The following is a 55679-nucleotide window of genomic DNA, read 5'->3' as shown; positions in this document are numbered from 1 at the left end:
CGCGCCATTTGATACGCCGACGACAAGAGAGGCGGCGATGGCTATGGCATAGCTTGCCTTATACTGGCTTCCGTTTTCCGATAGCATACGACGAATGACGCGGGTGGCTTCGCTCGGGTCGATCTTGTTTTTTTTCTTTTTGAATAGGCTCACGGGCAAAGTGCTTTTTATCTAGCAGCCGCTGGCTGTCGTTGATCATGCATTTTCGCGCGTCCTTTTGGACTGGAAACGACAAAAGGCTGCAATAGAGCGGTTCCAGTTAAGACAAAATCGTTCGAACCACTCTAATTCTTCGTTTTTGCGCATTATCCAACGCAAAACCGCTTCGCACTTTTGCTGGAAATGCTTCAAGTGTTTTCATTGCAGCGCTTCTATAGCGTTATCTTTGTCGCTTGACCATGCCTGAGAAAGCAAACCCGATCAGCTAACACGCCAGCGGCGGCCATCGGTTGAAACTTCAAACCGCATTGGTATGCGAGCAAATGCAGAAAGCCCGCTGAGTGCCGCCAGCGGATGAATGACGACGCGGACCGGAATATCCCGCATAAAATGTGTATGAGGAGCCTTGTCCTCAAAAGCTGCCCTGAACGATCCGGCTTGCAAAGCAGGCAGAATACGCTGCGGAATGCCACCCGAGAGATAAACCCCGCCATGCGCTTTGTAGATAAGCGCAAGGTCGCCTGCCAGTCTGCCGAGATAGGTGACGAACAGGTCGAGTGTTTCAACAGCCTGCGCATTGCTACCATCAAGCCCTGCGGCCGTGATATCCGGAGGCGTGTCGAGAACTGGTGCCACCTTATCTGCGGCACAGATTGCAAGGTAGAGATTGCGCAAACCGCGGCCGCAAAGAATCTGCTCAGCTGCAACGCGACCTTCAATTGGTTCGATATGCGGGAAAACCTGATAATCGCGCTCACTGCGCGGGCCGATATCAATATGTCCACCTTCACCGGGAACTGGAACCCATGCCTTGCCAGTGCGCACAAGTCCGGCAACGCCAAGGCCCGTTCCCGGACCAAGCACCACGCGTGTAGCGACAAGTTCTTCGTCGTGTCCGCCGATCTGATGCAGATATTCTTTGCCGATCGAAACCACTGCAAGCGCCTGAGCTTCAAAGTCATTGAGAACGGTCACGTCCTCGAAGCCGAGATTTGCGATCAATTGCTTGGGGCGAACCACCCAGTCGCAATTGGTCAGATCGATTTCATCACCATCGACCGGGCCTGCAACAGCCAGAATGGTTGAGCGGGGGCGTATGGAGGTATGATTGAGGACGGTCTGCTCGATTGCATCATCAATCGTTGCATAATCAGCCGTTTGCACCACGGGAAACTCTTTCGGTTCCGCGTGGGCATCAACAAGAAGCGCAAAGCGCGCATTGGTTCCACCGATATCGCCGACGAGGACGGGAAACTTGAAACTCTGGTCAGCGTCAATCATGGTCTGCCTTGCTGCTTCGTCTGTTCTTATTGTTTGAGGGTGGCCTAATACAAAGAAATAGAGGCTGATTTAGTCCAGCACTCTTACCAGCTTTTCAGCCGTTGCCGGATTAAGCGCCATTGGGATGTCATAGACACTGCCGAGGCGTGTCAGCGCTTTCACGTCGACATCATGTGGAAGCGGCGATAGCGGATCGATGAAGAAGATCAATGCCTGCACCGTTCCTTCGGCAATCATTGCGCCAATCTGCTGATCGCCGCCAAGCGGTCCGCTTTTGACACGATGAATGTTGAGCGAAGGGCAGGCCTCCTGGATGAGGCCTCCTGTCGTCCCGGTCGCAACGATATCGTAATGCGACAAGGCTTTCTCATGCGCACGCGCAAAGGCGACCATCTCGTCTTTCTTCAGGTCATGAGCGATCAAAGCAATGCGCAGACGTTCTGTCATGAGATTGATAACCTTGTCATTTGAAGTTTAAATCGTTTAAACCCTATATCGAAGCCGTGGTTAAGTGAAAAGCATGTTTTCTATTACACGCTTAATTGGCACCATAAATAACATCTGCAATAGAATCCGGTGACGGGCCATTCAGCACAGCGGCACAGGCTTTTGGCAAGTCCGAAACCATAATTGGCTTCGGCTTCTTAGGCGGTTCCTTGGATGGCTTTGCAGGCTTCCACGGCTCGTCGGTAAACCACCATGCCAGCGACTTGTCGCAACCGTCACCTGCCGCCACCTTTGGCTGCGGCTTGCAGTCCGGCGATCCGGGCTGACAATGCAGTCTTACATGAAAATGATAGAAATGCCCCCAATAAGGGCGCACTTTGCCAAGCCAGCTGCGGTCGCCTGTCACCGTATCGCAAAGCTGCTTCTTGATGCCGGGGTGAACGAAAATGCGCTCGACTTCCGGGTAGCTGGCGGCATGTTTGATGAGTGCCGTGCGGGCAGGGGTCCATTTCTGCGGATCGACGTACAGCGAATCCTTTTTCAGCATAGACACAGCCGATACACTTTCACGCTCAGCATCGGTGAAGCGTTTCTTTGGCATTGGCGTCAGCCAAATATCCGCGTCCAGCCCAACTTGGTGCGAGGCATGACCAGTGAGCATAGGGCCGCCGCGAGGCTGCGAAATGTCGCCAACCAGAAGGCCGGGCCAGCCGTCTTTTGCGGCGTCGCGCGCGAGTTTTTCCAGCAGGCCAATTGTGCGTGGGTGTCCCCAGTTGCGATTGCGAGAAAGCCGCATAACCTGCCAGTTGGGGCCATCGATAGGCAGGGCGACACCACCGGAAAGACAGCCCTTGGCATAAAAGCCGATGGATTGCGGTGATTGCGCCAGAACCGGCAGCTGTTTGCTGCCAAATGCCTGCTTAGCAGGGGCATCCTGAGCTAAGGCCTGTGTTACAAAGTCCGGAGCGATCATTGCCGCAAGACAGGTTGCCAGAACAAGACGCGGCCAGAATTTTGAGCTGGATCTCTTTGCCATGGGCAATTTCCCATAAAAACGTTTGCTCGAATCATTCGAGCGGATGGGCCGGATTATGCTTTGCGTTCGTCTAAACGGCAATCATCGCCAATTATCGTCTCGCCACATGGCGGAAAAAGCAGCTTTATAATCGGGATGGATGAAATCATAGCCGAGATCTTTGATGCGCTGGTTGGAGACGCGCTTGTTTTCACCATAGAAAGAGCGCGCCATCGGCGTCATGTCCGCATCTTCAAACGGAACTTCTGGCGGAGGTGCAACGCCCATCAACTCGGCCGCATAGACCACGACATCCTGCGGCGGCGCAGGTTCATTGTCGGTGATGTTGAAAGCGCCACCCGTATTGGTACCTGCCAGAAAACGTAGCGTTCCGGCAATATCCTCGACATGAATGCGGTTGAAGACCTGACCTTCCTTGATGATGCGTCGTGCCGTACCGCGTTCCAGATTGATGAAGGCATTGCGGCCCGGACCGTAAATGCCGGACAGGCGCAAAAGTGCGACCGGCGTACCGTGCCGTTCGCTTAAAGCATTCCATGCATTTTCTGCTTCAACGCGCTCAAGCGACCGACGTGAGCTGGGTTCACATGGGGTGGTTTCATCGATCCAGTTGCCATCGTGATTGCCATAAACGCCGACGGTGGAAAGATAGCCGATCCAGCGGATCGTGTTGTCAGGACGACGAAGCGCTTCTTCGACAATTGCCAAAGAAGGATCGCCGCTTTCGCGAGGCGAGATCGAGATAACAACGTGTGTTGATTTCGCAAGCCGGTCAATAAGTTCTGGTGAAGCAGTTTCACCGTCGAAAATGATTGGTGCGATGCCCGCTTTTTCCAGTGTCGGGAAGTTCTGCTCGTTGCGGGTGGTGCCATCAATGCGTTCTGCCTCTCCGGTCATCAGGCGGGAAAAGGCTCTCGCAGAATAACCGGCTCCAAACAGAAAAATGCGCATGTCAGACGTCCTCCAATATCCATTCTGCGCGCACCGTATCATCCTCTTCGCTCGAGGCCAGACGTTTCTTTGAAATTTTGAAACGTTCCATGGTGGCGAGCTGCTTGAATGCCCAGACCGCTGCGCCGCGCACAACGGGGGCAGGGTCTTCAAGCAGATTTTCGATCTGAGGCAGCAAAGACGGATCTTGCGAATTGCCCGCTGCGATCAGCACATTTCGTAAGAAACGATCACGTCCGATCCGTTTGACGGGCGAGCCGGAAAACAGTGTGCGAAAAGCGGGATCGTCAAGAACCAGAAAATCGGCAAGCCGAGGTGCTTTAAGATCGTCGCGTGCTTTCAGCTTCATCTCGCTGGTCGCCTGAGCGAATTTATTCCAGGGGCAGACCGATAGACAGTCGTCACAACCATAGATGCGATTGCCCATCGATTTGCGGAACTCGTGCGGGATCGGGCCCTTGTTCTCAATAGTGAGATAGGAAATGCAACGTCGCGCATCGATCCGATAAGGCGAAGGAAATGCTTTCGTCGGACAGGCATCGAGACATGCGCGGCAGGAACCGCAATGATCGCGGTCAGGCTTATCGGGTGGAATTTCAGCCGTGGTGAAAATCGAGCCGAGAAAAAGCCATGAGCCAAGCTCGCGGCTGACCAGATTGGTGTGCTTGCCCTGCCAGCCCAGACCGGCTGCTTGCGCCAATGGCTTTTCCATAACAGGAGCCGTGTCCACGAAGACTTTGACGTCCTGACCAGCGCGGGCCGCAAAGCGGCTCGCCACATGCTTGAGCTTACCCTTGATGATGTCGTGGTAATCGCGGTTCTGCGCATAGACTGAAATCGCCGCCCGCTCCTTGTGTTCAAGAATGCCGAGCGGATTGCTGTCCGGACCATAATTCATGGCAAGGATCATGATCGAGCGGACTTCCGGCCACAACACACTTGGATTGGCGCGGCGGTCTTCCGTTTCCTCCATCCAGAGCATGTCGGCGTGATGGCCATCGGCAATATATTGCCGAAGTCGCTGCGGTGCTTGTGGGATCGTATCGGGCGTTGTGAAAGCGACCGCGTCGAAACCTACAGCTTTCGCTTCCTCAATGAGAAAGCGCTTGAGCTTGAGATCCCTTTCCGAAACCTGTCCAGAAACTTGCTTTGTCTCAGAAGTCGAGGTCGCCATAATGGGCCACTGGTGCTAGTCCGCGCACACGATCGGAGAGCAGGGGGCGGAAGGCTGGGCGCGACTTCATACGTGCATACCAGTCGCGGGCGGCCTTGGTTTCGCTCCACTCGATTTCACCGAGATAGTCGAGCACGGAGATTGATGCTGCTGCTGCCATGTCAGCATAGCTTGGATGACCACCTGCAAGCCAGTCCCGAGTTGCCGCAAGCCAGTCGATATATTTCATATGCTGGCGAATATTGGTGCGGGCTGCGCGAATAGCTGTGGAATCGGGCGCGCTGCCACCCATTTCGTCAGCCATTTGAAGCTTGAACACGCGCTCGCGCGCAATGTGCCGCGTAACCTCGTTCTCGAATTTGAGCAAGAACCAGTCAACAAGGCGACGCACTTCTGCGCGCTCCATCGGGCTTTCCGGTAGCAGGCGACGACTACGCTTCAATGCGCCACGTGTCTCATCGAGATATTCTGCAATGACGGTTGCGCCAACAACCGGCAGATCGCGTTCAGCCAACAATACAGGAAGTGTTGCAGCAGGATTCAGCGCCAGAAATTCCTTACGGCGCGACCATGGACGTTCCTCGATCAGTTCGGCTTCCACATCATATTCGCCGAGAATAAGCCGCACATAGCGCGAGCCTGATGACATAGGATGATGAAAAAGCGTAAGCATAATCGACGCGGTACTCTCGACTGACAAGCTTTAATTGATCCCCGGTGAGGCACTGTGGCTAGCGTTTGCACCGGCAGCAGGTTATTTCTGCTGTCAGGCGATTCGAGCCACCTCAACGGAATATTTAGTCTATAAGGGCTATGCCTGCGGGAGACAAGCAATCGCTGGAAGCGCTTATTGTAGCACTTTCATGCTTAACAGCTCGTCAAGACGCACTATTTTCATCCTGCTCACCTCCCTAAGGTACTGACTTCATGGAAATTTATAATCTTCTGGAAGCCGCTTTTCTTGGTCTCATCGAAGGTTTGACGGAATTCATCCCCGTTTCCTCCACAGGCCATTTATTGCTGGTCGGTCATTTTCTGGGCTTTGAATCGACGGGCAAGACCTTTGAAGTGCTCATTCAGCTGGGCGCAATCCTTGCGATCCTGACGGTCTATTCGGCAAAGCTCATCAAAATTCTGACTGACTTTCCGCGTGATGCTCGGACTCGTCGTTTCGTGCTGGGGATTCTGATTGCATTTCTGCCCGCAGCCGTCATCGGCGCAATGGCACACGGCTTCATCAAGAGCGTGCTTTTTGAAACGCCGATGTTGGTCTGTATCATGCTGATCATTGGCGGCTTTATTCTTCTGTGGGTCGATCAGCTGGAGCTGAAGCCGCGTTATCGTGATGTGATGGATTATCCGTTGCCGATCTGTCTGGCCATTGGCTTTGTCCAGTGCCTTGCCATGATCCCTGGCGTGTCGCGCTCTGGCTCCACCATTGTTGGCGCACTTTTGCTCGGCGCAGACAAGCGTTCGGCGGCAGAGTTTTCGTTCTTCCTTGCCATGCCAACAATGGCAGGTGCTTTTACCTATGACCTTTATAAGAGCCACAGCATGTTGTCGTTCAACGATGGTGCTTTGATCGTTGTTGGTTTTGTGATGGCGTTTATCTCAGGCGTATTTGTCGTGCGTCATCTGCTCGACTATGTTTCGCGCCATGGCTTCAAGCTGTTCGGCTGGTGGCGCCTGATCGTTGGCTCGCTCGGAATGGCTGCTCTGCTGATTTGGGGGTGAAAAGCGTTTCACGTAGCGGACAAAAAGCCAATGATTTGGCTTTTTGAGCGACGAACGCGCTACAGCATCCGCCCAAAAATCAGAAGTTATTTTGGAAGGCACGATGCGTAGATTCAATAAATAGAGCGTCCTTTGTGCGTCCATGGGGACGCACGGCGCTCTAAGCCATAGCGGAGGGCTGGAGCATTCCGCGCAATAAGAAAGGGGCCTTTCGGCCCCTTATTTTTGGTCCACACTATACTCAGGCAAGCCCGGTCTTAGTGTACTGACCTGCAATGCGATAACGCCAGAGATAGGCTGGAATTATTGCATCCACGGCTTCAGGCGTGATGCCCATGCCCTGAAGTGTGCGGCCTTCTTTGGCAGCCTGTTCCGAGACGACATTGTCGTATTTGAGCAATGTCACCTGATCATTGGTGAGCAGTGGGTTTGGCAAAAGGCCGAGAACCGAGGCCTGAATACGTGCAACCCACCAAGGCATCGAGACGATGAGGCGCTTGCGGGCGATGACGCCAAGCATATCCTTCATCCAATGCTTGAATGGCTGCACGTCCGGACCGCCCAGTTCATAAACGGCACCTGGCTGCAGCTTGCCATCGACTGCGCGGGCTGCGGCTTCCGCGACGTCGCCGACATAGACCGGCTGAAGTCTGGTTTCTCCACCACCGATGACCGGCAGGAACGGCGAGAAGCGCGCCAGATTGGCAAAGCGGTTGAAGAAGCGGTCTTCATGGCCGAAAATGATCGACGGACGCAGAATAACCGTATCCGGCAGAACCGAGAGAATAGCCTTTTCACCCTCACCCTTCGTGCGGGCATAGGCTGATGGCGAATTGACATCGGCTGCGAGCGAGGAGAGATGCGTCATCGGGACGCCAGCAGCTTTTGCGGCCTCGGCAATGTTCTTGGCACCCAGCACCTGAACGCTGTTGAAACGCTGCTTGCCGCTTTCCGAAAGGATGCCGACGAGATTGATGACATGATCAGCGCCTATGATAGCGCGCTCGACCGACCAGCGATGGCGGACATTGGCCTGAACCATCTGGATCTGGCCAACATTGCCAAGTGGTGCCATGTAATAAGCAACTTCCGGCTTGCGCACGGCAACGCGTACACGATAGCCGCGCTTGGTGAGGCTTGCTACAACCGCGCGCCCGACAAAGCCAGAGCCGCCGAAAACGGTGACCAGTTTTGGCCTGTTGTGGACTTCGTTCGGTTCGGTCTTCATCCTAAACTCCTGCATGAAAGCCTGATTATACCGCCAGATGTTATGATTGCGGCATGCTTTTATCGCGGTGATTTATCGCCTTTTGGCAACAACGCAAAGGGGACTTGTTGTCACGATGTCGAAACTGATCGCTTTTCCAGCATTAAACGCGCAATACCGCTTTGAGATTTCGCGGCTTACTGGTAAATCGCGCGCATGAGCACACCACTTGACCATATTCGCAATTTTTCGATCGTCGCCCATATCGACCACGGCAAATCGACGCTGGCCGACCGCCTCATTCAATTGACGGGCGGGCTGGACACGCGTGAGATGAAGGACCAGGTCCTCGACTCGATGGATATCGAGCGCGAGCGCGGCATTACCATCAAAGCCCAGACCGTTCGTCTTACCTATAAGGCGAAGAACGGCGAGGACTACGTGCTGAACCTCATCGACACCCCCGGACATGTCGACTTCGCCTATGAAGTCTCGCGTTCGCTGGCTGCGTGCGAAGGCTCGCTCCTGGTGGTGGATGCCTCACAGGGTGTTGAAGCGCAGACGCTGGCCAATGTTTATCAGGCCATCGACAATAATCACGACATCGTGGTGGTGCTGAACAAGGTTGATCTTCCGGCAGCCGAACCGGAGCGGGTTCAAAGCCAGATCGAAGAAGTGATCGGCATTGACGCCAGTAAAGCCGTGATGATCTCTGCCAAAACTGGTCTTGGCATTCCTGATGTGCTTGAAGCTATCGTCGAGCAGCTGCCGCCGCCGAAAGAAGGCGACCGCAATGCGCCGCTGAAGGCCATGCTGGTCGATAGCTGGTATGACAGTTACTTGGGCGTTATCGTTCTGGTGCGCGTCATCGATGGTGTGCTCAAAAAAGGCCAGACCATCCGCATGATGGGAACCGGTGCGAAATATCCGGTTGAACGCACCGGCGTTTTCACGCCGAAAATGGTTCAGGTCGAAGACCTTGGTCCGGGCGAACTCGGATTCATTACGGCTTCCATTAAAGAAGTCGCTGATACTCGCGTCGGTGATACCATCACCGAAGATCGCCGTCCGACAGAAAAGGCTCTGTCAGGCTTCAAGCCTGCGCAGCCGGTCGTGTTCTGTGGATTGTTCCCGGTTGATGCCGCCGACTTTGAAGACCTGCGCTCTGCCATGGGCAAGCTGCGTCTCAACGATGCGTCGTTCTCCTTTGAAATGGAAACCTCTGCGGCACTCGGTTTCGGCTTCCGCTGTGGCTTCCTTGGGCTTCTGCATCTTGAAATCATTCAGGAACGCCTTGAGCGTGAGTTCGATCTCGACCTGATCACGACAGCTCCTTCGGTTGTCTATCGCCTGAACATGCAGGATGGCTCGCAGAAAGAGCTGCATAACCCGGCCGATATGCCGGATGTGGTGAAGATCGAGGCGATTGAAGAGCCGTGGATTCGCGCCACCATCATGACGCCAGATGATTATCTTGGCACGATCATGAAGCTCTGTCAGGAGCGTCGCGGTCTCCAGATCGATTTGACCTATGTCGGCCCGCGCGCCATGATCACCTATGACCTGCCGCTCAATGAAGTTGTGTTCGATTTCTATGATCGTCTGAAGTCGATTTCCAAGGGCTACGCATCGTTCGACTACAATCTTTCAGATTACCGCGAAGGTGATCTGGTCAAGATGTCGATCTTGGTCAACGAAGAGCCCGTCGATGCACTGTCGATGCTGGTTCACCGTTCGGCTGCAGAAAAGCGCGGTCGCGTGCTTTGCGAAAAGCTCAAAGAGCTGATCCCGCAGCACATGTTCAAGATCCCGATTCAGGCAGCTATTGGCGGCCGCATCGTGGCGCGCGAAACTATTTCGGCACTGCGCAAGGACGTGACAGCCAAGTGCTACGGCGGCGATATCTCGCGTAAGCGCAAACTTCTGGACAAACAGAAGGAAGGCAAGAAGCGCATGCGCCAGTTCGGCAAGGTGGAAATCCCGCAAGAGGCCTTCATTCAGGCACTCAAGATGGGTGATGATTAATATTGCCTGCCGGAAGCGGCAGGCAAAACTAATTAATGCATAAATGGTGGTGTTGGGCGATCGTCTCGGTCGTATGATTTCCCATCGCCGCTTTCGTTAATATCAGCGATTACCTTATCAATTTTATTGACTAGTAGAGTTCCAAGTTCTTCTATTTTACTGGAGGGCTGGCCTAACCTAATTAGGCGCTTTGATCGCAAACAAAGAATAGCGAGATCGTCGGGCTCATTCGCTGGATATAATTGGGGAAAGAGAGATAGAGTTGCTCTTACAATATGATCATTCAGCACCGGTTTTTTAGTATTCCAGATATGAACAGCAGTCACGTGATCATTATTAATTAGGCTAAAATTTGGCTTGAATGTTATTTTAAAGAGCGTTTTGGGACTGCTGTAAATTACATTATTTGCCAGTCCAAATTTGCTGGTGTTTTCTTTTTTCCATTTGATGAAAGTCTGAAGGCCAGTACGCGCCGAATCTCGCTCAGCTTCTTTTTTTATATTTTTTAAGCTCTCAATGACCTCTATAGGATCACTGTTATTCAGAGCTAATTCTGTGCATAGCCTCCGAACGCTTCCATGAAAGTCATACCCACCTTCGCGTGGGGTCAAACGTTCTCGAACTGCACTCTTCTGAGGCTTTTCGTTTAAGTGTAAGATTCTTAGAAACGCAGAAATTCCAAAATTGGGCATGGCAGCTCCGTTTAAGGTTAACTATAAAAATATAGGAGAAAGTTTTACTTATTAAAGAGTAATATTTGAGATTATTTTGAAGTACTTTAGTAAACTCTAATGTAATTTAGACCCATTGCTGAAAAACTAAGGAGGCTGCTACATTGCTTGATCGCCCTCGCATTTCCATCACCTACTGCACGCAATGTAACTGGATGCTGCGGGCGGCATGGCTGACGCAGGAGTTGCTGCAGACATTTGGGCAGGATTTGGCGGAAGTGGCGCTGCGGCCTGGTACAGGCGGGGTGTTTGAAATTCGCGTTCATATGCCCGATGGCAACGAAGAGCTTATCTGGGAACGCAAGCGCGACGGTGGTTTTCCAGAAGCCAAGGTATTGAAGCAACGCGTGCGCGATCTGGTCTGGCCTGATCGCGATCTTGGTCACTCTGACAGGACGTCAAAACCTGAATAAGACAAAGCCCGCAACTTGCGGGCTTCTTTGTTTTGGTAGCTTTTAATCCTCATCCACCACGCGCAGGTGCATTTGGGTGGGGGCGCCTTCTGGCTGGCGGGCTGGGCGCTGAGACTCTTCTGTAGGTGCGGGGCCGAACTCAAGCGCTTCGATCTTCGCACCGCGCTTGGTGACCTTATTGGAAGACACCAGAATGTCGTCAATATCCTTGTTGGCCTGCACGAAATGGGTTTGCAGCTTGCGCACACGCTCATCAAGGCGGCCCACATCTTCCATCAGGCGGATCACTTCACCCTGAATGACATGTGCCTGTTCGCGCATACGGGCATCTTTCAAGATCGCCTGAATAACCTGAATGGACAGCATCAGGAGCGATGGCGAGACTATGACGATCCGCGCCCGGTGCGCGCGCTGGATCAGTGCTTCATAATGCTCATGAATATCGGCAAAAATGGATTCCGATGGCACGAACAGGAAAGCCGTGTCCTGTGTTTCGCCGGTAATCAGATATTTGTCGGAAACGTCCTTGATATGCACTTCCATATCGCGGCGGAACTGCGCAACGGCTGTTTTGCGCGCTTCCGGCGCTTCAGTTTCGCGCATGGAGTTCCATGCTTCAAGCGGGAATTTCGCATCGATAACCAGTGAAGGCGCGTTGTTTGGCATTTTAACAAGGCAATCGGGGCGCGTGCCGTTGGAGAGTGTAGCCTGAAATTCGTAAGCGCCCTGCGGCAGACCATCGGCAATGATCGCTTCCATGCGCGACTGGCCGAAGGCACCGCGCGTCTGCTTGTTGGCAAGGATCGCCTGCAACTGCACGACCTGACCTGCAAGCGACTGGATGTTGTTTTGCGCCGTGTCGATGACCGCAAGGCGCTCCTGCAACTTTGCAAGATTTTCATGGGTCGAACGGGTCTGCTCGGTCATCGTCTGGCCGATGCGATGCGTCATGCCGTCGAGCCGTTCACGGATCGACTGATTAAGTTCTGCCTGCCGCGAACCAAACACTTCGGCCATGGTCTGCATGCGGCCCTGCATCTCGGACTGTGCTTTCAGAATCTCGGCCATGCGATATTCGGCGTCCCGCGCACGATCTTCTGCCTGCGCTTCGGCCACCGCTCGAAGACGGGCTGAGCGCGCTGCCGCAATGAGGAAAATGGCGAGGCAAAGGACCAGCACGACAATGCCCGCAAGGAGGATATCTCCCAGCGTGAGAGAGGTGGCACCAAGCTGCAGGAGCGGCTCATTCAACAGATTCTGATTTTCCATTTATCCAGCTTAGCTGATTCGTATTGCAATGATGAGATCAAAACGGGAACATTTTACAAGTTACAATTGACGATTCTTTTGCGAGCGATTACGTGAAACTCATGTCTATAAAACCGCTTATTATTCTTCCTGATCCCGTTCTTCGTGAACTGTCCAAGCCCGTCGAGCGCTTTGATGATCAATTGCGCAAATTTGCCGGCGACATGTTCGACACGATGTATGATGCGCCGGGCATTGGTCTTGCCGCCATTCAGGTGGGCGAACCCTTGCGCATGCTGGTCATCGACCTTGCCAAGGAAGATGAGGCGAAGGCTCCGCATGTCTTCATCAATCCCGAGATTGTTGCCTCGTCTGACGAGCGCAGCGTCTATGAAGAAGGCTGTCTTTCGATCCCGGATTATTATGCGGAAGTGGAGCGGCCTGCGACCATCAAGGTCAATTATTTCGATGCGGACGGCAAGCCGCAATCGATGGATGCCGATGGGCTGATGGCAACCTGTTTGCAGCATGAAATCGACCATCTCAATGGCGTGCTGTTCATTGATCATATCTCCAAGCTGAAACGCGATATGGTCATCAAGAAGTTCAAGAAGCTCGCCAGCCAGCGTGCGTCAAACAGGGCTTTGTGATGCGGATCGTCTTTATGGGGACGCCGGATTTCTCCGTGCCAATCCTCACAGCCATCATCGGACAGGGCTATGAAGTTGTTGCGGTTTATTCGCAGCCGCCGCGCCCGGCAGGTCGTCGCGGACTGGAATTGACCAAGTCGCCGGTGCACGAAAAAGCTGAGGAGTTCGGCATTCCTGTTTTCACACCGAAAAGCCTGAAAAGCGCGGAAGAGCAGAACGTCTTTGCAAGCCTCGAAGCGGATGTGGCAATCGTGGTGGCCTATGGCCTGCTGCTGCCACAGGCCATTCTCGATGCGCCGCGCCTTGGATGTTACAACGGTCATGCGTCGCTTCTTCCGCGCTGGCGTGGTGCGGCTCCTATTCAGCGCGCGATTATGTCTGGTGATACAGAAACCGGCATGATGATCATGAAAATGGATGCAGGGCTTGATACGGGTCCTGTCGCCATGGCCGAAAAAGTTGCAATTACGCCGGACATGACAGCAGGCGAGCTGCATGATCGTCTCAGCATGATCGGCGCCGATCTGATGGTGCGTGCACTCGGTGCGCTTGAGCGTGAAAGTCTCACACTTCAGCCGCAGGCCGAAGAGGGCGTGACCTATGCCGCCAAGATCGACAAGGCCGAGGCGCGTATCGACTGGTCGAAGCCTGCGAAAGACGTTCACAATACGATCCGCGGCATCTCGCCATTTCCAGGCGCCTGGTGCGAGATGGAAATCAACGGTGTCGTTGAACGTGTCAAACTTCAGCGCTCCACATTGGGCGAGGGAAGCGGCGCTCCGGGAACTGTGCCGGGAACTATACTTGATGATCGCCTGACGATTGCGTGCGGAGAGGCTGCTGTGCGGCTCGTAACGCTACAACGTTCAGGCGGAAAGCCTTTGCCTGCGCAGGAATTTCTGCGCGGTGCGACAGTGACGAAGGTTCTCTGAGCGGTGCCTCGTTATAAAATCACTGTCGAATATGACGGCACGCCCTATGTCGGCTGGCAGCGGCAGGAAAACGGTCATGCAGTTCAGAACGCCATCGAACAGGCGTTCAAGAAATTCTGCGGTGAAGATCTGACATTGAGTGCGGCAGGCCGCACCGATGCAGGCGTTCATGCGAGCGCGCAGGTCATTCATGTCGATCTGACAAAGGATTGGGGTGCTGCGAAAGTGCGTGATGCGCTTAATGCGCATCTGGTGATGGCCGATGAACGCATCAGCATTCTCAATGTCGAAAAGACAACGGATGCTTTTGATGCGCGTTTCTCGGCGCGTGCCCGCCACTATCTTTATCGCATTCACAATCGCCGTGCGCCGCTGGCCATAGATTATCAGCGTGTGTGGTGGGTGCAGAAGCGCCTTGATCATGAAGCGATGCATGAAGCTGCAAAGCGGCTTCTGGGTGAACATGACTTTACGACATTTCGCGCAACGCAATGTCAGGCAAAAAGCCCGGTCAAGACACTCGACAGGCTCGATATCACACGCAATGGCGACTATGTCGAAATGCGCGTTTCTGCCCGCTCGTTCCTGCATAATCAGGTGCGATCCTTTGCAGGAAGCCTGATGGAAGTGGGCGTTGGCCGCTGGACGGCAGATGATTTACAGGCTGCTTTGGAAGCCAGAGACCGCAAAGCTTGCGGTCAGGTCGCCCCGCCTTATGGTCTTTATCTGATTGGCGTTGATTACGCGTTTCCGTTTTAAAAAGTCTGCGCGCTAAGCCCTATACCAAAAAGCTGTTGCAGGAACACTGTAATGAACAGTGAACCAAAAAAAACGCAGGCAAAGAACGGTGCGACATAGGCGTGCGGGCGTTGCAGCACGATGAATGTGAGCCGATAGCTCAATATGACCGATACAGCGAACAGCACGATCGCAAACAGCGTTGCAACATCGAGATAGCCCGGAAAGAACAGTTGCAGCAGTGTGATTGGTGCGAAAAGCCAGGACAGCAGAGCGCTCCCCCAGTTGGTTGCAATGACATAGGCTGCGTAACGTTTTGAAATGCCTATCCGTTGGGCTAATATCCCAATAACGACAAGCGGTATCACCCATGCAGAAAGGTCGACGAATGCTGCGCGGATGACGATTGCAAGGCGCAGGCCTGCTTCATCGCGACCGGCAGTCAGATCGGCCGCATAGGCGACCCATGTTGCCAAAAGCGGAGGCAGGGCGATGACTATCGCATAGAAAGATGCCCAGAAATCTTCTGCAGAGATATCAAGGTATGCAAGGCCGTCTTTACGGCCAAGCATCATCTTCCAGACGCCCGTGAAATATCTGAAAATATCATCCAGACTGGGCATGAAGTTCCTTATCCAAAGAAATCAGCGATGAAACGTTCGTAAATCTGTGTGAGGCCTTCAAGATCAGCAACCGCGACACGTTCGTCAACCATGTGCATGGTCTGTCCGACAAGGCCAAACTCGACAACTGGACAGTAGTCCTTGATGAAGCGCGCATCGGATGTGCCGCCCGACGTCGAGAGATTGGGGCGCTTGCCTGTGACCGCTTCAACAGATGAAGTCAGTGTGCCGATCAGCTTCTCGTCACGGGTCAAAAAGACATGGCTCGGATTTTCGCGCCAGACCAGTTCGTAGTTGATCGGCGTTTCGCGGCCCGGGCGTAGGCGGTCATTGCGTGAGGCCTTTTCGAGGCGCGAGACGATCTCGGCCTTCAGGCTGTCTGCGGTCCAAGTATCGTTGAAGCGGATATTGAAGGAAGCGCTTGCCTTATTGGCAATAACATTGGTGGCCTTGTTACCGACATCGACGGTTGTCACCTCCAGATTGCTCGCCTGAAAATCTGCTGTGCCTTCATCAAAGGCGGGGTAGAGCAAGCTGTCGACGAGTGTGGTGATGCCACGAACCGGGTTCTCCGCCAGGTGCGGATAGGCGGCGTGACCCTGCACACCGTGGACCGTAATGATGCCGGAAATCGAACCACGACGTCCGATCTTGATCATATCGCCAAGTGCGTTGGGATTTGTTGGTTCGCCAACGAGTGACGCATCCCAGCTTTCGCCACGCTCTTTGGCCCATTTCAGAAGCTTCTCGGTGCCATTGATCGCTGGGCCTTCCTCGTCACCGGTGATGAGGAAGGAGACACTGCCCTTAAGGCTACCATGCTTTTCGACATGACGTGCAACGGCTGCGACAAAGCAGGCAATACCACCTTTCATGTCGACAGCGCCGCGACCATACATAATGCCGTCTTCAATGGCTGCCGAGAAGGGCGGATGCTTCCAGTCGGCTTCATCGCCTGGAGGCACAACATCAGTGTGGCCAGCAAACATCAAATGAGCGCCATTGCCCGACTTGCGCGCATAGAGGTTTTCAATGTCTGGCGTGCCTTCATCGGTGAAGACCGGGCGCTGGATGGAAAAGCCCATCGGTGCAAGCATGCCTTCAAGTGCCGTCAGCGCGCCGCCTTCAGCGGGCGTAACCGACGGGCAGCGAATGAGAGCGGCAAGGTTTTCGGCAGGATTGGTAGGCAGGCTCATGATGACACAGCTTTATTCTGAGAATCGTATGGGCCTGAGATTAGATCGAGAAGCGCCCAGATGAAACAACAATCCCATAACTGGGTAAACACTGCGCACCGACGTTAATCGCGGCTTTTCTCAATTCGTTGCAATTCGGGAATGAAATTTCCTTGACCAAGGGGGCTTTGTCATCGTTAGTTAAAAAAAGGTTGATAACGAGACCCGGAAAACGGGCCGGTCATCGGGGAATTGTCACTAGAGAAGTTTTTCTAGGTGATTTTTAGTAATGGGAATCCGTCATGCGTTCACTGATTTCTGCGGCAGCAGGTATAATGGCCTTATCCGGGGCGACGCTGGTCCCGGCCAAGGCAGCACAATGGAGTGAAGCGGGCGGGATTACGAGTATTCCCTACGGTCATCTTGATTATTGTAAGCGAACACCACGAGACTGTGGTGCTCATCGTGCGCTTTCGCCAATGAAATTGACGCCTGAACGCATGCAAATGCTGCAAAAAGTCAATGCATCCGTGAATGCTGCCGTCAAGCCGGTTTCCGATCAGGATAATTATGGCAAACGCGATTACTGGACCCTCCCAAGGAATGGTAAAGGCGACTGCGAAGATTATGTGCTTTTGAAGCGCGCCAAGCTCATGTCACGTGGCATCAGCCCGTCACAGCTTCTTATTACGATGGTGCAGGGGAGTGAGCCGCATATCGTGCTGACTGTTCGGACGGATCACGGCGATTACATTCTTGACAATATGCGCGGGGAAGTGTTGCCGGTGGAGCAGACGTCCTATCGTTACATCAAGATGCAATCGCCGGGCAATTCTGGCCAGTGGGTTTCGATAGCCGGGCGTTCTGTGGCTGTAGCCAACAATTAATGTTGGCCTGAGGCCCCGAGCGAGACTTGAGGTCAGTTATCTCTGATGGAGATGTTCAGAGCGCCGATCTGGTTGGATCAGATTGGCGTTCTATCTTTTTGCGTTAAGCACACCGTAGTCCTAAAACCGTGCCGCACTTTTCGAGATGCGTTCTGATAGATCGCCTCTTGCAGCGGCAGTGTGCGCATTGAACACCTGTTTTCTGATTTGCAGATCATAGCGAGGATGAAACTATCAGCTGCATAATTGTCGCCAATGAGCCTCATTGTTCGCTATTATTATACAGTGAATGCAAACAGTCTGTTCGCGAAAAATGAACAAAAATACCCATATAACAGTTCTGTGAATGCTGATATATGAACTAACAATTTGTTTTTAGTATATATTTTTCCATTTTTTTGACAATTGTTGAAAAGTTGGGTGCACAAATGTGTGATTAAGAAAACACTTTCGTGACTGGAACTTTCCCCCACTGTCACCCATTTGAGATGCATGAGGACGACGCATAGAACGTCGCCCATCAGACTAAGGAGATAGAAAATGAATAAGTTTGTTCTTGCTGCTGCTGCTCTCGCTCTAAGCGCCGGTGCTGCTTTTGCTGAAAACCCAAGCGTGGGTGAGCCAGCTGATCTTTATGCAAATGATCGTACCCCAGTTGCTGCACAGCGCGTTGATCACACCGCGACTGCAGCAATCGGCCAGTCGACCTACATGGATGGCTCGGCAAACCGTTTCGGTGATGCATCGCCTTCCAGCTTCTCGAACTAAGAGTTCGATTAAAAGCTTTGCTATCCCGGTCTGATCACAGACCGGAATAGCAAGACATGAAGGCAGCGAGTGCGGCCTCCCAAGGTTCTCGCTACCGGATTTAGAGCGCATCACGAAAAGTGTGAAACGGTTTTCTAATTCGATGTGCGCTGAAGAAAATGATTGGAGCGCGGATCTGATAAAATCAGATCGAAACGCGCTCTAGAATATTCGACGATTTTAACGAATCTCCCCGGAGGATGGCTTCCTGTCATCCCGGAGTCCCCGAAGGGAAAGGCGAGTTGCCATCCGATGGGGCGATAGAAGGATTATAAAAATGAAGAAGTTTGCTCTTGCTGCCGTAGCCGTTGCCCTTAGCGCCGGTGCTGCTTTCGCTGAAAACCCAAATGTTGGTGAACCAGCTGATCTTTATGCAAACGACCGTACGCCTGTTGCAACCCAGGGCGTTGACTACACGGCTCCTGCATCGATCCAGAGCCAGACCTATAGCGACGGTTCTGCACACCGCTTCGGTGATGCATCGCCTTCGAGCTACCAGAACTAATCATTCTGGCAGTGAAATAAAAAAAGGCGAAGCTCTCGAGCTTCGCCTTTTTGTTTGATTATGCTGACAAATCAGTCGCGCAGCAATTCATTGATCGAAGTCTTTGAGCGGGTCTTTTCATCGACGCGCTTGACGATCACGGCGCAATAGAGGCTTGGGCCCCAGTTTTCGCCCGGAACATTCTTGCCCGGCATGGTGCCAGCGACAACAACCGAGTAAGGCGGCACTTCGCCGTAGAATATTTCGCCTGTTGCACGATCAACAATCTTGGTCGACTTACCGATGAATACGCCCATGCCAAGCACAGCACCTTCGCGAACGATACAGCCTTCGACGACTTCAGAACGAGCACCGATGAAGCAGTTGTCTTCGATGATGGTTGGTCCAGCCTGCATTGGCTCCAGAACACCACCAATACCGACGCCACCTGAAAGGTGCACGTTCTTGCCGATCTGTGCGCAGGAGCCGACAGTTGCCCATGTGTCGACCATCGTGCCTTCATCGACATAAGCGCCGAGATTGACGAAAGACGGCATCAGGATAGCGTTTGGTGCGATATAAGCCGAATGGCGCACAACCGAATTTGGAACGGCGCGGAAACCGGCCTTTTCAAACTCATTGGCTGTCCAGCCGTCAAACTTTGATGGAACCTTATCCCACCAGGAAGACTGACCGGGGCCGCCTTTGATGACTTCCATCGGGTTGAGGCGGAAGGAAAGCAGGACGGCTTTCTTGAGCCACTGATTGACCTGCCAGTTGCCGTCCGCCTGTTTTTCTGCCACACGCGCTTCACCGCGATCAAGCAAAAGAAGCGATTGCTCAACAGCATCGCGAATTTCGCCGCGGGTTGCCGTGTTGATGCCATCGCGTTCGTCAAAAGCCTTTTCGATGACCTTCTCAAGTGAGGCGAAATCTGGCTTGGTCATATGGCGGTCTCCATAAAATGGCAGGATAAACGGCTGCCGCCTTTTCGGTCGGCAGTTGTCACAGATGTGATTAAGCGAAGGTATCATATGGGTCAATCGCGTTATTGTGCGAAATAGCTGACCGCAATTGTGCCAGATTAAGAATTTAGCGCCAGAATGGATGCTAAAATATCGATACGCATTGAAATTGAAGGAGCAGGCAAGCATGAACCCGATGGAGAAGACTGGCTGGACGCCTTTCCCCAATTCTGAGGAAGCCGTTAAACAGGCACGTACGGTGCCAAAGACGCCTCAGACTGAGGCTGAGGCCTATAGGCTCGCCTTCATGGATGATGACTTCATGACGCGACGTGATGTGCGTCCAATCCGGCTTCAGCTTGAGCTTCTTAAACCCGAACTGATCCTTGCGGATCGTGGCATTAAATCTACGGTCGTTTTGTTCGGTGGTGCACGTATTCCAGAGCCGGGCGGCGAAGCCTGGGCTGCGAAAAATGAAGTGCAGAAGAAAAATCTGGAGGCCAATTCGCGCTATTATGAAGAAGCACGCAAATTTGCCCGTATCTGCTCTGAATATTCTGCGACCACCTACTATCGCGAGTTCATCGTGGTTACGGGTGGCGGCCCGGGTGTGATGGAAGCTGGTAATCGTGGGGCGGCTGATGTTGGTGCGCCGACCATCGGTCTCAACATCGTTCTGCCGCATGAGCAGGCACCGAACGCCTATGTAACGCCAGAACTTTGCTTCAACTTCCACTATTTTGCGCTGCGCAAGATGCACTTTCTGATGCGTGCAAAAGCTATCTGCGTATTCCCCGGTGGTTTTGGCACGATGGACGAGCTGTTTGAAGCCATGACGCTGATCCAGACTGATCGCATGGAGCGTATGCCACTGATCTTGTTTGGCAAAGAGTTCTGGAGCAAGGCGATCAATATCGAGTTTCTGGCAGAGCAGGGCACAATTTCGCCTGCCGATATCGAGCTGCTGACCTTTGTCGAAACAGCCGATGAAGCATGGGACGAGATCAAGAACTTCTATAAACTTTGATTTGACTCGATTGAGAATTACAAAGCGCCCGGTCTGTTATAACCGGGCGTTTTCGTTTTCTGAATATTCGCGCGGGCGGTGAACGAGTGTCACCAGCACAACGGAAATAATCATCAGCAGATACCATGAGCCGAGCTTGCTCATTGAGACCAGCTCCCAGCCATTGCGCTGATTGGGATAGAGCCAGGCTTTCGACCAGGTCCCGATGTTTTCGGCGACCCAGATGAACAGCGATGTGAGCAGGAACGCGACCAGCAGCGGCATTTTATGCCTGAAGCGAAACACGCGATAATGCATGGTCGTGCGCCAGTAGAGCGCGAAGGTCGCGGCAAACAACACCCAGCGCATATCCCAGATAAAGTGATGGGCGAAGAAATTGATATAGATCGCAGCCGCCAGCACAATCGTCGTCCAGAGCGGCGGATAGTGGTTGAGCCTGATATCGAAGATGCGGTTGATACGCGCCATATAGGAGCCGACAGCCGCATACATGAAGCCTGAAAACAGTGGCACACCACCGATCCGGAAGAAGTTTTCCTCCGGATAGATCCATGATCCGGCATGGGTTTTGAACACTTCCATTGCCGTTCCGACAATATGGAAAATGACGATGACCTTGGCTTCTTCCCAGGCTTCCAGCTTGAAGACAAGCATTCCAAGCTGGATCACAACAGCGGAGAGAAACAGGAAGTCGTAGCGGGTGATATATCCTGCACCACCCGCAATTCCACCTTCTGGCCAGAACCAGCGCGTGAGGATGATAAGGGCCAGCATCGCGCCGCCGAACAGGCAGGCCCATGCCTGTTTCAATCCGAAAACGAGAAACTCAATTAGCGCATCGCTGATGCGATGCCGGGGCAGGCTGTCGAGAAGGCGGTGAGCCGCCTTATCGATGCGCTTTTCAAGGCCGGTGAACTGCCTATCGGTCTGCAATTATGGTTTCCAGAAACTGGGTCAGATTATCGGTCACATAATCCACCTGATCGGTGAATTCCGGGTCACTTTCCCAAATCTCCGAGAATGTTGGCTCAAAATTGCTCGGAACCACCAGCACGGTTTTCATGCCCAATGTCTTCGGCACGACGAGATTGCGCGCCAGATCTTCAAACATGACGGCTTTTTGTGCGTCCACACCGAATGCGCCAAGAAAACGGTCGTAAGTGACGCGCTCCGGCTTTGGCGTCAGGCCCGCTGCAACGATGTCGAATATATCGTCGAAATCATCGAGAATGCCGAGCTGCTTTGCCGCACGTTCCGCATGGCCACGATCACCATTGGTGAAGATGAAACGGCGACCGGGCAGGGCGCGAATGGCAGCCCCGAGGGCCGGATCGGGCTTCAGCCATGAATAGTCGATATCGTGGACTTGTCTGAGAAAGTCATCAGGGTCAATCTCATGGCATTCCATCAGGCCTTTCAGCGTGGTGCCATATTCCAGATAAAACTGCTTCTGAATTCTGCGCGCTTCGTCACGCGGCAGCTTCAGAAGGTTCTCGACATAATTCGTCATGCGCACATCAATCTGGGAAAACAGATCGGCTGCGTGCGGGTAGAGCGTATTGTCGAGGTCGAATACCCAGTCGGTAACGTGGGCAAAGGCCGGAGCATCAGGTTGATTGGTCATAAGTCTTTATGTCACGAAGGCGGGCCAAGAAAAAGCCGCCCGAAGGCGGCTAACTGATTATGGCACAATGAGCGTGCCGGCACCGTGTTCGGTGAAAAGCTCAAGCAGCACGGAATGCGGTGTCTTGCCGTTAAGAATAACAACGCCTTCAACGCCGCGACGGATCGCATCGATGCAGGTTTCGACCTTCGGGATCATGCCGCCAGAAATCGTGCCGTCCTTGATCAGCGCCTGTGCATCCGCAACCGAAAGCTCCTTGATGAGCTTCTTGTCCTTGTCGAGAACGCCCGGGACGTCGGTGAGGAACAGAAGACGCGTTGCAGCCAGCGCGCCAGCGATAGCGCCTGCAAAGGTGTCGGCGTTGATATTGTAGGTGTGACCGTCGCGACCGGGTGCAACGGGTGCTATAACCGGGATCATTTCCGAACGCGCCAGAAGATCGAGAAGCGTGCGGTCAACTTCTGCTGGTTCACCAACGAAGCCAAGATCAAGCACTTTTTCGATGTTGGAATCCGGATCGACAACCGTCTTGTGCGCCTTGCGCGCGAAAACCATGTTACCGTCTTTGCCGCAGAGACCGATGGCCCATTCGCCTTCGGCATTGATAAGGGCGACGATTTCCTTGTTGATGGAACCGGCGAGAACCATTTCCACCACTTCAACCGTCTTCTCGTCGGTAACACGAAGACCGCCTTCAAAGCGCGATTCGATGCCGAGCTTCGTCAGCATTGCCTGAATCTGTGGCCCACCGCCATGAACGACAATCGGATTGATGCCTGACTGCTTCAGAAGCGCGATATCTCGGGCAAAGGCCTTGCCCAGTTCCGGGTTACCCATGGCGTGACCGCCATATTTCACCACGACATTCTTGTTTTCGTAGCGCTGCATGTACGGCAGAGCTGCGGACAGGAGTTGCGCTTGCATTTCAGGATTTTCAAGAGTCGTCATCGCGGGCTCCATGGCTGGCGACAGGGCAAGAGAGGCAGGCTTTTCTAAGCAATATGCACTGTTCTGTAAAACGGTTTTCCATTGTTTGTTCGCGAATATTTGAACGCGTTGCCAAAGATCGCCCAATTAAAATCCTATGAGTGCGCGAGAAGATTGCGCATAACACATGCTCTCGAATGGAGTGGTTCAATGCGGCGGACAGTTTTCACGGCTTTGATTTTTCTGGCAGGCATAGGTGTGTCGCAGGCAGCCTCGACGACTGAAACCATTATCATGTTACGACATGGCGAAAAGCCGGAGCAGGGTTTGGGGCAACTCAATTGCCAGGGCCTGAACCGTGCGCTGAAACTGCCTGCGGTGATTGAGCAAAAATTCGGCAAACCGGATTTCATTTTTGCGCCCAACCCGGCGCAACTGAAGGAAGATAAGGGCGCGATCTATTCCTATAATCGTCCGCTTGCCACGGTTGAGCCGACGGCCATCAAGTTTGGAATGCCCGTCGATACGCGCTTCGGCTTCAAGGACATTGAGGAGCTGCAAGCGACCCTCGCGCAGCCCGACTACCGGAACGCCACTGTGCTGGTCAGCTGGGAGCACAAGCAGCTTGTAAAGCTTGCCAGAAATATCGTGAAGGACAGCGGTATCGATAAGGCTCTCGTGCCAAAGTGGCCGGGCGAAGACTTTGACAGCATGTATGTTCTGCGTATCACGCGCGATGGCGCAAAAACCACCACGCGATTTGAACAGCTCAAGCAGGGACTAAACAATCAGTCGGCAAGCTGTCCGAGCTAGTCTATTCCTTCGCGACAAGCGCGATAGCAGCACGCAACTCATCAAGGCCGAGGCCTTTTTCCGATGAGGTCGTGATGATACCGGGGAAGCAGGCCGCACGCTTTTTGGTAAGCGCATGGGTTTCTTCCAGCAGGCGAGGAATGCCCGCGGCCTTGATCTTATCGATCTTGGTCAGCACGATCTGATAAGAAACCGCGGCCTTGTCGAGCAGGTCAAGCACTTCCGCATCGTTCTTCTTGATGCCATGGCGGGAGTCGATCAGCAGATAGACGCGCTTTAGTGTCGTGCGACCGCGCAGATAATCGAAGACGAGACGCGTCCACGCATCGACATGGGCTTTTGGTGCTTCAGCAAAGCCGTAGCCCGGCATATCAACCAGTGCCAATGGCGGAAGGTCACCATTCTCACCCGAATAACCATCGGGAACGAAATAGTTCAGTTCCTGTGTACGGCCCGGCGTGTTCGATGTACGGGCGAGTGCCTTTTTGCCGACAATCGCATTGATGAGCGAAGATTTACCGACATTTGACCGCCCGGCAAAAGCAATTTCAACCGGACCTTCCAGTGGCAGAAATTTCATCGAAGGCACGCCACGGATGAAGATCCACGATTTCTTGAAGAGCAGGCGCCCTTCTTCGACCAAAGCTGCGTGTGCTGCGCGGGTCGCATCTGCTGCTAACTGGGCTGCTGCCTGCTTTTTGTCCTGATCGATCAATGTGGTCTTCCTGATGGTGTACTCTAAAGAATACACGCATCAATGTTACGCGCTGCATTGTCAACCGCTCTGGATCAACCAGCACAAAAAAAGCCCCGCGAGTGCGGGGCTTTTTGTCGTTTTACTTCTTCGCCTCTTTCGGCTTTCGCTTAAAGAGGTCTTTCAGATTGTCAAAAAGTTCAATTTTAACACCCTGACGCTTCATGATCACAGCCTGCTGGGTAATCGAAAGCGTGTTGTTCCATGCCCAGTAAATCACGAGACCTGCTGGGAACGATGCCAGCATGAAGGTGAAGATGATCGGCATCCAGGTGAAGATCATCGCCTGTGTTGGATCCGGAGGCGTCGGGTTCATGCGCATCTGCAGGAACATGGTGATGCCCATAATCAGCGGCCAAACGCCGATCATCAGGAACGCCGGAACTGCGAATGGCAGAAGGCCGAACAGGTTGAAGATCGATGTTGGATCGGGTGCTGCAAGATCCTGAATCCAGCCAAAGAATGGCGCATGGCGCATTTCGATGGTGACGTACAGAACCTTATAGAGTGCGAAGAACACCGGAATCTGAACCAGCACTGGCCAGCAACCTGCAAGCGGATTGATCTTTTCCTGCTTGTAGAGCTGCATCATTTCCTGCTGCTGCTTCATCTTGTCATCCGCATATTTCTCACGGATTTCAGTCATCTTCGGCTGCACCAGCTTCATACGCGCCATCGACTTGTACGACTTGTTGGCGAGCGGGAAGAACAGGGCTTTGAGCAGAACGGTGACAACCAGAATGGCGACGCCGAAATTGCCGGAGAACTTGTAGATCCAGTCGATGAGATAGAACATCGGCTTGGTGATGAAGTAGAACCAGCCCCAGTCGATCAGCAGTTCAAACTGCTTGATGCCGAGCTTTTCTTCGTAGTTCTTGATGTCCGAAACGACCTTGGCGCCAGCAAAAACGTGGTTCTTGATGGTGCTGGCTTCACCAGCGGCAACCGTGATCGGTGCGCTGAGGAAATCCGACTGGTAGCGCGGAGTGTTATCGGTGAAGTGCGAGAAGCGTGCTGTGAACTTTTCGTTCTGCGGAGGTACGAGCGTTGCAGCCCAATACTTGTCGGTGATGCCGACCCAGCCGCCAGTCACGTCCTTGAATGAAATGTCCTTGTCGTCTTCGACCTTGGAATACTTGATTTCCTGAAGGCCGTCCTGACCCATGACGCCGATAAGGCCTTCATGGAGAACATAGGTAGCGCTTGCATGCTCAGGCTGGTTGAAACGCGTTACGCGGCCATAGGAAGCAAGCGAGATCGGGGCGCCGGTGTTGTTGGTGACCGTGTCGTCAACTTCGAACATGTAAGCATCGTCAACCGAGATGACGCGCTTGAATGTGATGTTCTTGTCGTTGGTGAAGGTCAGCGTAACAGGCGTCGATGCCGTCAGCTTGTTGTTGCCTTCAACGGTCCAGACAGTGTTCGGACCGGGAACTTCGCCGGTTGCTTCGTTGCCGGTGAAACCGAGTTCAACGAAATAACCCTGCTTGAGACCCGATGGTGCGAGCAGTTCGATTTCAGGGGACTTGTCGTCAACGGTCTCGTGATACTTCTTGAGATAGAGATCATCGAGACGTGCACCGGTCAGGTTGATAGAACCGCGCAGCGAGGCTGTGTCGATTTCGACGCGCTGCGACTGCGCTGTAGCAGCTTCGCGGGTCAGTGTGCCGCCTGCGGCTACGCCATCGCTGTGGCCGGGTATCGCGCCGGACGTGCCGGGCATCTGTGGGGTGTCACCCTGAGCACCACTCTGTGTGGCCTGCTGGGTCTGGCGCTGCTGCTCCTCAATGCGTGTCTGCTCCCGCTGGGCTTCCGTTTTCGGCCCCAGATAGAATACTTGCCACAGCGTTAATACGAGGATGGACAGGGCAATGGTGATGAAGAAATTACGATTATTTTCCATTGACGGGTCCTGATTCCGGTCTTTCCGTTCGGCGTTTCTTTTCGTCCCGCCGCCCATCCGTAGCTTTTAAGCGTTTGGAGAGTTCTGCGGTCAGTTGCGAAAAGGGCGCAGTGAGTGCCTGCTCGCGTGCTACGATCACATAGTCTGTCGAAGCCGCCATGTCACGCCCCACGTGACAACGAACCGCTTCTCGCAACCTGCGTCGGATACGATTTCGTATCACTGCATTGCCGTTTTTCTTGGTGACAGTGAAGCCTGCGCGGGGTTTTTCGCCGATTTTGGCAGCTGCAGATTCTTCTTCAGAACGTTTCCGGACTTCCAGAAGAAACAGTGGACCACGCCGTTTTTCACCATTCCTTACAGACAAAAACTCCGCTCTCTTGCGAAGGCGGAGTATTTGTTTCTGCTTTTTCATATCTTTGTTCACCGCGCTGGTCGCGCGGGGAAAGATTAAGCGGAAAGCCGCTTGCGGCCGCGCGAACGGCGAGCGGCAAGAACCTTGCGGCCGCCGGCAGTTGCCATGCGCGCACGGAAACCGTGACGACGCTTGCGGACGAGATTGGATGGCTGGAAAGTGCGCTTCATTTATTTAATACCGCGGTGTGCGGCCCTTCTTGGTTCTGTCTTTGAACAGGAGCTAGTTCATTCCCTCGCGGATCGGACAGCACAAACTATCCGTTGACCCGTGCGGGCGAACGTGGTGCGGCTTATAAGAGCAGGGGCATCAAGAGTCAATTCCCACAAGGGCATTCCACGCAAACATGTGATCAAGCCAATTATGACTAACGGCGGGGTGGTTTCGCTTTGTTGAGTACAATGGCTGCGCGGACGAGCACTTGCAATGCATCTTCATTGATGGCTTCGCCTTCGTGGATATCGATTGCTCGTCTCACATTGCCTTCGAGGCTTGAGTTGAAGAGAGCAGACGGGTCCGCAAGGGATGCACCTTTGGTAAAGGTCAGCTTTACGACGCTTTTATAAGTCTCGCCCGTACAGATAATACCCGTGTGCGACCAGACCGGCACACCGCGCCACTTCCACTCTTCAATGATCTCCGGATCGGCCTGTCTGATAATGGTTCTGACCTTGGCAAGCGTTTCGCCACGCCAGTCTGCAAGTTCCCTGATCCGCGCATCGATCAATTGTGAGGGTTCTTTGTCGTCATCTACATTCACTGCATTGTCTTTGGTCATGGTGGCTCCATCCCATTCAGGGTGATCATAGCACTGCACTTTATTGTAGGCGAGTGTGAGGGATGTTGCGGGCATTTTCGATGGAATTGTGTGCTTCAAACTGCGATCAGGCATTGCCAAAGCGGGCAGGGGCTTTAATAAGGATGCGCAACATTTTCAAAAAGCGGGACCATTTCCGCAGCAGTCATGAGAGGAGTTCACCATGAGCATCCGTCGTATCGAAGTCGGACCACGTATGAGCCAGGCCGTTGTTCACGGCAATACCGTTTATCTCGCTGGCCAGGTCGGTGCTCCGGGCACAAGCGTGACCGATCAGACCAAGGCTGTTCTGGTTGAAGTTGATCGTCTTCTCGCGGCCGCTGGCTCCGACAAGTCGAAGATCCTGCAGGCCATCATCTGGCTCGCAGACATGAAGGACTTCGCTGAAATGAACGCAGTCTGGGACAGCTGGGTCGACAAGGCCAACACACCAGCGCGCGCGACCGGTGAAGCAGCACTCGCAACTCCTGACTACAAAGTCGAGATCATTATCACTGCTGCAATTTAATCAGCAGGTCATGTGATTATCTTTGTGATGCGCTCTAATGAACCCCGTGCAAGCGGGGTTTTTTATTGGCGTATCCGCTCCGAATAACCTTCTCGTCCACCTGCTTGTGCCTTTTTATCGATAGATGCACGCTTCTCTATCTCTTCAAGCGTGCCATTGTTTTCGAGCCAGCCATGGTCATAGAGATAACCCGGCAGATAGCCGGACAAGAGAATACGGTAATCGAAGGGGAATGTCGGGTCGAGCAGACGCGCCATTGTGAAAATGATCGTCGTGCAATTGGCGCTCAGCGTATTATAGAACTTGGGTGTAGACGCCAGTTCGTTTCCCATTTCTACATAAGAGAGAAACAATTCGCGTGCATCTGCCGGGGGCAGATTCACGCGGTAGCGATAGACATCTTCTTTCCGCACATTGGTGCGCAGGAAAACGATGTCACTTTCTTCAGCTGCAATCATGGCCAGCTCGAATTCACGGAAGAAGCCGCCGATCGCGGAATAGACCTCGTGATGTTCCTTGCGGATCTCACCGGAAAACACGACATGCCGCCCATCTTCAAAACCGAAGGACAGGAGCGTGTGGGCAATCACCGGTCCTGTCCAATAGGACAGATAGACATCGACTGAGTTTATCTTGCTGAGGTCGTAAGTTTCGTCTTTCCAGACTGGCGTGAAGTCTTCTGGCGTTCGCCAGTCGAAATCCCGGACGTTGAAAAGAGTGATCTGATCGCCATCCACCTTGCCCGTGACGGTGCGTGCGACTTCGGGAGCCCAGATGCGATCGAGCGAAGGGCGGATGGTTGCCCACCAGCCAAGGAAGGCGAGCACAAGCAGGCAGAAAAAAAGCCGCTTGCGCAGACAAAAGAACTGGCGCTCCCCCGCGATGACCCAAACTGCGATGAAGAGCCAGGCTGCGATAATTGAGCCGCGCACGGCATTGCCGAAGGGCAGCTGGAACCACATCGCGAAACTGGCCCAGATTGCAAAGATGATAACGAATAAGATGAAGACCAGTTTGCCTATGATACGGACGGTTTTTGATTTCAATATAGAAGACATGGACATCCCGTATTCGCTTGGCGCTTCATTTGCCGAAGTTGCAGCGATACTGACATGATTTGCATTGGAATGTCATCGCCTATCCTGCAGGAAAGGCGATTTATCTGATAGATTAGACTTTATAAAAAGAAGAAGTGTGTATCTTATTTCTTGAGTATTACAGCAGCGTCACGCGGGCGTCTTACTTGCTTGCTTCCTTTGGCAAACGGGCGTCCAACGCGCCATAAAAGCAGTGCCGTTACAATCGCTGCATAGATTATTGGTTCAGCGGGCCAGCTTTTAACAGACATTAGAAAGTGTATCGCACCACCAGCAATGGCGACATAGACAAGCTTGTGCAGCGTGACCCAGCGTCGACCGAGTTTGCGAATGGACCAATTGTTGGAAGTAAGCGCCAAAGGCACCAGAAGCGCCAGACTGATCATGCCTATGGTGATGAAGGGTCTGCGGACGATATCTGCAACGACAGCCGAAATGCTAAGTGCCTGATCCAGCACCATATAAACAGTAAAATGCATCAACACATAATAGAATGCGAGAAGGCCAAGCGCGCGTCGATAACGCAGCAGGCTGATGCCGGTGACATCGCGGATCGGTGTTACGAGCAATGTCAGGATAAGGAAGCGCAGAGCCCAAAGGCCGAGCGTGTGTTCAAAGCTTTTGACAGGATCTGCACCGAACTGGTCTGTTGCCCCGAGATAAAAGGCCCACAAAGCGGGAAGCAAGCCGAGGACATAAAGTCCCCAGACCTTCAATTCATTAACCCGCACAGATTTGGTTTTGGCACCGGCCATGTCAGTAATTCTTCTGCAGGTCCATTCCAGTATAGAGCGACGCCACTTCCTCTGCATAACCGTTGAAAGGCAGGGTAGGGCGGCGGCTCGAACCAAAGAAGCTGCCTTCACCGATCCTGCGCTCAGTGGCCTGACTCCAGCGCGGATGATCGACTGCCGGGTTCACATTCGCATAGAAGCCATATTCATTGGCAGCTTGCTGCTGCCATGATGTTGGCGGTTGTTTCTCGACGAAGCTGATTTTGGTGATCGATTTGATGCCCTTGAAGCCATATTTCCATGGAACAACAAGCCGGATGGGTGCGCCATTGGCGTTGGGAAGCGTTTCACCATAAAGGCCAACCGACAGGATCGTCAGCGGGTGCATGGCTTCGTCTAGGCGTAGGCCTTCGATGTAAGGCCAGTCGAGAACCTGAAACAGTCCCTTTTGTCCCGGCATTTCTTCGGGACGGACAACGCCAGTAAAGGCGATATATTTGGCGGAGCCAAGTGGTTCGACCTGAGAAAGCAGGCTTGCCAGCGGAAAGCCGATCCACGGTATGACCATCGACCATGCCTCAACGCAACGCATCCGGTAGATGCGTTCTTCGAGCGGCATTTTGGCTATCAGATCCTGAATGTCGAATTCCTTCGGCTGCTTCACAAGACCGTCAACTGTCATGCGCCATGGCAAAGGTTTGAAATCGCCCGAATTGGCAGCCGGATCGCTCTTGTCGGTGCCGAATTCGTAGAAATTATTGTAGGTGGTGACGGCCTCTTTGGGCGTCAGCTTTTCATCGACCTTATAGGATGAGGCTTTAGCCTTGAGCGGGTCTGCGAAAGCACCAGAGGCCATTCCGGTTGCCGCCAGCGCGCCAAGTCCGACCATAAATTCGCGACGCCGGAGGTAGAACGCGCGCGGTGTTACCTGATCATCCGTCAGTCGGGCAGGTGAGAAGCGGCTAAATTTAACGTTGGTCATCGTTTTGAAATCCGTTCGTCGCAATCATAGCCTATTTCTCCGTTCAAAGGCGTCAAAATCGTGAACATTTTGCCGCCCTATTGTGGCTCACGCTTTGTTGATGGATTTGAGGTGCTGTAACAGAATTGTAACATAGCGTAATTTTTCGTGCGCTCTGCCACATTCTCGCTAAAACTCTGCTGTTAAGAGCCTTACATTCATCGAGCCGGCAGGGGTCCTAGAGAACCCGGGTGGAGCTGCCTTAAAACCTTCGTTAACATATCAGTGGCAAGTTGGGCTTATGGTAAAGAAGACGTTTATAGCTGCCATTATGATGGCGCTCGCAGCAACAACAGGCACCGCATTTGCGGAAGGCCAGCCCGCGCCGGTAAAGGTGATGAGCAAGGCTCAGGGCATGGCCTTGAACGGCCTCTCTGCCTCAATGAAAAATGAAACAGGCACTCCCCAGCTTGGTGAGGGCGTAACGATGCGCGACAAGAAGATGGACGCAGAAACAACTCCCGAACAGAATTTTTCGCGCAGCAAGCGGTTCATTTATCGCTTCTACACGCCTGAAAACGCTTCCAGCGAGCTGATTGTTCTTCTGCATGGTTCCGGCGGCAATGAAGCAAGCCTCGTGCCGCTGGCATCCAAAATATGGCCACGTGCAACGCTGTTGGGTATTCGTGGCCGTGTAATGCAGGATGGTGGCACGCGCTGGTACAAGCGTATTACCCCGGTTAAGTTCGACCAGAAGGACGTGAAGCTTGAGGCCAATGCGTTTGTCACATCGCTGACGCGCCTGGCTGAAGAGAAGGACCTCGACCTTTCACACGCGACCTTTGTCGGTTACTCAAACGGCGCCAATTTGCTGGCCGCAACCATGATGTTGCACCCCGATCTGGTGAAGCGTGCGGTTCTGATGCGCTCCATGCCGGTGCTGGACAATGTGTCGGTTGCCAATCTTGGCAAAGCCCGCGTGTTGACGATTACGGGTCAGGAAGACAAGCTTTATTCGCCTTTTGCGCCGGCTTTGTCGGCCTTGCTGCGCTCCGGTGGCGCGAAGGTCGATGCCCGCACAATTGAGGCTGATCATATGCTCGGTGAAAAAGACGCTGCTGCGATTAGCCAATGGGTTGCATCGCTTGGGCCAGACGGTGGGCCAACTGTCACGATGAAAGCGAAATAGTTTAAATGAAAAGGCCCCAACCGGGGCCTTTCGTTTTAGTTCGTTCAAACTTATCAGGCTGTTGTCATGTCGATGACGCCGCAGTCACCTGTTTCAGAACCAAAGGCCAGACGGCTACCCTGATCGTCCCAGCCCATGCTGGAAATAGCACCTTTGCCCGGACGCCGCAGAAGAACTTCCTTCTGGTCCGAGAAGCGCACAAGAAGAACCATGCCGTCATTGTAGCCAATAGCAGTGATGTCTTCGACCGGATGGCAGGCAACGGATGTTACCATACTGTCAGCACGAAGCCCCAATTCGAGCGGCGCTTTGCCCATAGGGCCATCCTTGCCAGCAAATGGCCAGACGATTGCAGCCGGTGCACCGGAGGTCGCCAGCCACTTGGCTTTAACGCTCCAGGACCAATCCTTGACCTTTGCCGGATAGCCCGTCATGCGCATGTGCTTGGTGTCTTCCAGACGCCAGCCATGCAACGCATTTTCCTGCATCGACGTGATCAGGAAGCGACCGTCAGGGGAGAAAATGACGCCGATATGTGCGCCTTTCCACTCAAGTTCCACAGGCTTTGCTTCGGTGCCGGTCCAGATCAGGGTTGCGCCGTTGTAGCGGGCTATCGCTAAACGCTGCCCTTTGGGGGCAAAGGCTACACCTTCGACACTGCGTTCCTGTGGAAACTCCTGCACTTTACCATTGGACGTGCGAACCCACGCGGTGCGCCCGGAGGCAAACCCAACGGTTCCGCCGGGGCCGCTTGCGACCGCAGTCATCCATTTGCGTGGGACTTTGGCCAGCTCGGTAACTGTTCCGTCGGAAGCAGTTTGGCAAACGCGGCCGTCTTCACCGCCGGTTATCAATGCTTTGCCGTCAAAAGACAACGTTGCACTGAGCAGTCCGTCATGAGCTGTGCTGGTCTGGTGGCCGTTGTCCAGCCGATGGATGGTTCCATCGGCCAGAGCAAAGAAGGGAACGCCGCCGATGAAGCGGGCATAGAGACAATGACCATCAAGGTCGAGCGGGGCAACTGTAGGCATCAGCGTCCAATTTTACTTTGGCAAGTTTACTAGAGCGCCGGGCGTCCTATTGGACGCCCAAAGGTCGCTCTAACCCTTTAAAATCAGAGCATAATTTTACCTTAAACTGATCCAAGTTTAAGGAATTATGCTCTAGGATTGGCAGTTTTCAAAGCCGGCTTTAAGTTCGGCTGCATTAAGCTCTCGTCCGATGAAGACAAGACGGCTTTCATGCTTTTCTTCCGGCTTCCATGCGCGCTGGTGGTCGCCTTCGATGATCATATGAACGCCCTGAACCACGTAGCGGTCCGGATCGTCCTTGAACGCGATGATGCCCTTGAGACGCAGAATGTTCGGACCCTGTGTCTGGGTGATATTCTGTATCCATGGAAAGAATTTCGCCGGATCAATTTCACCAGCACGAAGCGAAACGGATGTTACCGTCACATCATGGATCGGTGATGCATGGTCATGATGATGGTGGTCATGCCCGTGCGCGTGATCATGCCCATGGTCATGGTTGCAATCTGGACCGCAGGTGTGGTCATGATCATGGTGGTGATGATGATGATCGTGGCCATGATGATCGTGCCCGTGATCATGATCACAGTCAGGTCCGCAAACGTGATCCGGATGATCGTGATCGAGGAAGTGAGGATCATTCTCAAGCGCGCGCTTCAAGTCGAAAGCACCGCGATCAAGGACGCGCTCAAGCGGAATCGAAGCGCGTTCAGTACGGTGAATGATGGCGTGTGGATTGATAGCGCGCACAGTTGCTTCAATCACGGCCAGTTCTTCCGGTGTCACGAGATCGGTTTTGTTGATCAGAACCACGTCGGCAAACGCGATCTGGTCTTCAGCTTCGCGGCTGTCTTTGAGGCGCAGCGGCAAGTGCTTGGCATCAACGAGTGCGACAACCGCATCAAGGCCGGTCTTGGCGTGCACATCGTCGTCCATGAAGAATGTCTGTGCCACTGGAACAGGATCGGCAAGCCCAGTGGTTTCAACGATGATGGCGTCGAAGCGGCCCGGACGGCGCATCAGGCCCTGCACCACACGGATCAAATCTCCGCGCACCGTGCAGCAGATGCAGCCATTGTTCATTTCGTAGATTTCTTCATCCGATTCGACGATTAGATCGTTGTCGATACCGATCTCGCCGAACTCGTTGACGATAACTGCGTAACGCTTGCCGTGATTTTCGGTGAGGATGCGGTTGAGAAGCGTCGTTTTACCCGAGCCTAAGTATCCGGTCAGAACGGTAACGGGAATGCGGGCCGCTTCTGTGCCAGCGTCGTTGGTCGACTTGTCCTCAGTTTGGGCTTCAGCCTGGCTCATTGTTCATGCCTCTTGAAGTTGCTGCCTTTCGGTGCGCGCACAAACATGCGCCATCAAGGCTTCAGATCGGGTAATTCATATAAGGGAAGGTGCTCGTGAATGCTATATGCAATGCTATATTATTACATTGGCTCCAATCACGTTCTCGCCAATTGCTTGGGTGCAAAGCGTGCAAGGTCAAACTGATCCACGTCATGGAGAAGTTCAATAAAGCCTGCAACAGCATGCGCGAGAATTTTCTCACCAGCCTCAGCAGTTGCAGCACTCGCATTACCCGCAACGCCTTCTGCATTCAGATCATGCATCTTCCAGCCGAACGCATGGGGGCCATAGGCGCGCAAGTGTTTGAATTGTTTTGCAAAGTCAGACTGTGCATTGGAGAAGTGTGCTGCCTTCGTCATATCGACGAGATCAGGGCGCAGCGCCAGCATCACTGATGTTTCAATAAATCCGCCATGAATATCGAGCGCCTTATCCTCAGGCCCAATCAGCCCTTCCGGCAGGCCGAACCGGGTCCAGCTTGTGGCCACAGCCAGCATGTCGAGCCGTGTGCGCAGTTCGGTCGCGACAATGGTCATCAGCGGTGCGTTGCCGCCGTGGGCATTGAGCATCACCAGCTTGCGGATACCGCCTGCATGAAGGTTCTCACCCATGCCGATCCACTGATTGACGGCTTCTGAAAATGCGAGACTCTGTGTGCCCTCGGTATCCATGTGCTCGATAGAATAACCGATAGGCTGGGCTGGCAGAAAATTGACATTGAGATCGGCTGGCAGGGCTTCGTTGACACGCGCCACAATGCCTTCCGCGATGATGGTATCTGTTTCAAATGGCAAGTGGGGGCCATGTTGTTCGTGAGCGCCAAGTGGCAGGACGACGATCATGTCACTGTTCTGGTCGCGCAGGTTTGTCATGTTTCCCTCATTCTATTTCATCTAAAATCGAAGCCTAACGCCAGTGAGCTGCAACCGCAAGCGAAGCTCACGCATTGTTAAGCCGAGAAGAGTTTCATCGATGCAGACAGTCGAAATTGCAGGTTGCACAAGAGTGTGCAGCCATTCTGGCATCATACGATTTTCAACAAATTGATAACTACAGTCATATTTACTGGATGCATGTTTGTTATTTCATAAGTCGGACAATATTTTACTTTATAAATATGTGTGACAATGTCGATCCAGCGACAATCTAAAGTCGCAACGAGGGCTAAAGTCGCAACAAGGGCGAGGTGGCGATGAGTAAGGACAATAAGGCGGTGATGCTGTACCGGCTGCAATCTGTGGCGCGTCTGACACGCACTGTGTTGGCAACACGTCTTCTGGAGCTTGGACTTTATGCTGGTCAGGATGCGGTTATGCTGCAGCTCGCCTCAGAAGATGGTCTGCCTCCGGGCGTTTTGGCCCAGCGGCTGGGTGTTCGCCCTCCGACTATCACCAAAACCATCACGCGCCTGCAAGGTCAGGGCTTTGTCGTCAAGCGAGCCTCGGAAACGGATCAGCGTCAGTCACATGTCTATCTGACGCCGCAGGGGATCGAAGCAATCAAGGTCATCGAAAAGTCCATTCGCAAGACGGAAAAGGACATGTTGAAAGGCCTCGACAAGAAGGAGCGCAAGGCCTTCCTGAAGATGCTCGGACGCATGGAAAGTAATCTTGCGGCGCGTGGTGCGGCACGTCTTATCGATGAGTTGGACAAGGAAGTTGTTGATGACGATGATGTGGAATAGGTGCATGGTCGCTAAGACGCACTGAAAAAACTTTCAATTCAATGATTGCAATGGCATAACCATCTGCAAGATGGGATGGCCGCTCCTCTGATTGTCCGGCCGATGCCATCCTGTTTCGACTGTGGCAAGACCATTTCGGGGAGGCGACTTGGCTCAGAAAATCAAGCTTTCGACCATCGCAGACGCGCTTGGTGTTTCGACGGCCACCGTTTCGCTGGCATTGCGCGACAGTCCGCTTGTCGCCGATCAGACACGCGAAAAGATCAAGGAACATGCCCGCACCATCGGCTATATTTATAACCGAAGAGCTGCGAGCTTGCGTACATCCCGTTCCGGGATCGTAGGCGTTGTTGTGCATGACATCATGAATCCGTTCTTTGCCGAGATTTTGCGGTCGATTGAAACGGAGCTTGATCGTTCGCGTCAGACCTTCATTCTGTCCAACCATTACGATCAGCTGGAAAAGCAGCGCACCTTTATGGATACGCTGCTGCAGCTTGGTGCGGATGGCGTGATCATGTCGCCAGCCATTGGCACGCCGGCGGAAGACATTCAGCTTGCTGAAGATAATGGTCTGCCGGTTGTGTTGATTGCACGTAGCGTCGAAGGCGTTCATGCGCCCGTTTTCCGTGGCGACGATGCCTATGGGATCGGGCTTGCGACCAATCATCTTATTTCGCTGGGCCACACACGGATTGCCATGATTGGTGGTACGGATCAGACTTCGACAGGTCGCGATCGTTATCGTGGTTATGTGCAGGCTATGGATAAGGCCGGACTTCTGGTGAACCCGGAATGGCGCATTTCAGGTCCGCGTACCAAGCAGGGCGGCTTTGAAGTTGCGCCGCAATTTCTGGCATTGAAAGACAAGCCGACTGCCGCCGTCTGCTGGAACGATCTGACTGCCATCGGTCTGATGAACGGTATTTCACGTGCAGGCCTCGTGCCGGGTGAAGATATTTCTGTCACCGGTTATGACGATCTCGAAGAAGCGGCAATTGCAACGCCTGCGCTCACGACAGTCTGGAACGGCCAACGCGAAGTCGGCCGCCGGGCTGCGCGTGCACTTCTTGATCAGCTGAACGGGGTCGAGGTTTCGTCAAACCAGGAACTCATCAAACCGGAACTACACATCCGGCAATCGACTTCCAAGCCCAAACACGCTTGATTATCCTTGATAACCGGACCGGGTTCTCTGGTCCGATGAATTCTGCTTGAACATAAGGAAGCTGCCATGACCCAACGTGAAGCGACCATTCTGGTGCTCGGTAATTTCAACGATTATGCCGTGCAGAGGCTTTCGGGTGAGTTCAAGGTCAAACGCATTCCTAAGGGTGATGCTGCCTTGGTGGAGGCAGGATGGGCAGGAGACGTGACAGGCGTTGCAAGCATGTCGACGGTCAATGCCGCGTTGATCGATGCGCTGCCAAATCTCGAGATCATCGGCAATTTTGGCGTCGGTTATGACGCAGTCGATGCGAAACATGCCGCGACCAGGAATGTCATGGTCACGAACACGCCTGATGTGTTGACCGAAGAAGTTGCCGACACGACGATTGGTCTGTTGATCGATACTGTCCGCGAGTTGTCAAAATCGCAAGAGTTTCTCCGTGCAGGAAACTGGGTGAAGGAAGGCCGCTACCCGCTTTCCAAGCTGTCTCTGCGGGGCCGCAAGGTCGGCATTTTTGGTCTTGGGCGCATCGGCAAGGCTGTTGCACACCGCGTTGAAGCTTTTGGTCTGCCGATTGCCTATCACAACCGTCGCCAAGCCGATGACGTGACTTATGATTATTATCCAAGCCTGCTTGAGCTGGCCCAAGCGGTCGATACGCTCATTCTGGTAGCGCCGGGTGGTGCTGAGACCGCCAAGGCAATCAATGCGGACGTGCTGAAAGCGCTCGGTTCGGAAGGCGTTTTGATCAATATCGGTCGCGGTTCGGTTGTTGATGAAGATGCGCTTGCAGCGGCTTTGACCAATGGCACGATTGCCGCCGCGGGACTTGACGTCTTTGCCGATGAGCCGAATGTGCCACAGGCGCTGCTTGATGCGCCCAATACGGTATTGCTTCCGCATATTGGTTCGGCATCCGAGAAAACCCGTCAGGGCATGGCTGACCTTGTCATCGACAATCTGATTTCATGGTTCGACAAGGGCGAAGCACTAACGCCTGTGCCGGAAACCATTCACGTCAAGAAAAAGTAAGATAAAGCGTCAGCTTCATTCGTTGAAACTGGCGCTCTGATTTCAGGCTGTGCGCTGCGCCTTGTGTTGGCGCACGGCTTCGCCAAAGGCTTTGAAGATTTTCTGCGACGGGCCATCAGTCTTCACCCAATATTCCGGGTGCCACTGTACACCTACGATAAAGCCTTTAGCGTTTTTCACGGATACGGCTTCGATCGTACCGTCTTCGGCAGTCGCTTCGATTTCGAGCGCTGGAGCCAATTGATCAATCGCCTGACGATGGACAGAGTTGACTTCCACAGTGTCGGATTTCAGAATTTCTGCGAGGCAGGAGTTTGGCGCGATCTTTACCGGATGCTGGATAGCAAAACGTTCGGCCTGACTATCCGATACCGGTGCGCGATGATCCATCCGTCCTTCGAGCTCTTGGATTTCGGTGGCCAGTGTGCCGCCCAAAGCGACATTTAATTCCTGCAGGCCACGGCAGATCGCCAAGACTGGGACGCCTTTTTCAATCGCTGCACGGAGCAACGGCAAGGATGTAGCATCGCGTGCATTATCATATGGCTCGAAGTCCGCACTCGGCTCTACACCATAAAGTTCCGGATTGACGTTCGACTTTGAGCCGGTAACGAGGAGACCATCCACACCGTCCAATATCGTATCGGTATCCATTTTCTCGCCAAAGCTTGGCACGAGAAGAGGCGTGACCTCTGCGACATCAATTGCGGCTGCGAGATATTGTGCTGGTGCTGCGTGCCACGTGTAGTTTTCAAAAGGCTTCACGTCTGTAGGCACGGCGATGAGTGGGCGTATAGATTTTGGCATGATCGATTGAAATCCGGCGAATGGCGTTCCTTCGCTGTTTGTAGAGCGGTGCGTGGTTCCGCGCAATCACCAAGCTGATCGCAGCCTCGCAACATGTTGGCATCTTCTGCTCACTCGATTGATCTGGTGATATTTTGGCCGTTGGGTTCACATAAACGTGATGTTGCACTAGATATACAAAGGAAATTGGCAGTCGGGGGGATAAATGGCTGACGATCAGATTTTCTCTGTCGTAGGCAAGGTGATTGCCGTGACCGGAGGGTCTTCCGGTTTGGGTTTGCATATGGTGCGCGTGCTGGCACGCCATGGAGCGCGTGTTATCTCGATATCACGCAGCCACGAAGGTGCCACATTCTGCCCCTCGGGAGGAGAAGTGCTGGAACTCATGGCAGATGTGACCAATCCCGATGAAATCAAAACCGCATTCGATGACGCGGAGCAGCGTCTGGGGCCGATTAACGTTTTGTTCAATAATGCGGGTGTCGCTCACGTGGCGCGTGCACTTGATACGACCCGCGATATGCTTGAACATATCTTCGATGTGAATGTTGGGGGTTCTTTTTTTACTGCGCAGGAAATGGCGCGCCGGATGATCGGTCGAAGCCAGAGCGGAGTGATCGTCAACACGACCAGTATTCTCGCTGAACGGCCGCAGAAGGGCACTGCTGCCTATGCCATGTCCAAGGCCTGTGTGACACAAATGACCCGGGCTTTGGCACTCGAATGGGCGTCGCATGATATTCGTGTCAATGCCATTGCTCCGGGATGGTTTCCGACGCGAATCAATGAAAGCCAGCTTTCTGGTCCTGCCGGTCAATATTTCAAAGGGCGCAATCCAATGCGGCGCCTTGGGGAAATGCAGGATCTTGACGGCATTGTCCTGATGCTGGCGTCAGATGCCAGCCGTTACATGACCGGGTCTGTGATTACTGTTGATGGCGGCCATCATATTTGACGATCCGTGCTGCCATTCAGTGCTAAATGGTGATCTGCCGGTGGTTTCCCCGCAGTTTAATCTTTGAACTGGGTTTTCCACTAAAAGAAGCGCCTGGAATGGCATTGTTACTCAGTCGTGATGTGTCGTTACGGTGGGTTTTGACTTTATAATAGTCGCTAAAGTCTCGTCAGTGCATAGGTTTTGGCGCGTTGTAAATAAACTGAAAGCTGCGCTCTGAGATCTTAGAGTTGTATTATTGCTTCCAGGTTGTGCTGATCGTTATTTGCTTAATAATAATCTGATTACATCTTATGGTGGTTGTAATAACAGCTTGTGGTTTAGTTTTGCGAAAGGTATTTTTAAGTGATTGGTGGCATATTCCCCCTATGAAAGGGGTACAATCAAAGAGATGTGGCGAAGCCTTCAACCTGAGATACCTGCCGATGTGCGGCTATCATTTCTGCGTGCGCTTTACGGCAATCGCACGACATTATGGTTTGGTTTGCTCGCCCATGTTGTGGCGTGTGTCGTCATCTATGTAAAAACAGCTGACTGGCGCTTTTTGGGATTTGCCAGCATTTTTACAGTTGTGGCGCTTGGTCGCCTCTATGACATGCATAAATTTGATCAGGCCAAGCTTGGCAGCCTGTCTCATGCGGATTTAGATAAGTGGGAAGCACGCTATCTGGTCGGCGCTTCTTTGGTCTGTGCAACGCTGGGAATGCTCTGCTTTTTCTCAAGTTATGTTTTGCGTGATTCCTTCGCTGAACTTGCAAGCCTGACTATTTTGCTGGCATCGGTCGTATCGATTGTTGGACGCAACTATGCGTCAGCAAAAGCCGTGATACTGATGTCCGCTTGTACGCTGATCCCGGTTCTGGCCGGATTGATCCTTGCGGGAACGCCCTTTCATGTTGTCATTGGGCTGCTGCTGATCCCGTATTTTCTGTCCAATATCCAGATGGCCAACGGCCTTCGCGAATTTCTCTTCGCAGCGGTGATGGGAAAACGACGTCTTTCCATCGTGGCAGGGCGTTTTGATGCCGCGCTCAACAACATGCCGCAAGGCTTGCTGATGTTCGATGCGCAGCAGCGCATTGCCGTTATCAATCACAAGACGAAAGCGTTGCTGAAGATCGCCGAGCATACCAAATTGCGTGGCCGCAGGTTGGAAGTCTTGTTGCGTTATTGCGCAAAGCAGGGCCTGTTTCCTCACAATGACCTGATCAATATCCGAACACGCATGCAGGACTTGCTGTCGGGGCGCAAAGCGCGCGACATTCTGCAGCTGGCAGATAATCGTTATATTGAGTGCATCGGCAACCAGACCTCTAATGCGGGTGTGGTGCTGATGTTTGAAGATGTGACACAGAGGGTCGAATCCGAAGCGCGCATTCAGCATATGGCGCGTTTTGACGGTTTAACCGGACTGCCGAACCGTAATTACTTCGAAACGATGGTGCGTTCGCTGCGCACCCATCAGGAACCTGATACACTTGCGGCCCTGATCGTCATTGACATCAATCATTTCAAGCATGTCAACGATACGCTTGGCCATCACGTCGGTGATGTATTCCTGCGGCTTTTTGCGGAGCGGCTCAACTCGCTTGACCCGCAACGTTATGTTGCCTCACGATTTGGCGGCGACGAGTTCGTTATTTTTGTCTTTAATCTTCGCGGCGATGATGAAGTGGTCTCGGTCATGGACCACGTTATTTCAGTGGCAAGTGGTGTCTACGATCTTAACGGCGATCAGATTCACATTGAGATCAGTGCGGGTGTTGCCACTGAGACCATTGAGAAAAGCGACGTTGGCAGTATGCATATGAATGCTGATCTGGCGCTTTATGAAGCCAAAAGTGAAGAGGGTAAACAATGGGCGCTTTTTGTGAGCGCCATGGATACCAAATATCGCGGGCGGCAGAAGTTGAAAGCCGATCTGCGTTTGGCCATCGAAAACCGAGAGATCAAGGTTGTTTATCAGCCGATTGTCAGCGCGCAGTCGCTGCGCGTTGTGGCCTATGAAGCACTGGCGCGATGGGAACATTCGGAGCTCGGGCATGTGCCTCCGGCCGAATTCATTCCACTGGCAGAAGAAATTGGCATCATCTCGCAAATCACGCGATTCATGCTTGAGCAAGCCTGCTTAGATTGTAGCACATGGGGTGATCGGATTGGCGTTTCGGTCAATCTGTCAGCCATTGATTTGAAGAACAGCGATATCACGCGTGATATTGCCAATGCATTGCAGAAATCAGGCCTCCCCGCCCGGCAGCTTGAGGTTGAGGTGACGGAAAGTGCGATCATCGCCGACCGTAATCAGACGTCGCTGGTTTTACAGCGTCTTAAAAATGCCGGGATCAATATTGCGCTGGACGATTTTGGTACGGGTTATTCAAGTCTTAGCTATCTCAACAGCTTGCCGCTGACCAAGGTCAAAGTTGACCGTTCTTTTGTGCACGACATCACCACCGATCGCCGATCGCTGATGTTGTTGCGCGGTGTGACGCAGCTTTCGCATGAGCTTGGGCTCGCCGTAACAGTTGAGGGCGTTGAAACGGAAGAACAGCTGGCATTAATACGCGTGGCGGCGGGTGCCGATCTGGTGCAAGGCTATCTCTTGGGTAAACCTGTTCCTGCCACAGAAATTCGAACTTCTTCGGCCAAGGCCGTGGTGCCTCATGATAGTGGGCGCACATTCGTCGGATAGAGCGCCGTGCGCCCTCCTGGGTGCACAAAGGTCGCTCTGCCTTCTTTACTAAGCATCGTGCTTTCCCAAAATCTCAATCGATTTTTGGGCCGATGCTGTCGTGTTTGAACGAACAAGCGTCCAATCATATAAAACGATTTATGTGTCTGCCATGCACCCTATTTTATCTTGGCAAATTTTAGCTATTTCCTTTACAGCAATAAAGTTGAAGATACTCGCTGGTCATTGAAGAGTGAATTTAATTCTCTTGTTATTTATAAGTAAAATTTAATAAAGGAGGAGGAATGAAGCGGGTTTTTCGCTATTTATTATATTTAACTATATGCCTTGTAATTATTCTTGGTGTTGGTGCGGCGGTTTTTTGGAAAAAGATACATGAATATTGGGCCGTGTATGAATATGCACAGATATTTAAACCTGATGTGATCGATGAGAATTTTCGCACTCTCTACAAGCGTTACGCGTCAATCCGCATCCCGCATACCAATGATGTTAGCCCTTTGCCAAAAGTCGAACGGGCATTGCCAGAGACTTATGTCTACAAAGGTGAAACGCGCAAACTTTCTGACTTTCTCGAACGAACAGACACAACCGGATTTATTGTTCTCAAAGATGGTGTGATCGTCCATGAAGAATATGCGCGGGGCAACACGGAGAGAACGCAATCCATTGCAATGTCTCTTTCAAAATCCTTCATTTCCTTCCTGATCGGCAATGCTGTTCATGATGGGCAGATCAAATTGGACGAGACGGTCGATCACTATGCACCGGCTCTCAAAGAGGGGGGCTATAAGGGCGTTACTGTCAAAAACGTCCTGCAAATGTCCTCAGGTATCGGCTTCAACGAGAATTACGCTGATCTGAATTCAGATATTGTGCATTACATTGTGCAGATGCTGACAGGCTCAGTTGTTGATTTCACGGCTCATTTGAAAAATGCGGTGCCCCAGGGAACGGTCAATCAGTATGTTTCTGCCGATACTCAGGTTCTCGCTCTGGTTCTTGAAGGGGCGACAGGCATACCGATTCAGCAGTATTTCGGAGATCGGCTTTGGTTGAAGCTGGGAGCAGAAGCTGACGCGTATTGGCTGGCTGATCCAAAAGGCGAGGTCGTTGCGGCGGGGGGCTTGAATGCTGTTCTACGTGATTACGCCCGCTTCGGGCTGCTCTATATGAATGAAGGACGCAATTATCGCGGTGAGCAGATTGTGCCTGCTCAGTGGGTGCATGATTCTGTGACACCTGATGAACCCTATTTGATGCCGGGACGGAAAATGCCGTCTGGAAAGACAGCTTATGGTTATGGCTATCAGTGGTGGATACCCGCGGAACCTCAAGGCGATTTTTGTGGTGTGGGGATTTACGGGCAGTTCATCTATGTCAATCCGGCCAAGCGGGTGGTGATTGTCAAGACATCGGCTTATGCCAACTACAATGTCGATGGTCAGGCAGTGAAAGAAGAAACAATCAACATGTTTCAATCTTTGGCCAATGCGATCTAGCTCCCCATTGGACTAGTCAGAATGGCCGTTTAGGCGGCCATTCAACCTCGCCAAGCCGCAAAACGGGCCTCTCTGCAGCATCACTTTTATGAGCCGGTGGGTTTATCTCTTCCCGACATGAGAGAAAAACTCCAAGTTATACCTTTACACGCTCATAAAGCACCTTATTCTGCGCGCTGATTTGATGGGTGCGGATACAATTTGAATGACCAATGAAGCTGTCTCCGGCGGGCAACCGCCGCTATCCAATTTCGCGCGGCAGCTCCTGCAGTTTCTGGATCGGGTAGAATATCGCCGTGTGGTTCACGCGGAAGATCTCGAAGAGATAGGCCGTTTGCGCTATCGGTCCTATCGTACGCGCAATGTGATGCATGAAGCGGAAGTGCCGTCGATCGTCGATGATATTGATCTCGACAGCCATGCCTTTGTCTATGGTATCCATATTGATGGGCAGTTGGTCAGTACATTGCGAATTCATCACATCACTCCAGACCATCGCCGCGGAACAAGCTACGCACTGTTTCCTGATATCCTTGATCCGTTGCTGAACAGCGGTATGAGCTTTGTCGATCCCACACGATTTGCAGCAGACCCTGAATTGCTGAGCGAGTATCCTGCCATTCCCTATGTCACGCTTCGCATTGCCGCGATGGCTTCGGAGTTTTTCGAAGCTGATCAATGTCTTGCGTCAGTTAAACCCGAGCATATGGCCTTTTATAAGCGTATTTTCGGCACGACTGTTATGGCTGAAGCGCGCGAGCACGAAGGATATGGCATCAAGGTTGGTTTAGGTGCAGCACCTATTCGCAATATTCGAGATGCGGTTGCTGTTCGTTTCCCCTTTTTCAAGTCGCAGCCGCATGAACGCCGCGCTATGTTTGGTAATCTTGTGAATGGCGTGGGGCCGCTGACCATCTTGCCGACCGCCAAATATACGGGGCTGGGCGTGTAACATCAATTAATGCAAAAAAGTGCAAACGCACGATCCTTGCCATCTATCTTTTAAATCTTTTTGAAAGTTGCTCTAAATAATTAGATGTAGCACTTTTTGAAAATTGCCGTTAGTTAGGTGGAGGAGCCGCACAATGCGGCACTTGCGGAATGGAGGGGCGCTGCGACAAACAGCCGGGTAGGAAAGCTAAAGGCTAACTCCGGTAAAGGTTGCATGCGCGTTGAAGATTGCGGATATTCTGGCTAAGAATAGTCAAAATATCTCAATGGGTGGAACTAAAAAATGGCAGAACATCACAATACAGCCCCAGCTGAACTTGGCGCGTCGATGGATTATCCTGAGCATGAGAAAACTTATGCGGGTTTCACGATCGTATTTAAATGGGGCACAGTGGCACTCGTTGCGCTTCTGGCTGCCATGGCGTTCGGCTTCTTCGCGGGTGGTTTCTTCTCTGCGACCGTTCTTTTCCTTCTTATCTGCGTTGCTGCCTGGTTCCTTCTCTAAGGACTTAAACCAGCAATAATCTGCACGATTTGATCGAATGCCTTGGTATTGGTGCAGCCCGCACCGTGCCGGGGCTTTATGCATGTTGTCTACTTCGAGCGCATCCCGAAAAGTGTGAAATGGTTTTGGGACCAAGATACGCGTGAGAACAAAATGTTGAGACGCGCCAATCTGATTCAATCAGATCGAAATGGACTCAAATGTCTTTGATGGAGCCTCTTCCCGGAGGCTCTGAATTGTGCCCGCCCGCAAGGTCGGATCAAGCCACGAAAGGGAAACCAGTTGGCCCAGACTATATTCATTCCGAAAGAGAGTGATCCCAACGAGACCCGCGTTGCGGCATCTGCCGAGACGGTGAAGAAATTCATCGCGCTTGGTTTTGATGTCGTGGTGGAAAAAGGCGCAGGCGAAAAATCGCGTATCATCGATACCGAATTTTCGGGTGCCGGGGCGCGCATTGGAACTGCGGCAGATGCCAAAGCGGCAGATGTTATCCTCAAGGTACGCCGGCCAAACGACGCGGAACTTAAAGGATATAAATCGGGCACAGCGCTCTTTGCGATGCTTGATCCTTATGGCCATGAAGAGGCCGTCGCAGCATTGGGCAAGGCCGGAATTTCCGCTTTCACGATGGAATTCATGCCACGCATCACCCGTGCGCAGGTGATGGATGTTCTCTCGTCGCAAGCCAATCTCGCGGGTTATCAGGCGGTCATTGACGCGTCCGAAACCTATGATCGCGCCATGCCGATGATGATGACGGCAGCGGGCACCGTTCCTGCGGCGCGCGTGTTTGTCATGGGGGCGGGCGTTGCAGGTTTGCAGGCTATTGCGACCGCGCGCCGTCTTGGGGCTGTCGTGACAGCAACCGACGTGCGTCCGGCCGCTAAAGAACAGGTGGCTTCTCTTGGCGCGAAATTTATCGCTGTCGAGGATGAGGAATTCAAGGCTGCTGAAACCTCTGGCGGCTATGCCAAGGAAATGTCGAAGGAATATCAGGCGAAGCAGGCGGCACTCGTTGCAGACCATATCGCCAAGCAGGATATTGTCATCACCACAGCGCTTATTCCGGGTCGTCCGGCTCCGCGCCTCGTGACGAAGGAAATGGTCGCGGCCATGCGTCCGGGCTCGGTGCTGATTGATCTTGCAGTTGAGCGCGGCGGCAACGTTGAGGGTGCAATTGCCGGTCAGGTTGCAGATGTGAACGGCGTGAAGATCGTCGGGCATCTCAATGTGCCGGGACGCATTGCGGCGACTGCCTCGCAGCTTTACGCACGCAACCTTTATGCATTCCTCGAAACGCTGGTCGATAAGGAAGCAAAGCTGCTCAAGCTCGATCCGGAAGAAGAGCTGGTAAAGGCGACGCTTCTCACCCATGAGGGCAAAATTGTGCATCCGGCTTTTGCCAAGGCCGAAGCCGAAGCAGCACCAGCGGTCGTGACTGAGAAGGTCGCTAAGCCGAAAGCTGCGCCGAAGGCAAAGGCGCCTGCTGTCAAGGCAGAGGCTGCAAAGGAGGCGGCGTCTGCCACGGCTAAGGCTGTCGCCAAAACAACCCGAAAAGCACCGGCAAAAGCTGCAAAAACTTCCGCTGATGGAGGAGAGGCATAATGTCCGATACAGCACTCGAAAAAGCTCTTGAGAGCCTCAATCAGGCGGCAGATGCCGTAAGGCAGGCAGCGGAAAATGCAGGTGGTTTAGGAGACGCTGCCGCCGCTGCCGCCCATGCTGCAAGCGGTGGCGTGGTTGATCCGTTTGTCTTCCGTCTTGCGATTTTCGCCCTGTCGATTTTCGTCGGTTATTACGTTGTCTGGCAGGTGACACCTGCACTTCACACACCACTTATGGCCGTTACCAATGCCATTTCATCGGTGATCGTGGTCGGCGCACTTCTCGCAGTCGGTCTTTCGCTTTCGGGTTGGGCCACGGGCTTCGGCTTCATCGCGCTCATCCTTGCAAGTGTAAACATCTTTGGCGGCTTTCTGGTTACCCAGCGCATGCTCGCCATGTACAAGAAAAAAGAAAAGTGAGGGCTGAGCCATCATGAGTGTTAATCTCGCAGCCTTCCTTTATCTGGTCTCTGGCGTCCTGTTCATCATGGCACTGCGCGGCCTTTCGCACCCAACCACCAGCCGTCAAGGTAATACCTACGGCATGATCGGTATGGGTATTGCTATCGTCACCACGCTGTTGCTGGCACGTCCAAGCTTCGGCGGTCTGGTGCTGATCCTTCTTGGTATCGCCATTGGTGGCGGTATTGGTGCCGTGATTGCACGCCGTATCGCCATGACCGCGATGCCGCAGCTTGTGGCAGCCTTTCACTCGCTGATCGGTCTTGCAGCTGTTCTCGTTGCTGCCGCAGCGCTTTACTCACCGCACTCCTTTGGCATTGGTGAAGTCGGCCAAATCCACGGTCAGGCGCTGATCGAAATGTCGCTGGGTGTTGCGATTGGTGCAATCACCTTCACAGGCTCGATCATCGCATTCCTGAAGCTTGATGGCCGCATGTCGGGCAAGCCGATCATGCTGCCGGGGCGCCATGTCATCAATGCTGCACTGGCGGCGGCAATCGTGATCCTGATTGCCGTTCTGACCAACACCGAAAGTCATTTCGTGTTCTGGCTCATAGTCATTCTGGCGCTGGTGTTCGGTGTGCTGATCATCGTGCCAATCGGCGGTGCAGATATGCCGGTTGTCGTTTCCATGCTCAACTCCTATTCGGGCTGGGCTGCGGCAGGTATCGGCTTTACGCTCGGCAATCTTGCGTTGATCATCACGGGTGCACTGGTCGGTTCGTCCGGTGCGATCCTGTCCTACATCATGTGTAAGGGCATGAACCGCTCGTTTATCTCGGTCATTCTCGGTGGCTTTGGTGGAGACACCTCGGCTGCTGGCAGCGGCGAAGTTGAGCAGCGTCCGGTCAAGCAGGGTTCGGCAGACGATGCGGCCTTCATCATGAAGAACGCTTCCAAGGTCATTATCGTGCCGGGTTACGGTATGGCAGTGGCGCAGGCACAGCACGCGCTGCGTGAAATGGCCGACAAGCTGAAAGCCGAAGGCGTGGAAGTCAAATACGCGATCCACCCTGTTGCTGGTCGTATGCCGGGCCATATGAACGTGCTGCTGGCCGAAGCCAACGTACCTTATGATGAAGTTTTCGAGCTTGAAGACATCAATTCAGAATTTGCGACGGCTGATGTTGCCTTCGTGATTGGCGCGAATGACGTGACCAATCCGGCAGCGAAGACCGATCCGCAATCGCCGATTTTCGGTATGCCGATCCTCGATGTCGACAAGGCTGGAACAGTACTTTTCATCAAGCGCGGCATGGGCTCAGGTTATGCGGGCGTGGAGAACGAGCTGTTCTTCCGCGACAACACCATGATGCTTTTTGCTGACGCGAAGAAGATGGTGGAAAGCATCGTCAAAGCATTGGACCACTAGGCCTTGGATATTCGGGTTCTGGCGGTCTGCAAATGGCGTGGTTCTGCGCTTCCGGTGCTCATGTACGTTAAGTACATTCCGCTCCGGTTCTCGAACCTCACCATTTTCGGCACGCCATTTCCCCGAATCTCATAAGGCCGGGGTGCCCGGTTGGAAAACAAAAAGGCGGCTTCGAGCCGCCTTTTTGTTTGAGTTTTCGATCGGGCTTCAGCCGTAGATCATCTTGTCCTGCAACGCACGCAGTTCGGCGATCTTGGAGCCCGGCTGCGGTGCTGCATTGGCATAGGTGATGAGTTCACCTTTCTTGATCGGTGCGGTGACGGTGCCGTTTTGCAGCAAGCCGCAAGGAATGGCTTTGGCAGCACGTGCTTCCGGTGTCGTCATGATCCATGAGCGGTAGCAATATTGGCCGATGGCATCGAGCTTTTCGCCCGGCTGCATGTCCTTTTTCGCAACGGCACAGACTTCTGCCACAGGCTTTGGCAACGGCACCATATCGGATTTGCCATGCAGAACCGCGCGCGCAACGGTCAACGGCACTTCAAGTGAAGTGAGGTGGTAGGGGCGGTGGAAGGTGAAGTAAGGGCCTTTGCCGATTTTCAGATCTTCAAGACGTTCGTTAAGACGAGGGTGGTCCATCTTGGCCACAACGAACACGCCGGGCGAAACGCCTTTGCCGATGGAATAATCAACGACACCACTTTTGGTCAGCACACCGCCATCGGCTTGCGGGATAAGGGTGCTGCTCAACTGGTCAATGCTGGCGCGGGGGCCATGCATCCCGGCAATATCAGGAACAAGGCCGGTTGCATTGGCAATGGCTGCCATTTCGACCATGGTCTTGGAGCCATCGATGAATTCGACCAGCAGGCGGACATTCATGTTCCGGCGGTCGGCTTCTTCCTGATAGTCGTCAGGGATGGCATCAAAATTAAGCGGATTGTTCTTGCCCTTACCAGCAGAGACCACTTCATAGCCAAGCGCTGAAACGAACTCGATCAGCTCCATGCAGGAGGAAGGTTCGTCGCCTGCACCCAGCGAATAAATAACACCGTGCTTGTCGGCCTGTGCCTTAAGGTAAGGTCCGATGGTGACATCGGCTTCGACATTCATCATCACAAGGTGCTTGCCATGCTCGATAGCCTTGATGCCGGTCTCGGCACCCACTTCCGGAATGCCGGTTGCATCGATGATGACGTCGATCAGCGGATTTGAGAGGATCAGATCATTATCGCCGGTGACAGCAATTTTGCCGCTTTCAATAGCGCTGGTCATGGCGCTTTCGCTATTGGCTTCGCGCGCATTGTCATCGTCGCCATAGGCGGTGCGGACAGCCTTGAATGTGTTCGGTAGACGGCGGGCGGAAAGGGCGCCCACTTCAATGCCGGGCATACGGGCGACCTGTGTGACGATATCCGTGCCCATTTCACCCGCACCGATAAGACCGATGCGGATTGGTTTTCCGGTTTCGGCGCGTAATTGTAAGTCTCGCGCCAATCCAACCAGTGCCACATTCGTCGTCATGAGAGTCTCCGCAAATTACTTAATTATCTATTCCGCGATAATTTTGTCACGCTTATATTGTTATAGATGCGCAATGGACGAACAGTCTCTATATCAACACTGACAGACGCGCACCCCCAAACTGCGCGACAAAATATGCATGCCATTGGAGCCTTTATGAGCAACGCATCCCCCTTCGATCTCGTTATCTTCGATTGTGACGGTGTTCTCGTCGATAGCGAGCCGCTTTCCTGCCGCGCGTTTGAACAGGTATATGCCAATCACGGTATGATGCTGCCGCAAGGCACCGTTGCCAAAGGCATCGGCATGAAGCAGGCAGATATTCTAGAGATGATCGCCGGTTTGACTGGCCATCGCCTGCCGGAAGAAGCTTTGAGCCAGTTCTGGCCGGAAACGAAGGTTCTGTTTGCCGAACATCTGCAGCCTGCGGTCGGCATTGCTGATTTTCTGAAAGTCCTGCCGCACAAGCGTTGCGTTGCATCCTCCTCGCAACCGGAGCGCATCGCATTCAGCCTGGAGAAGACCGGTATCAATCATTATTTCGGCGATGCAGTCTATTCATCGAGCATGGTCAAGCGCGGTAAGCCTGCACCCGATCTTTTCCTCTTTGCGGCTGACAAAATGGGTGTTGATCCGGCGCGCTGTGTGGTTATCGAAGATTCGCCTTTTGGCGTTGAAGGTGCAATTGCAGCCGGCATGACGGCTTTTGGTTATACGGGTGGCGGTCATACTTATGAAGGCCATGCTGAACGCTTGTCTTCCAAAGGTGCGAGCCACGTTTTCGGCCATTGGGATGATATTGCACGTGAAATACTGGTCGCAGCCTGATCAGCTGCCTTGCGTCTTGTGATCAGAGTGGTTCCAGTTAAGATCGAATCGTTAGAGCCACTCTAATTGTTTGTTTTTACGCACTATCCCACGCAAAACCGCTTCGCACTTTTGGCTCAAATGCTTTAATGGATAACAAGAGAGTATCAGTTCAGCAGAAAGTTTCATGGAATGAAAGACGCAATTACGCTCGACCAGTTGCGCGAAGCAATCGGTACGGAAGTTGGATGCTCCGAGTGGCGTGAAGTCACGCAGGCGATGATTGATCAATTCGCAGATGCGACGGACGATCATCAGTTCATTCATGTTGATCCAGAGCGCGCAGCCAAGGAAACGCCTTTTGGCGGCACGATTGCGCATGGCTTTCTGACGCTGTCGCTGCTTTCAACCCTGGCATTTGAAGCGCTGCCGATGCTGCAGGGTGCCACTATGGGCATCAATTATGGCTTCGACAAAGTGCGCTTCATGTCACCGGTGAAGACTGGCGCGCGCGTGCGCGCCCGGTTCAAGCTGGCAAATGCTGATATTCGTCCATCGGGCCGCGTGGTCAACCATTACGAAGTGACGCTGGAAGTTGAGAATATGGTCAAGCCAGCACTGACCGCGACGTGGCTTACCATCGCAGTGGTAGAGCTACCGCAAGCATAACAGCTTCGTGTATTACGAAATTAGGAGCCGTCCTTCTTCATCAAGAGGGGCGGCTTTGTCTTTATACGTCGTCATCAGTTCGCGGAAAAAGAACGGGCCGTGCAGAAACATGCCAAAGTCGTAAAAGTTCTTTTTCTCCGCACCGCGCATATAAAGCAGATGCATCAGGAAGAAATTGCCCTTTGAACGTTTATAGCGGTTTTCGCTATGAACATTTTTGAAGCGGATACGGTGGATCAGCGGCGGATTTGTGGTCTTGATTTTGAGCGTTTTCGCAGGATCAGAACCGTAGAAGTGGATGATGTCCGTTAAAACCTGGAATTCAGACCAAAGAACCGGGCTTTCTTCCATCACCACACGCACATCTTCGCGCAAACTTCGCGCCTTGGGGTGTAAAGCAATCATCAGGAGGCATGAGCCGATGCCGAGCAAAGAGACAGGTTGCTTGCGCAACAGGTCTGGACGCTCGCGCTGAACGTCGGCAAGAGCTTCTGCAGCAGGAACCGTGCCCAGACTATGCGCGACGATGATGACCTCATCGGCGCCACTTTCTTCGATCTTCTTTTTCAGCGCTTCAGCAAAAGCTTTGCGGCGTCGCACGAGCTTTTCATTGCGATTATGGATGCGGTCGTAGGCTGCCGACCAGTCATCGAGCAGATAGGACATGAAAAAGCGATCGCCCGGCCAGCGCACGAGCAATGTCGCGATAACAGCAGCCAGTGGAAGCGACCAGACGAGATTCCACAATGGGAAGTCCGCAAGCATGGGCGCAGAGGCAATCAGGGCTGCGGTTGCTATGATGACGATGGACAATAGAAATGGCCACATGAAGAACATCACGAAGCGCCAGCTTGTCCGCAGATAGCGCAGCAGGGTGCCGGTGAAGACTATGTTCATGAAGGCATAAAAGCCTGTCAGCATCCGCTTCGGTGTCGAACGGGCAGCATAGTCATCGAAGATATCAGCGGTGCCGAACTGGCAGAACTCTGTCTCGGTTTGCCAGCCGTTGCCCTGCGTTGTCGCGATCAGCGTTCCACAATCATTCGGCTCGTCGATCATGGGCGAGAGCTTCGTCTTGGCTTTCCATAACCGGTCAAAATCCTTCAGCGCTTGCGCATGGCGTATGCGCACGGCTTTGGGGTGCAGGCCCTCATAGCCTGTGAACTGAATAACGAGTCGTTTGCGTAGGGACATGAATCTTGAGCGATGGAATCAATCGAAAGGGGAAAATGGCTGTGAATTGCCTGACTGCTCCTATGCTGGAGCAATGAGGCTGAATTGTGCGGAACGCGCGTGGCAGATAGCGTATTCGAGACCTGTCAGTCATTATAAATCCATATAAGACCATTATTTATCTGCAACGGTGGGCAAAGTTGCATCTGGAGGTGGACAGGGGGTGGGCTATCTGGTAATAGCCACCACCAATTTGCAGCGTTTAAGCTGCGAAGCTTGGGAGCCTTTGGGCGTTTACCGGTTGACTCGATTAGCTGGAACTCGTTAAGAGACGCCCTTAATGCCTCAGGCTCAATCGAAATTCTAACCGATACGGGATTACACGTGCAGGTACTCGTCCGCGATAACAATGTTGATCAGGCTCTCCGCGCTCTCAAGAAAAAGATGCAGCGCGAAGGTATCTTCCGCGAAATGAAGATGCGTGGCCACTATGAAAAGCCATCTGAAAAGCGCGCCCGTGAAAAGGCTGAAGCCGTTCGCCGCGCACGCAAGCTGGCTCGCAAGCGCGCGCAGCGTGAAGGTCTCATCGGCGGCGGTCGTCCTGCTGCTCGTTGATTGATTTGAAATTGGCGCTGCCTGTGCGGCGCCTTTTTGCATTCCGGTGCGGCTTATGGCTTGCGCCGGTTTTTGCATGTCTGGAGGTCGAAGAGTAATCTTGGTTTGTTTCACGAGATAAAACAAGCCGATTTGATTAGTCAGCGGACTGCCATATACAGACCTTTATTGTAGCGTTGATCCATCCGGAGCGAAGATCCGATAGCATCAGATCTATGCTTCAATGAGCTGAATTAACGCGTATCTTATCCGAAGGACGTTTTCGGTTTTCGGATGCGTTTGAGGGCGCAGTTTTTCTGCTGCCTTTTGCTGTGCTATAGAAGCAATTATAGTATTGTGGCTGTTGTATCAGTCGGGGACAAAGTTGACGGAAGTTTTGGGTTTCAAATCCCTCGCTCCGATCAAGCAGAAAGGAACGCTGTCGTTGCCAAAACGCTTTAAGGTGATGCATTCGTCCGGGAACTTTGTTGTGAGGGCCGGAAAGTCAGCAAGCTCTCATTTTGCACGAAACAGCCTGTTGGCGGCCACGGCGTTTCTGGCACTTGCTGTTGCCGGTTGCCAAAGCTCCAGCACCCATAGTGCGTTGAGTACGGTTGATCGTGCGCAGGGCTCGAGCGAAAACATCAGCTCGCTCACCAGCGTTATCCAGAGCAACCCACGCGACCCTGAAGCTTACAACGTGCGCGGATCGGCTTACGGTAAGGCCCGTCGTTATAAGGAAGCGCTGCGTGATTTCGATCAGGCGATAGCGCTTAACCCGAACTTCTATCAGGCCTATGCAAACCGCGCGCTGATTTATCGCTATATGGGCGACAGCGGCAAGGCGGCTCAGGATTATAGCCGCGCGATCCAGATCAATCCGCAATATGATGCGGCTTATGTCGGGCGCGGCAACGTCTATCGTCTGGCTGGACGTCTCGATCAGGCGCTTAGTGACTTCAATCAGGCGATTTCGCTGCAGACGACCGATGGGCGCGCTTATCACAATCGTGGTCTGATCTATCAGGCTAAAGGCCAGCATCAACAGGCGATTGAAGATTTCTCGAAAGCGATTTCGCTCAATTCGACGGCGCCTGAGCCTTATAATGGTCGTGGCATTTCCTATGTCGCTCTTGGCGACTATGACAATGCGTTTGACGATTTTAATACGGCTATCACCCTTGATGGGAACATTGCTGAGAGCTGGTCCAATCAGGCGCTGGTTTATGAACAGCGTGGTGACAAGGCGAAGGCTGCAAATTCCTATTCGCGCGCGCTTCAGCTCGATGCAAACTACCAGCCAGCCAAGACGGGTCTGGCACGCACACGCGGCTGATTTTGACGTT

General features: G+C 53.0%; 58 protein-coding genes (1 of these 58 running past the window's edge). 28 read left to right on the top strand and 30 right to left on the bottom strand.

The annotated features are described in order from the left end of the window. The 7 genes from ACSME1_RS04405 to ACSME1_RS04375 all read right to left on the bottom strand — a co-directional run. Positions 1–153, bottom strand: the start of a protein-coding gene (locus ACSME1_RS04405) for an ABC transporter ATP-binding protein (RefSeq protein ID WP_024899233.1). The gene continues 1671 nt to the left of window position 1, outside the view; the window shows 153 of its 1824 coding nt (coding positions 1–153); it begins with the start codon at positions 151–153; its stop codon lies beyond the left edge, outside the window. Positions 154–420: 267 nt separating this feature from the next. Next, complete coding sequence (locus tag ACSME1_RS04400; protein WP_024899234.1) at positions 421–1440, bottom strand: glucokinase; 1020 nt, start codon at positions 1438–1440, stop codon at positions 421–423. Positions 1441–1509: 69 nt separating this feature from the next. Continuing rightward, positions 1510–1887 (bottom strand): methylglyoxal synthase, encoded by a 378-nt coding sequence (locus ACSME1_RS04395; RefSeq protein WP_024899235.1) that lies wholly within the window; start codon positions 1885–1887, stop codon positions 1510–1512. A 91-nt stretch (positions 1888–1978) separates the two neighbouring features. Beyond that, on the bottom strand, positions 1979–2923 hold the full coding sequence (gene mepA, locus ACSME1_RS04390) for a penicillin-insensitive murein endopeptidase (protein ID WP_024899236.1): 945 nt from the start codon (positions 2921–2923) through the stop codon (positions 1979–1981). A gap of 81 nt (positions 2924–3004) precedes the next feature. Next, on the bottom strand, positions 3005–3874 hold the full coding sequence (locus tag ACSME1_RS04385; protein ID WP_024899237.1) for an SDR family oxidoreductase: 870 nt from the start codon (positions 3872–3874) through the stop codon (positions 3005–3007). 1 nt (position 3875) lies between these two features. Then, complete coding sequence (queG, locus tag ACSME1_RS04380) at positions 3876–5048, bottom strand: tRNA epoxyqueuosine(34) reductase QueG (RefSeq protein WP_105707926.1); 1173 nt, start codon at positions 5046–5048, stop codon at positions 3876–3878. After that, positions 5029–5721 (bottom strand): glutathione S-transferase family protein, encoded by a 693-nt coding sequence (locus tag ACSME1_RS04375; protein ID WP_024899239.1) that lies wholly within the window; start codon positions 5719–5721, stop codon positions 5029–5031. Before ACSME1_RS04375 ends, queG begins: the two co-directional genes overlap by 20 nt. Before the next feature lie 254 nt (positions 5722–5975). Here ACSME1_RS04375 and ACSME1_RS04370 point away from each other — a divergent pair, with 254 nt between their 5' ends. Continuing rightward, entirely contained in the window at positions 5976–6782 is an 807-nt protein-coding gene (locus ACSME1_RS04370) for an undecaprenyl-diphosphate phosphatase (protein ID WP_024899240.1), read from the top strand. A 241-nt stretch (positions 6783–7023) separates the two neighbouring features. On the opposite strand, the gene ACSME1_RS04365 is transcribed toward ACSME1_RS04370, so the two are convergent. After that, entirely contained in the window at positions 7024–8010 is a 987-nt protein-coding gene (locus ACSME1_RS04365; protein WP_024899241.1) for a complex I NDUFA9 subunit family protein, read from the bottom strand. 195 nt (positions 8011–8205) lie between these two features. On the opposite strand from ACSME1_RS04365, the gene lepA reads away from it, so the two are divergent. Then, positions 8206–10014 carry a translation elongation factor 4 gene (lepA, locus tag ACSME1_RS04360; protein ID WP_024899242.1) on the top strand — a complete coding sequence of 603 codons (1809 nt, stop codon included), beginning with the start codon at positions 8206–8208 and terminating at the stop codon, positions 10012–10014. 32 nt (positions 10015–10046) lie between these two features. On the opposite strand, the gene ACSME1_RS04355 is transcribed toward lepA, so the two are convergent. Continuing rightward, positions 10047–10706 carry a hypothetical protein gene (locus tag ACSME1_RS04355; RefSeq protein ID WP_024899243.1) on the bottom strand — a complete coding sequence of 220 codons (660 nt, stop codon included), beginning with the start codon at positions 10704–10706 and terminating at the stop codon, positions 10047–10049. Positions 10707–10900: 194 nt separating this feature from the next. On the opposite strand from ACSME1_RS04355, the gene ACSME1_RS04350 reads away from it, so the two are divergent. After that, complete coding sequence (locus tag ACSME1_RS04350) at positions 10901–11158, top strand: SelT/SelW/SelH family protein (protein WP_051514885.1); 258 nt, start codon at positions 10901–10903, stop codon at positions 11156–11158. Between the two features lie 42 nt (positions 11159–11200). On the opposite strand, the gene ACSME1_RS04345 is transcribed toward ACSME1_RS04350, so the two are convergent. Next, positions 11201–12427 carry a DNA recombination protein RmuC gene (locus ACSME1_RS04345; RefSeq protein WP_024899245.1) on the bottom strand — a complete coding sequence of 409 codons (1227 nt, stop codon included), beginning with the start codon at positions 12425–12427 and terminating at the stop codon, positions 11201–11203. Between the two features lie 101 nt (positions 12428–12528). Between ACSME1_RS04345 and def the strand changes: the two genes are divergently transcribed. The 3 genes from def to truA are packed head-to-tail and all read left to right on the top strand — an operon-like array spanning position 12529 to position 14747. Beyond that, complete coding sequence (gene def, locus ACSME1_RS04340; protein ID WP_024899246.1) at positions 12529–13056, top strand: peptide deformylase; 528 nt, start codon at positions 12529–12531, stop codon at positions 13054–13056. Then, positions 13056–13988 carry a methionyl-tRNA formyltransferase gene (fmt, locus tag ACSME1_RS04335; protein WP_105707928.1) on the top strand — a complete coding sequence of 311 codons (933 nt, stop codon included), beginning with the start codon at positions 13056–13058 and terminating at the stop codon, positions 13986–13988. The genes def and fmt overlap by 1 nt, the downstream gene beginning before the upstream one ends. 3 nt (positions 13989–13991) lie before the next feature. Continuing rightward, complete coding sequence (gene truA, locus ACSME1_RS04330; RefSeq protein WP_024899248.1) at positions 13992–14747, top strand: tRNA pseudouridine(38-40) synthase TruA; 756 nt, start codon at positions 13992–13994, stop codon at positions 14745–14747. On the opposite strand, the gene ACSME1_RS04325 is transcribed toward truA, so the two are convergent. Both ACSME1_RS04325 and dapE read right to left on the bottom strand, forming a co-directional pair. Beyond that, positions 14744–15349, bottom strand: a complete 606-nt coding sequence (locus ACSME1_RS04325; protein WP_024899249.1) for a hypothetical protein — start codon at positions 15347–15349, stop codon at positions 14744–14746. The two genes, truA and ACSME1_RS04325, sit on opposite strands and share 4 nt — an antisense overlap. Before the next feature lie 8 nt (positions 15350–15357). Further along, on the bottom strand, positions 15358–16545 hold the full coding sequence (dapE, locus tag ACSME1_RS04320; RefSeq protein WP_024899250.1) for a succinyl-diaminopimelate desuccinylase: 1188 nt from the start codon (positions 16543–16545) through the stop codon (positions 15358–15360). 314 nt (positions 16546–16859) lie between these two features. On the opposite strand from dapE, the gene ACSME1_RS04315 reads away from it, so the two are divergent. The 3 genes from ACSME1_RS04315 to ACSME1_RS04305 all read left to right on the top strand — a co-directional run bounded on the left by ACSME1_RS04315 (position 16860) and on the right by ACSME1_RS04305 (position 18723). After that, entirely contained in the window at positions 16860–17411 is a 552-nt protein-coding gene (locus ACSME1_RS04315; protein ID WP_084486922.1) for a transglutaminase-like cysteine peptidase, read from the top strand. 540 nt (positions 17412–17951) lie between these two features. Then, complete coding sequence (locus ACSME1_RS04310; RefSeq protein ID WP_024899252.1) at positions 17952–18179, top strand: hypothetical protein; 228 nt, start codon at positions 17952–17954, stop codon at positions 18177–18179. Positions 18180–18495: 316 nt separating this feature from the next. Further along, complete coding sequence (locus tag ACSME1_RS04305; protein WP_024899253.1) at positions 18496–18723, top strand: hypothetical protein; 228 nt, start codon at positions 18496–18498, stop codon at positions 18721–18723. A 71-nt stretch (positions 18724–18794) separates the two neighbouring features. Here ACSME1_RS04305 and dapD read toward each other — a convergent pair whose 3' ends face one another. Then, positions 18795–19649: a 2,3,4,5-tetrahydropyridine-2,6-dicarboxylate N-succinyltransferase gene (gene dapD, locus ACSME1_RS04300; RefSeq protein ID WP_105707929.1), complete on the bottom strand. Its 855-nt coding sequence runs from the start codon at positions 19647–19649 to the stop codon at positions 18795–18797. Between the two features lie 205 nt (positions 19650–19854). Between dapD and ACSME1_RS04295 the strand changes: the two genes are divergently transcribed. Then, positions 19855–20694, top strand: a complete 840-nt coding sequence (locus ACSME1_RS04295) for an LOG family protein (RefSeq protein WP_105707931.1) — start codon at positions 19855–19857, stop codon at positions 20692–20694. A 36-nt stretch (positions 20695–20730) separates the two neighbouring features. Here ACSME1_RS04295 and ACSME1_RS04290 read toward each other — a convergent pair whose 3' ends face one another. Genes ACSME1_RS04290 through argB form a run of 3 tightly spaced genes read right to left on the bottom strand, consistent with a single transcriptional unit; the run spans position 20731 to position 23266 of the window. Further along, a complete protein-coding gene (locus tag ACSME1_RS04290) occupies positions 20731–21627 on the bottom strand; it encodes a DUF817 domain-containing protein (RefSeq protein WP_105707933.1) in 897 nt (298 codons plus the stop codon). Continuing rightward, the gene (locus ACSME1_RS04285; RefSeq protein WP_024899258.1) at positions 21614–22318 is read right to left on the bottom strand and encodes a pyrimidine 5'-nucleotidase; all 705 of its coding nucleotides are present in this window, start codon (positions 22316–22318) and stop codon (positions 21614–21616) included. The genes ACSME1_RS04290 and ACSME1_RS04285 overlap by 14 nt, the downstream gene beginning before the upstream one ends. 57 nt (positions 22319–22375) lie before the next feature. Continuing rightward, positions 22376–23266, bottom strand: coding sequence for an acetylglutamate kinase (argB, locus tag ACSME1_RS04280; protein ID WP_024899259.1), 891 nt, complete (start codon positions 23264–23266; stop codon positions 22376–22378). A gap of 189 nt (positions 23267–23455) precedes the next feature. Here argB and ACSME1_RS04275 point away from each other — a divergent pair, with 189 nt between their 5' ends. Then, positions 23456–24058: a hypothetical protein gene (locus ACSME1_RS04275; protein WP_024899260.1), complete on the top strand. Its 603-nt coding sequence runs from the start codon at positions 23456–23458 to the stop codon at positions 24056–24058. A gap of 1 nt (position 24059) precedes the next feature. Here ACSME1_RS04275 and yihA read toward each other — a convergent pair whose 3' ends face one another. The 5 genes from yihA to ACSME1_RS04250 all read right to left on the bottom strand — a co-directional run bounded on the left by yihA (position 24060) and on the right by ACSME1_RS04250 (position 27908). Continuing rightward, positions 24060–24773 carry a ribosome biogenesis GTP-binding protein YihA/YsxC gene (gene yihA / locus ACSME1_RS04270; protein ID WP_105707934.1) on the bottom strand — a complete coding sequence of 238 codons (714 nt, stop codon included), beginning with the start codon at positions 24771–24773 and terminating at the stop codon, positions 24060–24062. Between the two features lie 121 nt (positions 24774–24894). Then, positions 24895–26715 carry a membrane protein insertase YidC gene (yidC, locus tag ACSME1_RS04265; RefSeq protein WP_100558641.1) on the bottom strand — a complete coding sequence of 607 codons (1821 nt, stop codon included), beginning with the start codon at positions 26713–26715 and terminating at the stop codon, positions 24895–24897. Further along, a complete protein-coding gene (gene rnpA, locus ACSME1_RS04260) occupies positions 26705–27130 on the bottom strand; it encodes a ribonuclease P protein component (protein WP_105707936.1) in 426 nt (141 codons plus the stop codon). The genes yidC and rnpA overlap by 11 nt, the downstream gene beginning before the upstream one ends. 35 nt (positions 27131–27165) lie before the next feature. Next, positions 27166–27300, bottom strand: coding sequence for a 50S ribosomal protein L34 (gene rpmH / locus ACSME1_RS04255; RefSeq protein WP_024899264.1), 135 nt, complete (start codon positions 27298–27300; stop codon positions 27166–27168). Positions 27301–27497: 197 nt separating this feature from the next. Then, positions 27498–27908 carry a DUF1801 domain-containing protein gene (locus ACSME1_RS04250; RefSeq protein ID WP_024899265.1) on the bottom strand — a complete coding sequence of 137 codons (411 nt, stop codon included), beginning with the start codon at positions 27906–27908 and terminating at the stop codon, positions 27498–27500. 202 nt (positions 27909–28110) lie between these two features. On the opposite strand from ACSME1_RS04250, the gene ACSME1_RS04245 reads away from it, so the two are divergent. Next, positions 28111–28455, top strand: a complete 345-nt coding sequence (locus ACSME1_RS04245; protein ID WP_024899266.1) for a RidA family protein — start codon at positions 28111–28113, stop codon at positions 28453–28455. A 62-nt stretch (positions 28456–28517) separates the two neighbouring features. On the opposite strand, the gene ACSME1_RS04240 is transcribed toward ACSME1_RS04245, so the two are convergent. The 3 genes from ACSME1_RS04240 to msrP all read right to left on the bottom strand — a co-directional run bounded on the left by ACSME1_RS04240 (position 28518) and on the right by msrP (position 31268). Next, entirely contained in the window at positions 28518–29513 is a 996-nt protein-coding gene (locus tag ACSME1_RS04240) for an Lnb N-terminal periplasmic domain-containing protein (protein WP_181153682.1), read from the bottom strand. Between the two features lie 143 nt (positions 29514–29656). Then, entirely contained in the window at positions 29657–30307 is a 651-nt protein-coding gene (gene msrQ / locus ACSME1_RS04235) for a protein-methionine-sulfoxide reductase heme-binding subunit MsrQ (protein ID WP_024899268.1), read from the bottom strand. Position 30308: 1 nt separating this feature from the next. Next, positions 30309–31268: a protein-methionine-sulfoxide reductase catalytic subunit MsrP gene (gene msrP, locus ACSME1_RS04230; protein ID WP_024899269.1), complete on the bottom strand. Its 960-nt coding sequence runs from the start codon at positions 31266–31268 to the stop codon at positions 30309–30311. A gap of 280 nt (positions 31269–31548) precedes the next feature. Here msrP and ACSME1_RS04225 point away from each other — a divergent pair, with 280 nt between their 5' ends. Continuing rightward, entirely contained in the window at positions 31549–32436 is an 888-nt protein-coding gene (locus ACSME1_RS04225; protein WP_024899270.1) for an alpha/beta hydrolase, read from the top strand. 53 nt (positions 32437–32489) lie between these two features. On the opposite strand, the gene ACSME1_RS04220 is transcribed toward ACSME1_RS04225, so the two are convergent. From ACSME1_RS04220 to ACSME1_RS04210, 3 genes are all read right to left on the bottom strand, one after another. Beyond that, positions 32490–33467, bottom strand: a complete 978-nt coding sequence (locus tag ACSME1_RS04220) for a WD40 repeat domain-containing protein (protein ID WP_105707940.1) — start codon at positions 33465–33467, stop codon at positions 32490–32492. A 132-nt stretch (positions 33468–33599) separates the two neighbouring features. After that, positions 33600–34784 carry a CobW family GTP-binding protein gene (locus tag ACSME1_RS04215; RefSeq protein WP_105707942.1) on the bottom strand — a complete coding sequence of 395 codons (1185 nt, stop codon included), beginning with the start codon at positions 34782–34784 and terminating at the stop codon, positions 33600–33602. 137 nt (positions 34785–34921) lie between these two features. Continuing rightward, positions 34922–35698, bottom strand: coding sequence for a creatininase family protein (locus ACSME1_RS04210; RefSeq protein ID WP_105707943.1), 777 nt, complete (start codon positions 35696–35698; stop codon positions 34922–34924). A 320-nt stretch (positions 35699–36018) separates the two neighbouring features. On the opposite strand from ACSME1_RS04210, the gene ACSME1_RS04205 reads away from it, so the two are divergent. The 3 genes from ACSME1_RS04205 to ACSME1_RS04195 all read left to right on the top strand — a co-directional run bounded on the left by ACSME1_RS04205 (position 36019) and on the right by ACSME1_RS04195 (position 38713). Further along, on the top strand, positions 36019–36510 hold the full coding sequence (locus ACSME1_RS04205; RefSeq protein ID WP_100558646.1) for a MarR family winged helix-turn-helix transcriptional regulator: 492 nt from the start codon (positions 36019–36021) through the stop codon (positions 36508–36510). Between the two features lie 148 nt (positions 36511–36658). Next, positions 36659–37678, top strand: coding sequence for a LacI family DNA-binding transcriptional regulator (locus ACSME1_RS04200; protein WP_024899274.1), 1020 nt, complete (start codon positions 36659–36661; stop codon positions 37676–37678). 66 nt (positions 37679–37744) lie between these two features. Further along, entirely contained in the window at positions 37745–38713 is a 969-nt protein-coding gene (locus ACSME1_RS04195; RefSeq protein ID WP_105707945.1) for a 2-hydroxyacid dehydrogenase, read from the top strand. Positions 38714–38755: 42 nt separating this feature from the next. Here ACSME1_RS04195 and ACSME1_RS04190 read toward each other — a convergent pair whose 3' ends face one another. Continuing rightward, entirely contained in the window at positions 38756–39520 is a 765-nt protein-coding gene (locus tag ACSME1_RS04190) for a gamma-glutamyl-gamma-aminobutyrate hydrolase family protein (RefSeq protein ID WP_105707947.1), read from the bottom strand. A 205-nt stretch (positions 39521–39725) separates the two neighbouring features. On the opposite strand from ACSME1_RS04190, the gene ACSME1_RS04185 reads away from it, so the two are divergent. The 8 genes from ACSME1_RS04185 (at position 39726) to ACSME1_RS04150 (ending at position 49566) form a co-directional block, all read left to right on the top strand. Continuing rightward, positions 39726–40475 carry an SDR family NAD(P)-dependent oxidoreductase gene (locus ACSME1_RS04185; RefSeq protein WP_105707949.1) on the top strand — a complete coding sequence of 250 codons (750 nt, stop codon included), beginning with the start codon at positions 39726–39728 and terminating at the stop codon, positions 40473–40475. A gap of 391 nt (positions 40476–40866) precedes the next feature. Continuing rightward, the gene (locus ACSME1_RS04180) at positions 40867–43167 is read left to right on the top strand and encodes a putative bifunctional diguanylate cyclase/phosphodiesterase (protein WP_024899278.1); all 2301 of its coding nucleotides are present in this window, start codon (positions 40867–40869) and stop codon (positions 43165–43167) included. 284 nt (positions 43168–43451) lie between these two features. Continuing rightward, complete coding sequence (locus ACSME1_RS04175; protein WP_024899279.1) at positions 43452–44669, top strand: serine hydrolase domain-containing protein; 1218 nt, start codon at positions 43452–43454, stop codon at positions 44667–44669. Between the two features lie 205 nt (positions 44670–44874). Beyond that, the gene (locus ACSME1_RS04170; RefSeq protein WP_024899280.1) at positions 44875–45621 is read left to right on the top strand and encodes an N-acyl amino acid synthase FeeM domain-containing protein; all 747 of its coding nucleotides are present in this window, start codon (positions 44875–44877) and stop codon (positions 45619–45621) included. 282 nt (positions 45622–45903) lie between these two features. Then, positions 45904–46125: an aa3-type cytochrome c oxidase subunit IV gene (locus tag ACSME1_RS04165; protein ID WP_024899281.1), complete on the top strand. Its 222-nt coding sequence runs from the start codon at positions 45904–45906 to the stop codon at positions 46123–46125. A 282-nt stretch (positions 46126–46407) separates the two neighbouring features. Beyond that, a complete protein-coding gene (locus tag ACSME1_RS04160) occupies positions 46408–47733 on the top strand; it encodes a Re/Si-specific NAD(P)(+) transhydrogenase subunit alpha (RefSeq protein WP_024899282.1) in 1326 nt (441 codons plus the stop codon). After that, positions 47733–48152 carry an NAD(P) transhydrogenase subunit alpha gene (locus ACSME1_RS04155; protein WP_024899283.1) on the top strand — a complete coding sequence of 140 codons (420 nt, stop codon included), beginning with the start codon at positions 47733–47735 and terminating at the stop codon, positions 48150–48152. Before ACSME1_RS04160 ends, ACSME1_RS04155 begins: the two co-directional genes overlap by 1 nt. 13 nt (positions 48153–48165) lie before the next feature. After that, positions 48166–49566, top strand: a complete 1401-nt coding sequence (locus ACSME1_RS04150; RefSeq protein WP_024899284.1) for an NAD(P)(+) transhydrogenase (Re/Si-specific) subunit beta — start codon at positions 48166–48168, stop codon at positions 49564–49566. 207 nt (positions 49567–49773) lie between these two features. Here the strand turns inward: ACSME1_RS04150 and ACSME1_RS04145 are convergent, their stop codons facing one another. Continuing rightward, complete coding sequence (locus ACSME1_RS04145) at positions 49774–51090, bottom strand: 1-deoxy-D-ribulose 5-phosphate reductoisomerase (protein WP_024899285.1); 1317 nt, start codon at positions 51088–51090, stop codon at positions 49774–49776. A 156-nt stretch (positions 51091–51246) separates the two neighbouring features. Here ACSME1_RS04145 and ACSME1_RS04140 point away from each other — a divergent pair, with 156 nt between their 5' ends. Then, positions 51247–51918 carry an HAD family hydrolase gene (locus ACSME1_RS04140; RefSeq protein ID WP_024899286.1) on the top strand — a complete coding sequence of 224 codons (672 nt, stop codon included), beginning with the start codon at positions 51247–51249 and terminating at the stop codon, positions 51916–51918. 171 nt (positions 51919–52089) lie between these two features. Beyond that, positions 52090–52566: a MaoC family dehydratase gene (locus tag ACSME1_RS04135; RefSeq protein WP_024899287.1), complete on the top strand. Its 477-nt coding sequence runs from the start codon at positions 52090–52092 to the stop codon at positions 52564–52566. Between the two features lie 12 nt (positions 52567–52578). Here ACSME1_RS04135 and ACSME1_RS04130 read toward each other — a convergent pair whose 3' ends face one another. Continuing rightward, positions 52579–53760, bottom strand: a complete 1182-nt coding sequence (locus ACSME1_RS04130; protein WP_105707951.1) for an alpha/beta hydrolase — start codon at positions 53758–53760, stop codon at positions 52579–52581. 363 nt (positions 53761–54123) lie between these two features. Between ACSME1_RS04130 and rpsU the strand changes: the two genes are divergently transcribed. Both rpsU and ACSME1_RS04120 read left to right on the top strand, forming a co-directional pair. Beyond that, positions 54124–54354: a 30S ribosomal protein S21 gene (rpsU, locus tag ACSME1_RS04125; protein ID WP_024899289.1), complete on the top strand. Its 231-nt coding sequence runs from the start codon at positions 54124–54126 to the stop codon at positions 54352–54354. A 445-nt stretch (positions 54355–54799) separates the two neighbouring features. Then, positions 54800–55669: a tetratricopeptide repeat protein gene (locus tag ACSME1_RS04120; RefSeq protein WP_036568002.1), complete on the top strand. Its 870-nt coding sequence runs from the start codon at positions 54800–54802 to the stop codon at positions 55667–55669. Positions 55670–55679 lie beyond the last annotated feature (10 nt).

Source organism: Brucella pituitosa (assembly GCF_965577835.1).
GTDB classification, from domain to species: domain Bacteria; phylum Pseudomonadota; class Alphaproteobacteria; order Rhizobiales; family Rhizobiaceae; genus Brucella; species Brucella pituitosa.
This window is presented reverse-complemented; position numbering and strand designations above follow the sequence as displayed.

Bases quoted from the DNA above. Each gene is read 5' to 3' on its own strand.
- ACSME1_RS04165 (WP_024899281.1), top strand. From the start codon at position 45,904: ATGGCAGAACATCACAATACAGCCCCAGCTGAACTTGGCGCGTCGATG.
- ACSME1_RS04350 (WP_051514885.1), top strand. From the start codon at position 10,901: ATGCTGCGGGCGGCATGGCTGACGCAGGAGTTGCTGCAGACATTTGGG.
- ACSME1_RS04355 (WP_024899243.1), bottom strand. From the start codon at position 10,706: ATGCCCAATTTTGGAATTTCTGCGTTTCTAAGAATCTTACACTTAAAC.
- ACSME1_RS04120 (WP_036568002.1), top strand. From the start codon at position 54,800: ATGCATTCGTCCGGGAACTTTGTTGTGAGGGCCGGAAAGTCAGCAAGC.
- ACSME1_RS04385 (WP_024899237.1), bottom strand. From the start codon at position 3,874: ATGCGCATTTTTCTGTTTGGAGCCGGTTATTCTGCGAGAGCCTTTTCC.
- fmt (WP_105707928.1), top strand. From the start codon at position 13,056: ATGCGGATCGTCTTTATGGGGACGCCGGATTTCTCCGTGCCAATCCTC.
- ACSME1_RS04215 (WP_105707942.1), bottom strand. From the start codon at position 34,784: ATGAGCCAGGCTGAAGCCCAAACTGAGGACAAGTCGACCAACGACGCT.
- ACSME1_RS04180 (WP_024899278.1), top strand. From the start codon at position 40,867: ATGTGGCGAAGCCTTCAACCTGAGATACCTGCCGATGTGCGGCTATCA.
- ACSME1_RS04190 (WP_105707947.1), bottom strand. From the start codon at position 39,520: ATGCCAAAATCTATACGCCCACTCATCGCCGTGCCTACAGACGTGAAG.
- ACSME1_RS04135 (WP_024899287.1), top strand. From the start codon at position 52,090: ATGAAAGACGCAATTACGCTCGACCAGTTGCGCGAAGCAATCGGTACG.
- ACSME1_RS04285 (WP_024899258.1), bottom strand. From the start codon at position 22,318: ATGACCAATCAACCTGATGCTCCGGCCTTTGCCCACGTTACCGACTGG.
- ACSME1_RS04345 (WP_024899245.1), bottom strand. From the start codon at position 12,427: ATGGAAAATCAGAATCTGTTGAATGAGCCGCTCCTGCAGCTTGGTGCC.
- msrP (WP_024899269.1), bottom strand. From the start codon at position 31,268: ATGACCAACGTTAAATTTAGCCGCTTCTCACCTGCCCGACTGACGGAT.
- ACSME1_RS04205 (WP_100558646.1), top strand. From the start codon at position 36,019: ATGAGTAAGGACAATAAGGCGGTGATGCTGTACCGGCTGCAATCTGTG.
- ACSME1_RS04195 (WP_105707945.1), top strand. From the start codon at position 37,745: ATGACCCAACGTGAAGCGACCATTCTGGTGCTCGGTAATTTCAACGAT.
- ACSME1_RS04145 (WP_024899285.1), bottom strand. From the start codon at position 51,090: ATGACGACGAATGTGGCACTGGTTGGATTGGCGCGAGACTTACAATTA.
- ACSME1_RS04155 (WP_024899283.1), top strand. From the start codon at position 47,733: ATGTCCGATACAGCACTCGAAAAAGCTCTTGAGAGCCTCAATCAGGCG.
- ACSME1_RS04240 (WP_181153682.1), bottom strand. From the start codon at position 29,513: ATGTCTTCTATATTGAAATCAAAAACCGTCCGTATCATAGGCAAACTG.
- ACSME1_RS04305 (WP_024899253.1), top strand. From the start codon at position 18,496: ATGAAGAAGTTTGCTCTTGCTGCCGTAGCCGTTGCCCTTAGCGCCGGT.
- lepA (WP_024899242.1), top strand. From the start codon at position 8,206: ATGAGCACACCACTTGACCATATTCGCAATTTTTCGATCGTCGCCCAT.
- ACSME1_RS04370 (WP_024899240.1), top strand. From the start codon at position 5,976: ATGGAAATTTATAATCTTCTGGAAGCCGCTTTTCTTGGTCTCATCGAA.
- ACSME1_RS04325 (WP_024899249.1), bottom strand. From the start codon at position 15,349: ATGCCCAGTCTGGATGATATTTTCAGATATTTCACGGGCGTCTGGAAG.
- ACSME1_RS04275 (WP_024899260.1), top strand. From the start codon at position 23,456: ATGCGGCGGACAGTTTTCACGGCTTTGATTTTTCTGGCAGGCATAGGT.
- queG (WP_105707926.1), bottom strand. From the start codon at position 5,048: ATGGCGACCTCGACTTCTGAGACAAAGCAAGTTTCTGGACAGGTTTCG.
- ACSME1_RS04130 (WP_105707951.1), bottom strand. From the start codon at position 53,760: ATGTCCCTACGCAAACGACTCGTTATTCAGTTCACAGGCTATGAGGGC.
- ACSME1_RS04245 (WP_024899266.1), top strand. From the start codon at position 28,111: ATGAGCATCCGTCGTATCGAAGTCGGACCACGTATGAGCCAGGCCGTT.
- ACSME1_RS04315 (WP_084486922.1), top strand. From the start codon at position 16,860: ATGGCCTTATCCGGGGCGACGCTGGTCCCGGCCAAGGCAGCACAATGG.
- def (WP_024899246.1), top strand. From the start codon at position 12,529: ATGTCTATAAAACCGCTTATTATTCTTCCTGATCCCGTTCTTCGTGAA.
- ACSME1_RS04250 (WP_024899265.1), bottom strand. From the start codon at position 27,908: ATGACCAAAGACAATGCAGTGAATGTAGATGACGACAAAGAACCCTCA.
- ACSME1_RS04365 (WP_024899241.1), bottom strand. From the start codon at position 8,010: ATGAAGACCGAACCGAACGAAGTCCACAACAGGCCAAAACTGGTCACC.
- yidC (WP_100558641.1), bottom strand. From the start codon at position 26,715: ATGGAAAATAATCGTAATTTCTTCATCACCATTGCCCTGTCCATCCTC.
- ACSME1_RS04395 (WP_024899235.1), bottom strand. From the start codon at position 1,887: ATGACAGAACGTCTGCGCATTGCTTTGATCGCTCATGACCTGAAGAAA.
- ACSME1_RS04225 (WP_024899270.1), top strand. From the start codon at position 31,549: ATGGTAAAGAAGACGTTTATAGCTGCCATTATGATGGCGCTCGCAGCA.
- rpmH (WP_024899264.1), bottom strand. From the start codon at position 27,300: ATGAAGCGCACTTTCCAGCCATCCAATCTCGTCCGCAAGCGTCGTCAC.
- dapE (WP_024899250.1), bottom strand. From the start codon at position 16,545: ATGAGCCTGCCTACCAATCCTGCCGAAAACCTTGCCGCTCTCATTCGC.
- ACSME1_RS04375 (WP_024899239.1), bottom strand. From the start codon at position 5,721: ATGCTTACGCTTTTTCATCATCCTATGTCATCAGGCTCGCGCTATGTG.
- argB (WP_024899259.1), bottom strand. From the start codon at position 23,266: ATGACGACTCTTGAAAATCCTGAAATGCAAGCGCAACTCCTGTCCGCA.
- ACSME1_RS04310 (WP_024899252.1), top strand. From the start codon at position 17,952: ATGAATAAGTTTGTTCTTGCTGCTGCTGCTCTCGCTCTAAGCGCCGGT.
- ACSME1_RS04400 (WP_024899234.1), bottom strand. From the start codon at position 1,440: ATGATTGACGCTGACCAGAGTTTCAAGTTTCCCGTCCTCGTCGGCGAT.
- ACSME1_RS04185 (WP_105707949.1), top strand. From the start codon at position 39,726: ATGGCTGACGATCAGATTTTCTCTGTCGTAGGCAAGGTGATTGCCGTG.
- ACSME1_RS04170 (WP_024899280.1), top strand. From the start codon at position 44,875: ATGACCAATGAAGCTGTCTCCGGCGGGCAACCGCCGCTATCCAATTTC.
- ACSME1_RS04210 (WP_105707943.1), bottom strand. From the start codon at position 35,698: ATGACAAACCTGCGCGACCAGAACAGTGACATGATCGTCGTCCTGCCA.
- mepA (WP_024899236.1), bottom strand. From the start codon at position 2,923: ATGGCAAAGAGATCCAGCTCAAAATTCTGGCCGCGTCTTGTTCTGGCA.
- ACSME1_RS04295 (WP_105707931.1), top strand. From the start codon at position 19,855: ATGAACCCGATGGAGAAGACTGGCTGGACGCCTTTCCCCAATTCTGAG.
- rnpA (WP_105707936.1), bottom strand. From the start codon at position 27,130: ATGAAAAAGCAGAAACAAATACTCCGCCTTCGCAAGAGAGCGGAGTTT.
- ACSME1_RS04150 (WP_024899284.1), top strand. From the start codon at position 48,166: ATGAGTGTTAATCTCGCAGCCTTCCTTTATCTGGTCTCTGGCGTCCTG.
- ACSME1_RS04140 (WP_024899286.1), top strand. From the start codon at position 51,247: ATGAGCAACGCATCCCCCTTCGATCTCGTTATCTTCGATTGTGACGGT.
- dapD (WP_105707929.1), bottom strand. From the start codon at position 19,649: ATGACCAAGCCAGATTTCGCCTCACTTGAGAAGGTCATCGAAAAGGCT.
- ACSME1_RS04220 (WP_105707940.1), bottom strand. From the start codon at position 33,467: ATGCCTACAGTTGCCCCGCTCGACCTTGATGGTCATTGTCTCTATGCC.
- ACSME1_RS04175 (WP_024899279.1), top strand. From the start codon at position 43,452: ATGAAGCGGGTTTTTCGCTATTTATTATATTTAACTATATGCCTTGTA.
- msrQ (WP_024899268.1), bottom strand. From the start codon at position 30,307: ATGGCCGGTGCCAAAACCAAATCTGTGCGGGTTAATGAATTGAAGGTC.